The organism is Aestuariibaculum suncheonense (assembly GCF_014596935.1).
GTDB classification, from domain to species: Bacteria; Bacteroidota; Bacteroidia; order Flavobacteriales; family Flavobacteriaceae; genus Aestuariibaculum; species Aestuariibaculum suncheonense.
In genome coordinates, this window is sequence record NZ_JACVXC010000001.1 from 368,783 (window position 1) to 426,453 (window position 57,671).

Consider the following 57,671-nt stretch of genomic DNA (forward strand, 5'->3'; position numbering starts at 1 on the left):
TAGTTCAGTTGGTTAGAATGTCGCCCTGTCACGGCGAAGGTCGCGGGTTCGAGTCCCGTCCAGACCGCAACATTGCAAAAGCCCTTAGGAATAAGGGCTTTTTTTATGCTCTAAATCGAGCACAATTGTTGATGAAATATATTATGACATTGTCTGTCGTAAACGCACATGGATTTCTGACGTAAATTTGTAGTGTAAAAAAGGTGTAAATAGCCTTAGAGTAAACACAAGAGATATTAAAGGTACAAGTTAAATTTCGGGTATAACTCCCGAGTTTACAAATCCCGATTATCGGGTAAAAAGTTTTTTCATAAGTTGGTTTGGTTAGTTAAAAGCTACAGGTAAGCGAAATTAGGGTGCTTTCACTGTAGCTTTTTTATTATAATAGTATTTTTATTTTATATCTTAGGCTGTAAATATTCAAACAAACGACCCATGAAAATAAAATCTATTATTAAAAAGGTGTTATTACTGATTACGCTGGTATTTACCATTTCTACATTACAATATTGTAAATCTTCTAAAGAAACTACGGTTAAAAAGGAAGAGCCAGCTGTAACTTACACTAAACATATCGCTCCGGTTATGGAACGCAGCTGCGCGCCTTGCCACTTTCCTGAAAATGGAAAAAAGAAGTTTTTAGATACTTACGGAGCCGTTAAAAATAATATTGAAGATATTATTGCCCGTGTTGAATTGCCGGTAACCGAGAAAAAATATATGCCATTTAAAAGTAAAAAGCCCGCATTGACTCCAAAAGAAATAGCCATGCTTAAGCAATGGGTAGCCTCAGGTTATTCAGAATAATTAAAAAAAAAAAGTAATTGTTTAAGAAAGGCTCCAAGAAACAGGAGCTTTTTTTGTTATCTAGTTAAATATTATTAACTGAAATCATGATGACATTGGGTGTCGTAAATTCAAGTGGATTTCAGATGTATCTTTGTAATGTAAAAAGCAGTAAAAAGTTTTTTTCATAGTTGGTTTGGTTAGTAAAAGGTTACGGTAAAGTATAGAAGGGTACTATCGTAGCCTTTCTTTTTTTGCATACATGATATGTTATTCGATTTTAGATAAAAAAGCTTCAAAATTACCTTCAAGGAATCGTGGCGGATAATCGAGGTGCAATTCTTCCTGTAACGCTTTATCTTCCCAAACAATATGTAATCCTATTTGTAAATTCAAATCGTAGTTGTCGTCGCGTTCGGTGTAAGATACCATCAAGTAGTTTTTGTTTTCAATAGTTCTGAAAAACCTAAAAAACTTGGCCATAACATAAAAGATCGAATCGTTACAATCACCCGTTATGTCATATCTGTAAAAAATAGGACGATCTGAAAGTTTGTAATTTATTAAATCACTTGCTCTAAGATGTTTATTGGTAATCTCTCTGTTTTTTAATTTTAAATAAGCCTCTTCTTTTAAAGGAAGCACAATACAATGTCCGGCATAGTATCCGCTTTTTCCGGTAAATACAAAATTAAGTTCTGGGAGTAGTCGTATGGCTTCTTTTATTAAATCATGATTTACATAAGTGTTATCCTTTTTCTGTGAATCAATAAAATGTTCCAGATGTTTAATGTCGAAATCAAAATCTATGGTTCTTAAATTGTTAGACTCCAAATCAATCTGGTCTAAATACCATTCTAATTTTGGTAGTGTGTTAGACTGAGATGACAAAGAATATTTTCTTGTATTAAAGTCGTAAAAGGTTGGAATGGGAACCGCTGCATTTAAATTATGAATAAGCTGATAGGGCATAAGTGTGCTCAATACAATATCTTCTTCTTTTTCAGATTTAATCAATGTTAAGTCTTTTTCCCAACGTTGAATAGTTCTTAAATCGACATTCAATTCAGCGGCAAAATCAGATTGTGAAAGATTGTTAAACTCTCGGTAGTCTGTGAAAAGTTCACCAATAGAATTGTATTTTTTCATGCTTATAGCTTCGTTATAAGGTAAATATAATTAAAAATGATGGGTTGTAAGACATCTCGTGTCGTATTCTAAAACGAGTACCGTATGTATTTTTGTTAAGAAATAGGATTTAAGAAATATGTTGCTTTTTAAGTTGAAAGAATTAGAATGTGATTTTGAAAAACAAGTACAGCCTGATCAAAAAATGAAGGAGGCTGTGGTTGCTTTAAAAATGCTGTTTTTAAGAATTGATCATAAAAATGAAATTCTACCGGAATTTTCTTTTGAAAGCTTGGTTGAAGTTTTAGAAGATGTGAACGGTAGTAAACTCACGGATCGACAAAAACTTGTACTAAAACATATTATGTTTTACGGGGATTGATTAATAGCAAGTTTAAATTGATTCTTCAAAGGAGCAGTACGAAAGTGCTGCTCTTTTCTTTTGTAGAAAGTGTAAATAAGGTTTTTCCTGACATGATATGTCGTAAAACAATCTATAAAGCGAGTGTATCTTTGTTATGTAATTAGGTCAAAGCACTATAAAAAGGACTAATTACAGTTTTTCATATTTAATATTTTTTGGTTAGTTTAATGGTTAATAAGGGTTGCTCAATAAGAGTAACCTTTATTTTTTTTACAAAAAAATATTTAAAGTTGTTTGCTGCTTAACAATTCATCAATAACGGTTTCTACGCCTTCTTCTGAATTACTTTTTGTTTGAAAACGCGATATTCTTTTAACGTCACTATGGGCATTTTGCATGGCATAGCTGAAATAAGCAAGTCCCAGCATTTGTAAGTCGTTGTTATAATCACCAAAAACCATAGTTTCTGCTTCGGTGATGCCTAATTGTTGTTGAAGAATTTTTAATGCATAGGCCTTGTTGGCTTCAATATGAGAGATGTCTAACCAGTTTTGGCCAGAAACAATAACCTGAAGGTGGTCACTTAATTTTGTAGCTTCAGGAAGAATAAAATGCTCAGATGATTCGTTGTGATACACTGCGATTTTCAGGAAAACATCGTCCGAAACTGTTGTTAAATCTTCAACAATTTGGTATTCGGCGTAATAGGCTTCAAATTTTGATATGAATTTAGGGTCTGAGGTTTCAATATATGCTGCTTTTCTTCCGCATAGAACAATGTTGGCGCCGTCAACTTGGCGTAAAAGTGCAACAGCTGTATTGATATCATTTGGAGTAAGCTGAAGTAAAATATGCTCCTCGCTGTTGTGTTTCATGATACCACCATTTTCAGCAATAATAGAAATATCGTCTTTTATCAGATGTAGTTTATCTAAAATACTTTGATATTGTCGACCACTGGCTGCAACAAAATGAATGTTTTGCTTTTTAAGTTCGTTAAACTGATTGAAAAAGCGATTGCTAACTTGGTTTTCCGGGTTCAATAAAGTGCCATCCATATCAGACACTACCAATTTTACTTTAGATAAATTCATAGTTAATTTTAAAGGGCAAAAATACAATTATTTAAATTTTAATATGTTAATTAAGCATTAAACTCTGTATTTTTGGAAGGTTTTTGTGAAATCTATTTTTTTTGAATCTGTATTTTGCAAAATCTATTTTTGTAAATTGCGTTAACTAAATTATATTCTTTAACACACCCTATGGTAACATTAAAACAATTAGCAAAGGAGTTGAATGTTTCAATTTCAACAGTTTCTAAAGCATTAAATAACAGTGAAGAAATTGGTGAAGAAACTGTAAGACGTGTTAAAGAACTCGCCGAATTATATAACTATAAGCCAAATAAAGTGGCTTTAAGTCTTAAGCAGAATAAGACTAAAACCATTGGTGTTATTATTCCAGATATTTTGAACCATTTTTTGGCTAAGGTTCTTTTTGGTATTGAGCGTGAGGCCTCTAAGTATGGTTATAATATTATTACCTGTATTTCTAATGAATCTTTAGATAAGGAAAAGGAAAGTATGCATTTCTTGGCTAATGGTAGTGTAGATGGCTTTATTCTTTCTTTGGCAGAAGAGACCCAAATGAAGAATGAAGTCGAACATTTTAAGAAAATTATGGCTCAGGGCTTACCAATTGTAATGTTCGATCGCGTGGCACACGATGTGATGTGTGATAAGGTTATTGTTGATGATTTTGAAGCGATTTATAATGCTACTAAAAATTTACAGGCAAAAAAGCGTAAACATATTGCTTTTATTAGTAGTATAGATAGTTTGAGTGTTGGAAAACTTCGAGAACGTGGTTATAATAAGGCGATTTTAGAACAGCAAACAGCTAAACCATTGGTGTTAAAAATTAAAAAGAAGGATGATAATCAAAAGAAGATATACTCTTTTTTAAAGAAGAATCCTGAAATAGACGCCGTTGTAGCTGCCGACAGTGCATCTGGGGTTATAGCGATTAATGCAGCCATTAAACTTGGATTGAAAGTACCTAAGGATATTTCAGTTATTGGTTTTTCAAGTAAGGCAGACTCTAATTTAACCTTTCCTAGATTAACTACTATTAGACAGCATGCTAAAGAAATTGGTGCTAATGCTGCGCAATTATTAATTAATAGGCTTCAAAACAAGTCTTTAGAAGAAGATGTTAAGACTATTATTGTGAAAACTAGCATTGTAAAGAGCAAATCTACCGTTTAAAAACATTTATTTTTCTTACAAAAAGGTATTTTGTCGATGATATTTGCTTTTTATCGATTATCTTAGGTTTGTAGATAACCTTTCTCATAATTTTGTTAAAGCGCGTAAATCATTAATCCCCTCAGATTTACAAAGTGCTTAATTAATCCATTTTTAAGTTGACTTTTAAAAGTCAATATTCCCTCAAAAAAAAATATATGAAGTCAGTGGGCTATTGTACCCTTTTGATTTTGAATTAATTATTCCATTATTCCCTCAGCTAGAATTTCGAATTGTTCGAAATTATGGTTCATGTTTTGTATTTAAAATTTCAGAGAAATAATAAAATAATTAACCTTAAAATCAAATATTATGAAAGCCCTTAGAATTACACTTATCGCAGCAGCAATTTTCGCAACTTTAACATCATGTACTAAGCAAGATTTAAATGAAGATGATATGTTAATAGATGCTTCAAAAGATAGAACAATTGAAATGCCTATTACAGGAGGTGGAGTAGATGATTAATTTTTTAATAATTATATGTATAAAAAGAACTCTTTACAATTTGTAAAGAGTTTTTTATTTGAATAAATTTAGAAATTATAAATACATTTGATATAATACCTAGCTAAACCTTCTGTTTTTGAAACACATATTCAAAATATTTTTGTCATTCTGTTTTCTATCGTCTTATGGGCAGAATAAGAATAACTTACATTTAATAGATTCTATAAAACAAAGTGTTGCAGATTTTAAGGATCAAGACTCAACAGCCATAGCTAATGCTCATTATAATATAGGAGAGCTATATAGGTACAGTTTTATTGGTGACAGTGCTTATTATCATTATCACAAAGCTCAAAAAATTTTTCAAAAGCAAAATGAAAATTACAAATTGGCAAAAACCTTGTATGGGCTTGCTGTTGTTTTAAAAAATGAAAAGGATTTAACAGCTAGTGAATTGATTTCAATACAAGCTATTAGCATATTGGAATCATTAAAACAAACAAATGACATTAAGGAAACACGCTCATTTTTGTATAACTGTTTAGGTTTAGTTTTTGGAGAGCTAGAACAATATGAAGAATCTATATATTATTATAAAAAGGCAATAGAGTTAAAAGAGGATTTAAAAGGAGACTACAGGTTAAGCATATATTTTTCAAAGAATAATTTAGCATTGTCTTATAAAAAATCAGGTCAGTATAATTTAGCTCTAAATCTATACAGGGAAATTTTAAGTAATAAAAATTTATTTACTATTAAACCCGATTTTTATGCGTTAGTTACAGATAATTACGCACATACCTTGTATTTGTCTAAAGAGTATACAGAACTTCCAGATTTATACTTTGAAGCCCTGCATATTACAGACAGTGTTAACCCAAAAGGGTATAATTCTATAGTTATCAACCAGCATCTAGCTGAATTTTATAAGAATAAAAATAGCATGGATTTGGCTAAGTATTATGCCTATCAGGCTAAAAATATTGCGGAACAGTATCATAATGATGAATTATTAAGTTCTTTATTATTGCTTTCTAAAATTGAAACTGGAGAAAATGCTGTAAAGTATTTACAGTCGTATATCAGGTTGAGTGATAGTTTACAGAAAAACGAGAGAGGTTTAAGAAATAAATTTGCAAGAATCCAGTTTGAAACGGAACAAATTGAGCGTGAAAATATTCAAATTGCCAAAGAGCGGATGTGGTTGTTTGTGACGTCGGTGACGCTTATATTAACATCTTTTTTATTGTATCTAGTCATTACTCAGCGAAATAAGAACAGACGTCTGCAATTAATTCAAAGGCAACAGGAAGCTAATGAAGAAATCTATAATTTGATGCTTTCTCAAAATGAGAAGATCGAAGAGGCGAGAACTCTGGAGAAAAAACGTATTTCTCAGGAATTACACGATGGTGTTTTAGGACGCTTATTTGGTACCCGTTTAAGTTTGGATAGTTTGAACTTTAATACTTCTCCTGGGGCAGTGCAAACACGAGGGCAATATATTGAAGAATTAAAACATATTGAGCAGGATATCAGGAAGGTGTCTCACGAATTAAATACGGATTTTGTGTCCGGAGCCGGTTTTATAGACATTATTAAAACCTTGGTTGAAACCCAGACGATTTTATATAAACTGGATTATAATTTGGATCACGATAGTGTCATCAACTGGGATGAATTATCTAATAAAACTAAAATTCATATTTACAGAATCATTCAGGAGTCACTTCACAATATTCATAAGCATGCAAATGCCACACATGTAGATATTAGTTTTAAATTAAAAAATGATGTAATTTGCCTAATCATTAAAGACGATGGGTCAGGATTCGATGTTAATAAGTTGAGATCTGGTATCGGATTAAAAAATATGAAGTCCAGAATTCTGGATATTAACGGAACCATTCAGATTACATCAGAAAAAAATAAAGGAACCAAAGTTATTATTGAAGTCCCAATTACCTAAAATTAAATGAATACCGAGAAGATTAAAATATTAATGATTGATGATCACCCAATGATTATTGAAGGGTATCAGAACACCATTCTTTTTACTAAAAAAGAACATCAGGAGTTAAACATTGATATAGCCAACAATTGTGATGAAGCAGTAAACCTAATGGATAAATCCATTCAACAGGACAATCCTTATAATTTATTATTTGTTGACATTAGTTTGCCTGCTTCGTCTGATGGTAAAATGACCAGTGGTGAAGATTTAGCATCTTATGCAAGAGAGATTTTACCAAAAGCTAAAATTATTATTTTAACCATGTTTAATGAATCGTTCAGAATTCATAACATTATAAAAACTATTAATCCGGAAGGGTTTTTAATAAAAAGTGATTTAACATCCAGTGAATTGGCCAGTGCGTTTCAGGCTGTGCTTCATAATCCTCCCTTTTACAGTGGTACGGTAAATAGCTACATCAGAAAGGTAGATTCCAGTGATATTGTAATCGATGAGAAAAACCGAAAAATACTTCACCTTTTGTCGCAAGGCGTGAAAACTAAAAATCTGGCACCACATTTAGATATTTCGTTAAGTGCTGTTGAAAAACGTAAAAAACAACTTCGGGAAATCTTCGATGTCCAAGATGGACAGGACGAAACATTAATAGAAGAAGCACGTAAACGAGGTTTTGTGTAAGAAAAGGATTTTAAATTAAATTAACATATGTTAAAATTCGATTAAAGTCATTTTTTTTTAACCTGTTGAAACCCTTGTCGTTTCATGCATTATGCAATGTTTTGAATGTTAAATGCGGGAAAACCGCAGTTTGAAATAAAAAGTAATACTTAAATTTGTTCCATCAACACTTCAAAAAATTAATTAATCCCTCAATTTTTTTGTTGATAATAGCAATTTACAGGCCCTATGGAGGTGAGAGACCCATAGGGCTTCTTCTTTATTATAACTTTCCTAATTAAATTTACAACTAAAAATTTAGTTAAAACTAAAATTTTAGTTATATTTGTTTTGAACTAAATTTTTAGTTTGAATAGAAGTGTAATTTAAAAATCCTTTAAAATGAAACAATTAACAAAAGCAGAAGAGGATATCATGCAAATTCTTTGGAGCCTGGAAAAAGCTAATGTAAAATCTATAATAAAAGAATTGCCTGAACCAAAACCGGCCTATAACACGGTATCGACCATTGTTAGAATTTTAGAAAATAAAGGGTTTGTAGATTACGAAAAGGAAGGAAAAGGACATATTTATTTTCCCGTAATTGCTAAAAACGAATACAGTAACCAATCTATTAATAAATTGGTTGATGGGTATTTTCAGGGCTCGTTTAAAAATATGGTGTCCTTTTTTATGAAGAAAAATGACATCAGCCTGAATGAGTTAGAATCGGTATTAAAAGATATTAACAAAAGCGAAGAGCAATGATACACTACGTGATACAAACCATAGCCTTTCAGTTATTCTTTTTATTGATTTACGATGTGTTTTTAAAAAGAGAAACCTTCTTTAACTGGAACAGAATGTATTTAATAGGTACTATGATTTTGTCTGTACTATTGCCATTTGTAAAGTTAGAAGTATTTAAAGAGGTTATCCCTAAGGAGTATGTTATTCAACTTCCGGCAGTGATTATAGGGGAGGTATCTAGCGATGTTGTTGAAGGAGCAAATCAGGTTAATACGACTTTGGCTTCAAATCCGGTATCGTATGTATATCTGTTGTTTTATTTAGGTCTTGCTATAGCAATTATGACTTTTGGGTTTAAGTTATTTAAAATACTAAAATTAATTTTAAACAGTCCCAAGACCAGTTCAGAAAGACTGGTTATTATTAAACTAATAAATAGTAATTCGGCATTTTCATTTTTTAAGTATGTGTTTTTAGGCGAGTTTTTAAAGGATGATGAAAAGGCTATTATTTTAAGTCATGAGATGGTACACGTAAAGCAATATCACAGTTTAGATTTATTGTTTTTCGAAGTGCTTCGCGTGGTCTTTTGGTTTAATCCGTTGGTATATATGTATCAAAACCGAATCACCGAATTACATGAGTATCTGGCCGATGCCGAAGCTGTAAAGTATCAAAGTAAACAACAATATTATCAAAGTTTATTAGCTCAGGTATTTCAAACCAAGAGCATTTCATTCATCAATCCATTTTTTAATCAAACATTAATCAAAAAACGAATCGTTATGTTACAAAAATCGAAATCAAAACACATTAAGTTACTAAAGTATGCTTTTCTAATTCCGGCGGTTATTGCCATATTGGTGTATACGTCTTGTGAAAAACAGGGTGAAAATTATTCGGAGGGAACTGATTTAGGGGAATTTAGTTTTACTATGGAACTAGGTACAAAAACATCTCAAGAAGATGAACTTAAATTAAACAGACTACATGAATTTTTGATTCAAAATAATGAATATGTTGGTTGGGCGGATATTAACAAGGGAAGCAAAGAGGTTAAATTTAGTATACATCCTATTGAAGATGAAGTGCCAAGTAATTTTTCTAAACATGCAATGATTTTTGGGGATGATTCCTATTTAATTTTTACAAATGGGGTTCCTGTCTACAAGTTAAATGAAAAAGGTGAGTTTGTAGGGAGTTCGGTAAGTTTTATTTCAGAGGTAAACATTGATTCTGTGCTTGATAAAGTCCTTAAAAATGAAGTTCCTGTATACAGAGTTAACGGAAGTAAGGTTATTGAGGTTAGAGCAGATGAATATCATGAAAATATAGAAGTCCCTTTTGCTCATGTTGAACATGCCCCTGTTTTTCCAGGATGTGAATCTTTAGAGTCTAATGAAGAACGTAAAAACTGTATGTCTCAGTCTATAGCGAAATTTGTAAATGAAAATTTTAATACCGATATCGCTAATAGTTTAGGTTTAGAGGGCAGACAACGTATTAATACAATTTTTAAAATAAATGAAGAAGGAGATGTAGTAGATGTAAGAGCACGAGCGCCTCATCCAGGCTTAGAGGAGGAAGCAAAGCGTGTTATTCAATTACTGCCTAAGATGCAGCCAGGTAAACAAAAAGGATATGTAGTGACCGTGCCGTATTCTTTACCCATTGTATTTCAGGTAGCAGATAAAGAATAAGAATATAAATTACACAAGACTCAAAACCGAAGTGAAAACTTCGGTTTTTTTAGTTTTAAGTGCTTAAAAACCAAAAAAATTGTACATTTCAGTTTTAATAAAAATCCTCGGTGAAATGCACACGAGGCATTAAAATAACAAAAGTTTGATTTCGAAGTATTAAATCTCGATAATCGAGTAAAACCTATGAGGCTAATTGGTGTATTTTTAATTTTTTCATTGATCGCATCCTGCGACTATTTTAATGTAAAAAAAACATCTTCTGAAGCTATTTTAAAAGAGGAGTTAAAAACCTTTAACTGGAATGATGTAGATGAGTATCCATCGTTTTCGGTATGCGATTCTTTGATTGATAGCAAGGAAAAGCAAGCGTGTTTTTCAGAAGTCCTCACGTCTCATATTTTAGGGTTTTTACAGCACGAAATGATTATTGTTACTAAAGATGTCAATGACACGATTAACTTAGAATTTAAATTATCTGAACAAGGCGTGCTAACTTTAGTTGAGGCTAAAATTGATAGTTTAACCATGGCCGAAATACCTAATTTACAGGAGTTAATTAGTCAAAGTTTAGATTCGCTACCTAAAATATTTCCAGCTAGTAAACATGGGCAACAGGTAAAAACTGCATTCAATCTACCTATTATCATTAATGTAGAATAAACTATTTTTTAAACTTGCGCCCCTTCCATTCGTAGCCGGAAAACAGAGAAGCAATAGCGACATAAACACTAAAAAACGGATAAATCAGAAAACCAAAAAGATAAAACTTCATAACATCCTTCTGATTAAAAAACTGAGCGCTCTTATTAATCAGATATAAATCGATACTGAATTTAATCATCAGTAAATAAATTAGGTTTTTAGTAGTCATAGTTTCCAAAAGCGTAAAAATAAACGCCAAGACTATGAGTAAATTGGCAAATAAAACGATGCTTCCCGTAAGTTTCCCGAACCAGTTATTGTATCGGCTTGTTTTAGCCGCCCAGCGTATACGTTGGGAGATTAAGGTTTTCCAGGTAGGTTGAGCTTTAGTGTTTACAATGGCAGTGTCACTTTTTAAATAGCTTACAGTTTTTGGATTCAATTTCACGGCTTTTTCCAGTAGGAAAATATCGTCACCGCTTGTCGTTTCAGTGTTGCCATCAAACCCATTCAAGGTTTTAAATAAATCTTTTTTATAGCCGAAATTAGCGCCATTGCACAAAAAGGGTTTATCGATACCAAAACCACCAATGGTAGCGCCTTGTAAACTTAGTAAATCTAAAATTTGAAAGGTGTTTAAAAAATTATTTTGAGCAGTATACTTTACAGGTGCCACAATGCATTCTACTTGGTTTTCCTGAATAAACACATCAAAAGTGTTTAGCCATAAATCGGGTAGGATACAATCGGCATCGGTGGTGATAATCCATTCATTTTTAGCTTCGGCAATAGCTGTTGTAATAGCATCTTTTTTTGGCGATGCGCTCACTCTTTTATTGTTTAAAAGTTTTACAAAAACAGCAGATGATGTTATGAAATTGTTGATTAGGTCTGCTGAATCATCTTCTGAGGCATCGTTAATTAAAAGGATTTCAAATAAGTCCTTTGGATATTGTAATTGGTTTATGGATTCAAGAAGTTGAGGCAGGTTTTTGGCTTCATTCCTGAAAGGAATAATAACAGAAAATCTTGTTTTCGGTATGATGTTTTTATCCTTAAAAGGATGAACTTTGTTGAATCCAAAAGCAAAACTTCCGATTAAAATCACATAACTTAAAATAATAAAAAAAGAAATTAGCATCATGCCGATACGGGGGATTTAGGCGTTTTAAAATTAAGAACAAAGTAACTCCCTACTAGACTTGGTAAAGCGAAATTGAGTAGCCACATTAAGGTTGTAATACAAATAATGGTTATGGCTTCAATTTGTAAAAAGGAAAATAAATACACTGCAATACTGCCTTTAATAACAAAGTCAAAAATGGCCATAAAAGGTACTGCAGAAGCTAATAAATACAAAGAGGAAATTACCATCATAGCGTCTAGGTAATCGATGGAAACTCCGAAAATCAGTAATAAGTAATAAAATTGAAATGAAAAAATCAGGTAGCGAATCGCCGAGAAACCAAATCCGCAGGCAATGGTAATTTTTGGATAGTTTTTTATGAAATCTAATAATTCGTTTAACCAGTTCTGCTTTTTTATAAAGACAATAAGATAACCTGGAATCCCAAGACCAATTAAAATTAGAAATCCCAAACTAGGTTTAGTGATATTAAGGTTTGTTGGGTAAATCGATGTGAAGCATAGTAATCCGATAGTTCCAAAAATAAGTGTAACACTCAATTGTAATATATTGTGTAAACCGTTAATGGAAACAATTTTAGGGATTTGTGTTTTGCTATAAAACAAGGCTTTCGCACCATATTCACCAATTCTGTTTGGTGTAAATAAAGAAACCGTTAAACTACCCAAGCATTGTTCTATGGTTTCGAAAAAACGAATTTGTTTTATGGGTTTTACCAGTGCTTGCCACTTTAAAATTTCAAAAAACCAGTTGAAGATTGTTAATAAAAGAAGTGAAATTACATTTGTAAGAGAGAACACACCATGTTTGAATGTCAACTCTAAAAAATCGGCTAATGGTAATTCTTTGGTATCACTCAGCTTGAAGTGTATAAAACAAAATACAGCAATTACAAGGCTTAATTTAATAAGCACAAAAAAGATTTGTTTAGTTTTGTATGGCAACGCGTACATATGTTGCAAATTAAATCAATAATCGCGTATGATTTCATTTTTAAGCTGTAATAAGCGTTTTTCTCTATGTTTTACTTTACTTTTTTGTGTGTTTTTTGGGTTTGCTCAAAACGATGCAAGCACTTTAAAAGCACAGATCGCATTAGGCGTTAATAATCCCTCAAGTGATGGTTTTGTTTCCGGATTCGAAGGGCAACCGTTAAATTTTCCAACCGTAAACTTAGGCTTGCAGTATATGTTTAATCCAAATTTAGGAGCAAAGCTAGATTACGGATTTAGCCGAATGGCGAACGATAGTAACGCGCAGGAGTTCAAATTGAATTATTCACGAATTAATTTGCAAGGGGTTTATAATCTGTCTAATATTATTTTTATCTCCAACAGAACCGGAATGTTTGTGCATGCCGGGCCGGGTTTTTCGATGGTGAAGCCATTAAATAATTACGGAGAAAATAAAATATCATACCTAAATGCGATGGCCGGTTTGGAGTTTCATTACGGACTTTCAGATACCATGTCGTTGTATTTTGATGCCTCTTATATTCATGGGTTTGCAAAGGAATTTAATCCGATTTCAGATGGTTACGGATCATTTAATGGTAATGTATTAACATTTACCGTTGGACTTTCGTTATCTTTAAGTGGCTGCTATTACTGTAACTAATATGGCGAAGGAAAAAATCATTTTAGGAATTGACCCAGGAACAACCATTATGGGATTCGGATTGATAAAAGTTGTTGGAAAAACCATGTCTTTCCTTCAGTTAAATGAATTAGATTTAAAAAAATACGACGATCATTATTTAAAGCTGAAATTAATTTTTGAACGTACTATAGAACTGATTGATACGCATCACCCTGATGAAATTGCTATTGAAGCACCATTCTTTGGAAAAAACGTTCAAAGTATGTTGAAGCTTGGGCGTGCTCAAGGGGTTGCTATGGCAGCTGGACTGAGTCGTGAAGTGCCCATAACAGAATATTCACCTAAAAAAATTAAAATGGCGATTACAGGTAATGGTAATGCTACAAAGGAGCAGGTAGCCAAAATGCTTCAAAGTCTTTTAGGCTTGAAAACCTTGCCTAAAAATTTAGACGCTACTGATGGTTTGGCGGCTGCGGTTTGTCATTTTTATAACGAAGGTCGTGTTGAGATTGGTAAGAGTTATTCGGGTTGGGCAAGTTTTGTAAAACAAAACGAAAATCGCGTAAAAAAATAGGGTTTCAAACACTTTACAGATTTTCTGAAAACATTGTGTAATATTAAAATTAGAAGTCATCGCAGGAATATACATTCACATACCATTTTGTAAGCAGGCTTGTCATTACTGTGATTTCCACTTTTCAACATCTTTGAAGAAGAAACCGGAATTGGTTTCAGCTTTGATTAAAGAATTGGAGCTACGTAAAGGAGAGTTTGAGGATCAGGTGGTTCAAACCATTTATTTTGGAGGAGGCACACCGTCATTACTCAATAGTGATGAATTAAAATCGATTATTCAGTCAGTTTACGCAAATTATAAAGTGGTTAGCAATCCGGAAATGACTTTAGAAGCTAATCCGGATGATTTAACTACTGAAAATGGCGATATGCATGCTGTTTTTGAAAGTTACAGAGCGATTGGTATTAACAGACTGTCTATAGGCATTCAGTCGTTTTTTGAAAAGGATTTAAAGCTGATGAATCGCGCACATAACGCCGAGGAAGCTAAAGCCTGTTTAGAAGTTGCTACACAATATTTCGATAATATTTCACTCGATTTAATTTATGGTATTCCAGGATTGAGTCATGAGGCTTGGCTTCAAAATATAGAAACGGCCTTATCCTTTAACATACCTCATATTTCCAGCTATGCATTAACGGTAGAACCTAAAACTGCTCTTGATGTCTTTATTGAAAAGGGAAAAGTTCAGGCGCCAGACGATGCTGTAGCTCAAGAACAATTTCATATATTAATTGAAAAATTGGAAACCGCTGGTTTTGTGCATTACGAGTTATCTAATTTCGGGAAGCCTGAGTTTTTTAGTAAAAATAATACAGCTTACTGGCAAGGAAAACGCTATATAGGTATTGGTCCGTCGGCACATTCGTTTGATGGAACATCGAGAAGTTGGAATGTTAGAAACAATTCAAAATACATTCAGAGCATGCAAAAAGGTGAATTGCCAAGAGAAATGGAAGTTTTAACGAAAAGCGATCAATATAACGAATATGTAATGACAGGTTTGAGAACCATTTGGGGCGTGTCCTTAGAAAAGGTGGTTCAGGATTTTGGTCTAGATTATAAAACGTATCTTTTAGAGCAATCTGAAAAGTACAGAAATCAACAATTATTGTATATTGAAGATGATAAGCTTATCGTCACCAAAATAGGAAAGTTTTTAAGCGACGGTATCGCGTCAGATTTATTTAAAATAGACTAAAACATGTTCGCAACCATTCAGTACAATTCAAAAAAATTACAAATCGATTTAACTCAACCGCTAGACATTTCCATAGCGATTCAGTCAGGGCAATCCAACGTGAATGCCTGGTATATAGGAGACCCTGAAATAGAACCTGTAGTTATTGAAGAAGAAGATTGGGTGGGAAGCGTGGTGAAAGGTTCGGCAGTAAATTTTAATAATATATCGTTTAATCCGCATGCACATGGCACGCATACTGAATGTGTTGGTCATATTACTGAAAAGGTGCATTCTATCAATAAAAATTTAAAACAGTTTTTCTTTTTAGCGGAGGTGATTACGGTAGCACCCGAAAAGTTAGATGATGATTTTGTGATTTCTAAAAAGCAAATTCAGTTCGCTTTGGGAAATAAAAAACGTGATGCCGTAGTGATACGTACCATGCCTAATACAAAAGATAAACTAACTAAGCGCTATTCAAAAACAAATCCAACCTATTTATTAGAAGAGGCAGCGGTATATCTTCGTGAGAAAGGCATTAAGCATTTGCTTATCGATTTACCAAGTGTCGATAAAGAACGTGATGAAGGCAAGTTGTTAGCACATAATGCGTTTTGGAACACCCAAGGTAAATTAAGGCTGGATGCAACTATTACCGAATTTATTTATGTGCCTAATAAGGTGAAAGATGGCCAGTATATATTAAATTTACAAATAGCATCATTTGAAAACGATGCGACACCAAGTAAACCGGTTTTATATAAAATTATAGAGTAATGGATATTCTGTTTGGCTTAATATTAGGCGGACTTATCACGTTGGCCGTAGTAACTTATTTAAAAATTAAGGCACAGAAAAAGCGTGTCAATTCGCAGTCGGTTATTTTACTGGATAAAATTAAAAAAGTCTATAAGTTTATTACCGTTGAAGGTGATTTTGCTGAGATCTATCATTATGAAGATGTGAAAGAGCGTTTTTTAAAACTCATTTCCAGCACCAAGAAAGCCTTGGTCATCGTGAATGCTAAGGCGCATGTGGGCTTCGATTTTTCAAAGGTTATTTTAGAAGCCGATACGAAAAGCAAAACTATTATTATTCATAAGTTTCCGCAGCCAGAAGTGTTAAGCATTGAAACCAACCTAAATTACTATGACAAAAAGGATGGTATGTTTAACAAATTTGCTGCTTCCGATTTAACAGGTCTTCATAACGATGCCAAGAAGCATATTATGGATAAAATTCCGGAAAGCGGATTGTTTAATGTCGCCCAACAGGAAGCTTTAGAAGCCATTTCGCTTATTGAAAATATCGTACAAACTATAGGTTGGAGTTTAGATTATAACGCGTTAAAGATTGAAACACCAACTGAAAAGAAAGCTTTAGAATGAATATCGAACAAATACGAGACTACTGCTTAAAAAAGAAAGGCACAACCGAAGATTTTCCATTTAATCCAGATACTTTAGTATTCAAAGTTTTGGGTAAAATGTTTGCGTTAGTAGCTTTAGATAAGTGGGAAATCGGAGAAAAGGCCATAAACTTAAAATGCGACCCGGATTACGCTTTAGAACTCCGTGCTGAATATGATAATATTGATGCAGGATATCACATGAGTAAAACCCACTGGAACACAGTTAAACTTCACGACAGCGAAATAACATCATCACTTTTAATGGCTTTAATCGATCATTCTTACGATATGGTTGTAAAAGGTATGCCGAAAAAATTAAGGGATCAATTAAATTAAATATTTGATTTTTAGTAAATTAATTTTCGTAAATTAGTGTTGTTATTTCACTACCCTCTCGGAAATAATAATAGCAAAAAAGACGAGTTTTTACTTCCCCAAATTTATAGTATCCCCAGGTTTTCTATTGCCCCTAATTAAAGATTTAGTATCAAACGTTATAAACTAATATACTAACCTTAATTAATTACAATTATGAAAACAACTAGTCAACTATTTGCAGCAATGCTAACTTTGCTATTATTATTCAACATGCCTTCGGCCTTAGCACAGGACGATTCTAATCGCCCAATGTATATTACGGTAACCAAAGCCCATTGGAATATGGATTATGAGGACTTTGATATGGATACATGGAAAGCTGTGGAAAAGGAATATCTGGAAAAAGTTATTAAGAAGAATGATTTACGCGTGGGACATTCTGTGTATTTACATCAAATGAGTCCTAGTAACAGTGAAATCCTTTTTGTTAATGTTTACAATACCTGGGAAGATATTGTTAAAGCCAATGAGAAAGACGATGAATTAGCCGAAGCAGCCTGGCCTGATGAAACTGCCAGAAATGCCTTTTTCGACAAACAACGCGCGTATTATTCGCCGATACACTCTGATGAAATTTATTACACTATGCCGTTAGTAAAGCATGTTCCCGAAAATAACACCAAAGATTTAATTCTTTATGTAAGAACCAATCATTGGGCATTCCCAAAAGATTATGATGGTGATGAAATAAAAAAGTTAATGACCGATAACTTTGATGTATTTATTAAGGATAATCCCCTAGTTAAAGGGTATTACCCGCACCGTCATGCCTGGGGAAATGATTCTTCAGAAATGATAGAAGCTTACTTCTTGGATTCTTTAGCAGATTTAGATAAAATGTTTGATGGTTTCTCAGAAATAGCTAAGAAAAAATGGCCAAACGAAGCAGATCGCGAGGCGCGCGGTAAAAAAATGGGTAAATATTTCACACCAGAACATGGTGATGCCGTATATAAGTTAGTAGCAGAGTTATCAAAATAGGTAGCTTAATTAGTGGGGAAAAGGTGTCTGTTTTTAGATGCCTTTTTCTTTTTTATTCAGCTTGTAGAAACTTGAATTTAGGCGTATTATTGCAAAACAAAAATATAAATAATGAGTATACTACAAACACTAAAAGACAGAAGCAATAACACTTGCGAATTATGTAAGTCGGAAAAGGATTTAAAACAATATACTTTACCGCCCTCGTTAAATGAAAGTGTAGATAATAGTTTGCTGGTTTGTGGTACTTGTTTAAGTCAGATTGAAGGTGAAGTGGAAATGGATGCTAATCACTGGCGTTGTTTAAATGATAGCATGTGGAGTGAGTTCGTTGCAGTGCAAATCATGTCCTGGCGTATGTTACAACGTTTAAGAGGCGAAGGATGGCCTAAGGATTTACTAGATATGATGTATTTAGATGATGAAGCTTTAGCATTAGCACGTGCAACAGGGGAAGATAAAGACGATAGTGAAAAGGTGGTACATCGTGATGTTAACGGCGTTATTTTAGAAAACGGCGATTCGGTTGTCTTAGTAAAAGACTTGAAAGTAAAAGGATCAAGCATGGTTGCAAAACAAGGAACGACTGTGAGAAACATTCGTTTAGATCGCGACAATGCTGAATATATTGAAGGTAAGGTTGACGGACAGCAAATCGTAATCATTACGAAGTACGTTAAGAAAACCTAATGTATCAAATTTTAAGCTGAGGTATCGGCGATAATTTTCCATTCGCCGTTTATCTTCTTAAATACCAACATAAAAATTCCTGTGGCATTACCAACGTCGCGTTTTAAGTGAAATTCACCCAATACAAAATAAGCGCCATCGGTAATTTTAGAAATATCATTAATTTTAAAGCTTAGTTTGCCCGTGTGTTCTTTACTAGGGTAAGCTTTTTTGTAGCGTTGTAAAGTGTTCTCCCAGCCATAAGTTACACCATTACTTCCGTAGAATTTTAGTGAGTCGCTTTTCCAGTAACCTTCCATGTATTTCTCGATATTGTTTTTAGACCAGGCTAAGCGCTGTTCCTTTAAAACGGCCTGAATAGCCTCCTTGTCTTTTTCTTCATTGTTTTGAGAAAACACTGAAAAAGTGCATATTAGACATAGGAAAAGAATAAGTTTTTTCATAATTTAATAGTTGTGCTTCTTTGGGAGATGTTGTAAAAATAAGCAAACTCACTTAAAATAAGCAGTTAACTATAATATATTCTTTTGATGGTTGAAGAAGGCATCGGCTTGCAATTGCAATAGCTCCCTTGCTTTTTTGCGCTTGTAGTTATAAAGCTCGTTTTCGGTTTCAATGTCTTTGTACACACGATCGTTAATGGCAAATTCGGCTTTTAATAAAGCTTCTCTTTGATTTTTATTTTGAAGGACATTGGTTTTAATGGCGGTCTCTTCATTTTCCAGTTTAAAATCGTAAGCACTTTTAGGAGAAAGTAACTTGGCAAAAATTGGCGAGGTCTCAATAGCTAAAAAGAGCAGGAAAATAAACAACGATGGTAACCATGGCAGTTGACCTAGAGCGTCTACACGAGCCATTAATCCGTCGAAATTATTAATAATCGGTTGCGATGTTGCGACCTGAATGTCGTAATTGTTTTTTAAAGTGGCTATTTCAGCTTGAATGGTTTTAATTTTTTCGGCATTATCGATTTTAAGTTGTTGTAATTCGGCTAAAGCAGCATCATGCTTATCGCGTTTTTCTTTGTAGACAGGACCTTTACCTAGTCGTTTTGTCCCAGCTGTACCTTCGGCTTCAGAAATGTAGGTGTCGTAAAGAGCGTTTACTTCAGTTTCTTTGACGGTAATGTCATTTTGTAAATCGGTAACAGATTGCTCTAATTTCTGAATTTGCGGGGTATATTGTTCGGCAATTTGATTTTTATTAGTGAGTGTAAATTCATTCTTCTGCTCTAATAGCACGCGATCAATTTCCTTTTCAAAAATCTTTAGTTCTAAAGGTTTCGAAATCACTACAGCAATGATAACGGCCAGAAGAATTCTTGGAGATGCCTGAATGACTTCATCTGCAAAATTCCCCGTCTTTTTAATGGTCGAAACAATATAACGATCAAGATTAAAAATGAGTAAACCCCAAATGAGTCCGAAAAACACAGCGGTAAAATAGTTGTCGAATACGGTATTAAGGGCGTAGCTCGCCGCAATAAAAGCCATAAGTGCCGTAAAGAATACAGTGGCACCAATTCCTGCATATTTGTTTTGCTCACCTTTTGAGCAGGAATTTAAAATATCGGTGTCGGCACCCGAGCAGATAATAAAAAATTGCTTTAACATAATGATTGATGATTTTGATTGATAGACTATAAAACGTTGAAATTTTAAAAATGTTACAAGTTTAAGTGTTTAATTGTTGGTTTTTTAATGGCTTGTATGTAACATAAGTTGCTGTACGCATGGTTTTAAGGTTGTAATTTTAATGTAGATTAAAAACCTAGAAATTATGACAACTTCAGTAGTTATTGGGGGGAACTTTGCAGGGATGACTGCAGCCCTTGAGATAAAACGTAAAGGAAAAGATCAGCATAAAGTTATTATGATAGATAAATCTCCTTTGTTTTTATTCATTCCATCTTTAATTTGGGTGCCTTTCGGAAGACGAGACATCAAAGATATTTCTTTTAGAAAAGATGAAATCCTTAAAAAGAAAGGTGTCGATTTATTAGTTGCTGAAGCTTTAAAAGTAGATACTAAAAAGCAGGAAGTACATACCAATAAGGGTATCGTTAAGTACGACCATTTAGTCATCGCTACAGGGCCAAAAGTAAAATACGATGTGGCTCCGGGTGTTGAAGAATATGCGCATTACGTGGGAACGCCCAATGGAGCGATGAAAATCAGAACGGCCTTAGAAGAATTTAAACGAAACCCTGGTCCAATCGTGATTGGAGCAACGCAAAATGCCGGATGTATGGGAGCTGCTTACGAGTTCTTATTCAATATCGAAAAATGGCTTCGTGAGCAAAATATTCGTAAAAAAGTCGATTTATACTGGATTACCCCTGAAACTTTTTTAGGTCATTTTGGAATTGATGGTATTACCGGTGGTGAAACCATGTTAAAATCATTTATGAAAATGTTTAATATTCACTTTAGAACAGAAGTGGGTGTTCATGAAGTCACTAGCGATAAAGTGGTGTTAACTAGCGGTGAGGAACTACCAAGTCGTTTTACGATGCTTATGCCACCGTTTATCGGGGTAGATTTTGTGCGAAATTCACCAGATTTAAAAGCAACGGCTGCCGGATATATTCCTGTAACCGATGATTACAGACATACGGAAATTCCAAATGTCTGGGCTGCAGGTATTGCTGTAGATGTGAAGTTGCCTTTTAAACCCGGTAAAGTGCCATTTTCAGGTCCTAAAACAGGCTATCCAAGCGATGAAACTGGTAAAATTGTAGCCGAAAACATTATTAGAGTTACCGAGGGTAAAACAGAACTTAAGAAAAAAGCATGGGGTAAAATTCCAGGAATTTGTATTATGGATGCCGGCAAAAAAGAGGTGATTATTTTAAGTAATTCACTATTTAAACCACGAAAATTTGCCATTATGATTCCTAATGTGTTATATGATTTTAATAAAGTTTTATTTGAAAAATACTTTTTATGGAAAACAAAAAGAGGGCTATCATATCTTCCATAAGACACTGTGATTAATTGATTTGTTTGAAGGAACGTCATTTCGAAATAATGGTTTGTTAATTATTCGAAGTGGCGTTTTTGTTTTATTCAGTATTACCTGTTTCTGGAACGAACACTTTCTATAATTACAGTGGCCAGAATAAGTGATCCACCGATAAACGTATTGAGATTTGGAATTTCATTTAGGAAAAAGAAAGCCAGAATAATTCCGAAAATAGGCTGAACACTATTTATAATACTCGCGGTGCTTACCGTAAAGTGTTTCAGACTGTTTACAAGCATGGTGTGACCGATAGCAGTTGTAATTAATCCAAGGAATATAATGTACGGAAATTGCTCTTTTAGTCCGTTGCTATCTAAAAAGAATAAAGCAGGCGACAAAACTAATGCAACAACTAATGATTGATAAAACATAACGCTGGAACCATTATACTTCGCGGTTAATTTTTTAGATAAAATGTTACGTAGGGCATAAAATACGGCCGATAATAATCCGAATAGTACACCTTTTAACTGAGAACTTTCTAAGTTGAATTCAGGAGCCAATATGTATAGCCCGAACAATACTAAAATACCTAGTAGAATGTAAAATGGATCGAATTTGGTTTTGATCAACAAAGGCTCTAAAAAGGCTGTGAGTATGGGGAATGTGAATAGTGATAGCATGCCCAGTGCGACATTAGATAGTTTTAAAGCCAGAAAATAAGTAATCCAGTGCCCTCCCATGAGTAATGCACTAATAGTAACGGTAGCAATATCGGATTTAGAGTTTAATTTAAGGTTGAATTTTTTATAGTTACAAAATGCAAATAAAGCAACACCCGCTATAATACAGCGCCACCAAATGATTATCGGAATAGGTAAATCGATATACTTACCTAAAGCTCCCGATGTACTAATAAAGAAGGTGGCTAAAGTAAGTTGAATAAGGTGGTTAGAGTGTTGGTTTTTCATGTGGTAGTGATTACTGTGTTAGCGATTGAAGCTAACTACCGTGTAGTGAGTAAAGCGCGACCCTGTGGCGTTTTATTAAAAACACCGCAGGGAAACACCCTAAATATTATTTAGATAATTCTGTGAAATATTTATAGAATAATGGAATGGTTTCAATGCCTTTAAGGTAATTAAACACACCGAAATGCTCGTTAGGCGAGTGGATGGCATCGCTATCTAAGCCGAAGCCCATTAGTATGATTTTACTGTCTAATTCTTTTTCGAAAAGAGCTACAATTGGAATACTTCCTCCACCACGTTGCGGAATTGGAGCTTTTCCAAAGGTATCTGTATATGCTTTTGCAGCTGCCTGGTAACCAATATTGTCAGTTGGGGTCACATAACCCTGACCTCCGTGATGTGGTTTTACTTTTACCTTTACAGATTTAGGAGCAATATTTTCGAAATGTTTTTTGAACAATTCTGTGATTTCTTCCCATTCTTGTCCTGGTACTAAACGCATAGATATTTTAGCGTAAGCTTTACTGGCAATTACCGTTTTGGCACCTTCTCCGGTATATCCACCCCAAATACCATTAACGTCTAAGGTTGGACGGATGGAGTTACGCTCGTTAGTGGTGTAACCTGCTTCACCATAAACATCGTCAATATCTAATGCTTGTTTGTAGTCGTCTAAGCTAAAAGGCGCTTTTGCCATCTCGGCACGTTCTTCCTGAGAAAGTTCTTCAACCTTATCATAAAATCCAGGAATGGTAATATGATTGTTTTCGTCGTGAAGCGAAGCAATCATTTTGGTTAATACATTAATTGGGTTAGCAACAGCACCACCATATAACCCTGAATGTAAATCGCGGTTAGGACCGGTTACTTCCACTTCTACGTAGCTTAATCCGCGTAAACCTGTAGTTATAGATGGCGTATCTTTAGCAATCATTCCAGTGTCTGAAATAAGAATCACGTCGTTGCTTAGTTTTTCACGGTTTTCTTTTACGAATGTTGATAAGTTAACACTTCCAACTTCTTCTTCGCCTTCAATCATGAATTTCACATTACACGGTAATTGGTCGGTAGAGGTCATAAACTCTAAAGCCTTTACGTGCATGTACATTTGTCCTTTATCGTCACAGGCACCACGAGCAAAAATAGCACCTTCAGGGTGTAGTTCAGTGGTTTTAATAACTGGCTCAAAAGGCGCAGAGTCCCATAATTCTAGAGGATCAGCTGGTTGTACATCGTAATGTCCGTAAACTAAAACGGTAGGTAGATTTTTATCTATTATTTTTTCACCATATACAATAGGATATCCTGCCGTTGGGCAAATTTCAACAGTATCGCAACCTGCTTTTTCAAGGCTATCTTTTACAGCTTCAGCAGTTTTCAAAACCTCATTTTTATAGGCTGAATCGGCACTAATGGATGGGATTTTTAATAGTTCTATAAGTTCAGATAAAAATCTGTCTTTATTTTTTTCTATGTAAGACGTGGTGTTTTTCATTGAGTTATGCAAATTTTGATACAAAAGTATAAAAAAAAGAATGTTTTTTTTTGAGATAGGTGTTTGCAATTTCAAAATCTTGTTTATATTTGCAACCTCTTTGCGGGCGTGGTGGAATTGGTAGACACGCTAGACTTAGGATCTAGTGCAGCAATGTGTGGGAGTTCGAGTCTCCCCGCCCGCACAACCCACAGTATTAAAGGGATAGCCGACTTTTAAGTCGGTTTTTTTTTGCTTAAAATTCACTAAAATTTATCTGTTTAGGCGCATAAAACGGTATAACTCAACTTTAAGATTTGTGCTAAAATACTGGTAATCAAAAGTTTAAAATTCTTATTTTTTCAAAAAAGTTCAATTTTTAATAAATACGCTAGATTTTTGTGTTGCGTAACTAGATTTTTTGTCTAGTGACTCACTTTTTATGAAAATTAAGCGGTAGTTTAAGAATTATCTTATATTTGGTTCAGTGAATCAGTTTTCTATTGATTTATTTTTTAAACTACATTCTGTAAGACTGCAAATGGAAAAAATATTTTTAAAGAATTATAAAGGGTTCAAACACCAAATAATTAGTTTGGATGATATTAATTTTCTTGTTGGAGAAAATAGCACAGGAAAGACTTCATTTCTTAAGATAGTAAATTTATTGTCCAGTCCTGAATTTTGGTATGATTATGAGTTCAATAATAATGAAGTTGAATTAGGGTATTTTGAAGAAATAATTGATAAAAGGTCAGAGGAAAAGTTTTTTAGATTAGGAATAGAAAAGGAAGAAGATTTCCTTGATGATAATGAAAAGGCTAATTTTAGAATACTTTTTGAGTTTCAAGAATTGAAATCGGTTCCAGTACTAAAATTAGTTAAGTTGAATATTGATAAATTTGATGTACTAGTAAAATTTACTAGAAAACAAATTAGTTATCGAATCAAACCTCAAAATAATATTCAATATGAAGATTGGGTTAATGATTTTGATTTTCCTAAGGCTTATAAAGTTTTAGTTTTCTCTACCTTAAATATGCCGGTTTATTTGTTGCGTCATTTTCTTGGAAATGAACTTTCTGAATCAAGTGATGGAGTTGTGAAAAGAAGAGGTATTAGTAATTCAATGCTTTATAAAAATTACAAATGGTTAGCGCCTATAAGAGCTAAAGCTAAACGAACTTACGAATCATATAAAATAAAGTTTTCACCAGAAGGTGATCATATTCCTTCTATACTTCGACAAATTTTAGCTAGTAAATCTACTAAAGAAAAGAATAGAATTATTAACGCCTTGGAACAATTTGGTAAGGGGAGTAATCTATTTGATAAAATAGAGATTAGAGAATTGGGTAAAAAAAATAGCTCGCCCTTTGAGATTATTGTTAAATATAAAGATTTAGAAATTAAGCTTCCAAATGTAGGTTATGGAGTTTCTCAATCTTTACCATTGATTATAGAAATTTTATCTTCAAAAGGTACTTGCTTTTCAATTCAGCAACCAGAAGTTCATCTTCACCCTAAAGCTCAGTCTGCGTTTGGTAGTTTTTTATTTAACGCAGTAAAAAATGATCGAAATAAATTTATTATTGAAACCCACAGTGATTTTACAATAAATCGTTTAAGGTATAAACTACATTCTAGTAAGTCTAATGTTGATTTTAAATCGAAAGTTCTCTTTTTTGAAAGAAAAATGGATGGTAATTGTATTACTGTTATTGAAATCAATAATGATGGAAGTTATGCTAGTGACGTTCCTGCTAGCTACAGAGACTTTTTTATAGATGAGGAACTTAAGTTGTTAGAAATTTAATTTAATTCATGGCAGTAATAGTAGATGTTAATTGCATCCCTAATGTTTTTTCTAGAAAATCATTAAATCATCAAGAATTTAAACCTGTAAAAGACTGGATAATCAAAGGAAAAGGATTAATGGTTTATGGTGGAAGTAAATATATGGGTGAGTTAAAAAAGTTACATGCTTATTTACCGATAATAAGAATGTTAAAAGATGTAGGTAAGGTTTACGTAGGAGATTCAGCTAGCATTGATGCTTTACAGGAAAAAATTGAAGCTTTGCGAGAGGATAATGATTTTGACGACCCTCATTTACCAGCAATCGTAATCGCAACAAAATGTAGGGTTATTTGTAGTGAAGATACAAGGTCTATAAAACACGTTCAGGATGGTAAGTATTATCCAAGAGGGGTGCGTACGCCAGTTTATTATACTTCTTCAGGGAATAGTAATTTGCTTTCAGATAACTATGTAGATAAATCATTAAAGCCACTTTTAAAATTGAATAAATCAAAAAGTGAAATTGTAGAAAAATTATTAAAGTAAAATGCTACTTTTAGCTGTTTTTCATGAAAAACTACGTTTTTTTAATGTGATTTTGTTATTTTTACAATACTTAAATGTCTGAAAATCAGTATTTTAAATAAGTATTGAAACGGTATGAAATACGGTATAAATAGGTGTTTTTAGACAATTTTTTTATTTATAACTAATTGATAATCAATAATTTAAGATTTTAAAAATGAGTAGACTAAACTTAGGATCTAGTGCCGCGAGGTGTGGGAGTTCGAGTCTCCCCGCCCGCACAACAAAGGGTAAGCTTCTCAAATTCTTGAGGAGCTTTTTTATTTTTATATCCTTTTGTTTTTGATTTAATAAGTTTTTAAATTCAATTTTTAGTCTTTATTTTTTTAGAATTTATTAATCCTAAGTTTTCTTGTAGAAATTTATAAACATTTGTATATTTTAGTTAAGTTTGTGCTCGAACACATTATTAAAACATTTAAAACTGATAATCAATGCGTTATTTATTTTGTTTACTTTTTATTCCATTTTTCAGTTGTTCTGTAGCAAATAAAACCTTTACAGCTTCTGAAATAAAATTATTGCCTAAGCCTGAAGAGATCACTTTAGGAGAGGCTTCATTTTTAGTTAAAAATGGCAAACACATTTCTTTTGAAAATGAAGATCAAAAACAAACAGCTAGCTATTTAGTTAAACTATTAGAAGCAAAAACAGGAAATCAATTAAGCTTAGTTGAAAGTGGACGAGCGGATATTCAATTTAAAACCGATGAAACTCTAGAAGATGAGGCTTATACATTATTAGTCACTCCGGATAATATTACTATTAAATCGAATAGTCGAGCGGGTGCATTTTACGCGGTTCAGACTTTAAATCAATTGTTATCAGAAGATAATAATGTTAATCAAAATCAATCAAAATGGTTGGTTCCTTCTATAGAAATTAATGATGCACCTCGTTTTAAATGGCGCGCCTATATGTTAGATGAAGCCCGTTACTTTCATGGAGAAGATTTTGTGAAACAGATGCTAGATCAAATGGCAGCTTTAAAAATGAATGTATTTCACTGGCATTTAGTAGATGATGCTGGCTGGCGCATTGAAATAAAAAAATATCCTTTGTTAACCGAGGTGGGAGCATTTAGAACCGATAGCGAAATAGGAACATGGAAAAGCGGTAAAACCTCGGGCGAACCTCATGGGGGGTTTTACACGCAGGAGCAAATAAAGGATATTGTAGCTTATGCGGCAGAAAGAAATATCAAAATCGTTCCAGAATTTGAAATGCCTGGACATAGTAGTGCAGCTATTGCAGCTTATACATGGCTAGGAACTGCGGATATAGATATTGATGTTCCAGTTAAATTTGGGCGTCATTATGATAATTACGATGTTACTAAGCCTGAGACCATTCAGTTTGTTAAAGATGTTTTGTTAGAATTATTTGATCTATTTCCATCAGATGTGATTCATATTGGAGGTGATGAAGTACCTTATGAGGTTTGGGAAAAGTCTCCTAGAGTTCAAAAATATATGGCTGAACATGGTATAAAAACACCAGCTGATTTGCAAATCGATTTTGTAAATAAAATATCATTATTCATGCAGGATCATGGAAGAAGAATGATGGGTTGGAATGAAATTATGGGTAAAAAGCTTCACTTTGATTTCGAAGAAAAAAAGGATGATGAGGAAGCAGAAACCGAATTGGCAAAAAATGTTATTGTACATTTCTGGAAAGGAGATATAAATCTTTTAACCGAGGCAGCAAGTAAAGGGTATGGAATTGTTAATTCTTGGCATAAATTTACCTATTTAGATTACAAGTACAAAGGAACCCCCCTAGAGAAGGCTTATCGTTTCAATCCGATTCCTGACGGGTTGGATGAAAAGTATCATAAAAATGTTTACGGATTAGGTTGTCAAATGTGGAGCGAGTGGACACCAACCAACAAAGATGTGGAATTTCAAACCTTTCCTAGAATTGCGGCATATGCCGAGGTTGGCTGGACAACCCTAGAGAATAAGGACTTTGAAAGTTTTAAGTTAGCATTAGCTGAAATTAAAAAAGGTTGGGATTTACTTGGAATTAATAGTTATAAAATCGAGTAAAAGTCAAACTTATAAAAGAAAGTAAAAGGCTTTTAATATCTTTGAAAGGTTGTCTAATCAAAATCAAAATAATTGGTTTTATCGACAACCTTTTTTTATTGAGATTAAGTGAGAATCGGTATGGTATCTAGTAGGTGTTTAGATCTGTGTTAATTATGCTGATGTGTTGAGTTTTGTGTATTGAACTTTGGTATTTTTAGAGCCCAATTTACAATTTATATGATGAGATTAACAAATCACTTAATTATTTATATATTTACAAGCTAATCTTTGAAAATAATGCTTTTTTTTAGTGATAATGTTAATTTGGCTGTTGAGAAAGCTCCAAATTAATTATTTTTGCGTAATCGATTACTTTAGAGTATTTCGCTTAAACGTTTAACTATACTTAAAGGCTTTGTTTTTTAGAGTATTAAAATTTACTTTTATAAGTATTTTACTAATAAAAACAAATTAAAAAAAGACAATGAATTTATTCAGCTTAAAAGGAAAAAGAGCACTTATTACAGGAGGGACTCACGGTTTAGGAATGGCTATGGCAGAAGGACTTGCAGGTGCGGGTGCAGAACTTGTTATCACTGGTACCACACCTTCAAAAATGGAAGAAGCTCTTAAGTATTACAGAGAGCAAGGGTTTACTGCTACAGGATATTTATTTGATGTTACCAATGAAGAAGATGCTAAAAAGCATATGGATATTATTGCTAACGAACTTGGAGATATTCATATTTTAGTTAACAATGCCGGAATCATTAAAAGAGAATTGGCGATTACCATGCCGGTTGACGATTTCAGACGTGTTATTGATGTCGATTTAGTTGGTCCCTTCATTATGTCTCAGTTGGTTGCTAAACAAATGATTGCACGTAAAGAAGGAAAGATTATAAACATCTGTTCAATGATGAGTGAGCTTGGTCGAAATAGTGTTTCGGCTTACGCTGCTGCGAAAGGCGGATTAAAAATGTTAACCCAGAACTTGGCAACCGAGTGGGCTAAGCACAATATACAAGTTAATGGTATTGGGCCGGGGTATTTTGCAACCAGTCAAACAGCGCCTATCCGTGTGGATGGTCATCCATTTAACGAATTTATTATAAACAGAACACCTGCTGCGCGTTGGGGAGATCCTGAAGATTTAGCAGGAGCAGCCATCTTCTTAGCATCTAAAGCCAGTGATTTTGTAAACGGACAAGTGGTTTATGTCGATGGTGGTATTTTGGCGACTATTGGTAAACCAGCAAATGAAGATTAATATTTTACAAGTATAAAATGAGTACAAATTTTATTCACGACAATTTTCTTTTAGAGAATAAATACGCTGAGGAATTATATCATACCTATTCAAAAAATCAGCCTATTATAGATTACCATAATCACTTGCCTCCACAACAAATTGCTGAAGATAAAACATTTGGTAATATTACAAATGTTTGGATTAACGGTGATCACTATAAGTGGAGAGCGATGCGTACTTTAGGAGTAAACGAGAAGTTTATTACCGGTGATGGTTCCGATAAAGATAAGTTTTTTAACTGGGCTAAAACTGTACCATATACTATGCGTAATCCGTTGTACCACTGGACACATTTAGAGTTGACAAGATACTTCGGAATAACAGATTTATTAAGTGAGAAAACAGCTGAAAACATCTGGGAACAAACTCAGGAGCAGTTAACCTCTGGAGCCTATAGCTGCCGACAGTTATTGAACAAAGTAAATGCTGAAGTGGTTTGTACTACCGAAGATCCTACAGATACTTTAGAGCATCACCAAGCTTTAGCAAAGTCTGATTACAACGTGAAGGTTAGTACCTCATTCCGTCCTGATAAAGCGATTTTAATCAATGCTAACGGTTATAATGAATACGTAAATGCTTTAGGAGCATCTGCTGAAGTTGAAATCAATTCGTATGAAGATTTACTTGGAGCTTTAAGAAAGCGCATCGAGTATTTCAATGCCAATGGTTGTACCTTATGTGACCACGGATTAGATCAAATTTATTTTGAGAATTATACCGAAAGTGAAGTTAAAGCCATTTTCGCTAAAAAGCGTGAAGGCAAACATGTGTCTAACGAAGAAGCGTTAAAATTCCAAAGTGCTGTGTTAGTGTACTTATGTGAAACCTATCACGAATTCGGATGGGTGCAACAATTTCACTTAGGGGCCTTGAGAAATAACAACGCGCGTATGCACCGCATTTTAGGTCCGGATACGGGTTGGGATTCTATTGGCGATTATCCACAGGCACAAAAATTATCTGCATTTTTAAATGCATTAGATAGTAAAGATAAATTAACTAAAACGATTATATATAACTTAAACCCTGCAGATAACGAAGTTATGGCAACCATGATTGGTAACTTCAACGACGGTAGCGTAAAAGGTAAAGTACAGTTTGGATCCGGATGGTGGTTTTTAGACCAGAAAGACGGGATGACCAAACAGTTAAATGCGTTGTCTAACATGGGATTAATTAGTTGTTTTGTTGGAATGCTAACAGACTCCAGAAGTTTCTTGTCATTCCCAAGACACGAATATTTCAGACGTATTTTATGTAATCTTTTAGGTGATGAAATACAACGTGGTGAATTACCAAACGATATGGAATGGATTGGTAAAATGGTTGCGGATATTAGTTATTTCAACGCTAAAGAATATTTTAAGTTTTAATTTAAAACTTAAGCAGCAAATCTGTTAACCCTGTTTTAGGGTTAATAGATTTGTTTTTAAAATGAAGTTAGAAGGCTGCGGTCGTTCTAAGAAGAGCATGTTACCACTAAACTCAATATATAAAAAATAAGATGATAAGAAACCTAAAGATTGTTTCGCTATTGCTAGTTGTTTTGCTGGCAGGCTGCGGCGAAATAAGTCACACAAGAACCATAAAAATTGCGCATGGTCTGGACACCAAACATTCGGTGCATCAAGCGATGGTTGAAATGGGTAAAGATTTAGAAAAACGTTCGGGCGGAAAAATGAAACTCGAAATTTACCCAAGTCAGCAATTAGGTACAGAGCGCGAAAACTTAGAGCTTTTACAAATAGGAAGTTTAGATATGACCAAAGTATCGGTTGGTGTCATGGAAAATTTTGCACCTAAGATGAAGGTTTTTGGTATACCTTTCTTGTTTAGAGACCGAGAACACGCGTTTCATGTTCTAGATAGTGACATCGGAAAAGAAATTCTTGATGATGGAGAAAAGTACTGGTTAAAAGGATTGGCGTATTACGATGCTGGAAGCCGTAGTTTTTATACTAAAGATAGACCAGTGAACACTCCAGAAGATTTAAAAGGTTTGAAACTTCGTGTTATGGAAAGTGTAACGGCTATCGAAATGGTTAAAGCCTTAGGCGGTTCGCCAACACCAATTTCATGGGGAGAGTTATACACATCGTTACAGCAAGGTGTTGTTGATGGCGCAGAAAACAATCCGCCGAGTTTCTATTTATCACGTCATTATGAGGTTTGTAAATATTATACTTTAGACGAGCACACTGTTTTACCTGATGTTTTAGTCATTGGAACCAGTACCTGGAATAAGCTATCTAAACAAGAACAGGAATGGTTGCAGGCATCGGTTGATAAATCCGTAGCTTATCAAAGAAAGTTATGGGCAGATGCCGAAGAGGAAGCTTTAAATGAAGTTCAAAAAGCAGGTGTTGAAGTCATTAGACCAGATAAAACTTTATTCCAGGAGAAGGTGAAAACTGTTTACGACGGTTATAAAAGTGATGCCGTTGTGAGTAAACTTATTGAAGACATCCAACAACTAAAATAATTAAGAGGAGTTTTGTTCGGCGTAAGTGGGGCAATCTTCTTTAATACCATTAAATTACATTACATGAAATTTCGAGAAAAAATAGATAAAATACTTGGGCAGCTCCTTGTGATTATTATGGCGGTCATGGTCGTTAACGTACTATGGCAGGTCTTTACAAGGTTTATCATGGGAACGCCAAGTTCCTTTACCGACGAGTTAGCGAGATATTTAATGATTTGGATAGGTGTTTTAGGTGCAGCTTATGTATCTGGACGTAACATGCACGTCGCAATTGATGTATTGCCCTCGAGAGCTAGTGGGCCTACACAAAGGAAAATTTTAAAGTTAGTGTACGTTATCATCATCATCTTTTCATTTTTAGCATTAGTAGTCGGTGGATTTAGGTTGGTATATATCAGTTATCTATTAGGACAAACATCAGCAGCACTTCAAATTCCAATGGCACTGGTGTATTTGGTTATTCCTATTAGTGGCATTTTAATCATCTATTACAAAACCTCAGATTTTTTAAAAAAATAAATTATTATGGAGTATATACCAATCCTTGTATTAGTTATTAGTTTCTTATTTTTATTAGGAATAGGCACCCCGGTTGCATGGAGTATTGCCATTTCGGCGGTATTAACCATGTTAGTTAGTATTTCACCTTTAGCAGCATTTACAACGGTTGCCCAACGTATGGGAACAGGACTCGATAGTTTCGCTTTACTCGCCATACCTTTTTTCGTCCTCTCCGGGCAGCTTATGAATAAGGGAGGTATCGCACACAGACTCATTGCCTTTGCGAAAACATTAGTAGGATCGCTTCCTGGAGGTTTAGCCTTAATCAATGTGATCGGAGCGATGTTAATGGGTGCGATTGCAGGATCGGCAATGGCATCGGCTTCAGCGATGGGAAGTATCTTAGGACCAGAAATGGAAAAAGAAGGCTATTCAAAAGAGTTTGGAGCGGCTGTAAATATTACATCTTCAACCATCGGTTTAGTTATTCCGCCTAGTAACGTACTTATCGTATATTCATTAGCCAGTGGAGGGGTATCTATTGCTGCTTTATTCTTGGCAGGTTACATTCCGGGTATTTTAACCGGATTGTTATTGATGTTAGTGGCGATGTTCTGGGCAAAGAAGAAAAAATACAAATTAGGAGAGCGCAGTAAACTTAAAGATGTTATTAAAACCTTTATCGATGCGGTACCAAGTTTATTCTTGTTAGTAGTAGTAATCGGGGGTATTGTTTCAGGAATCTTTACTGCAACCGAAGCTTCAGCCATAGCCGTATTATATACCTTAGTTTTAGGGTTTGTGTATAAAGAGATCACGTTTAAATCTTTACCTCAAATCTTGTTAGATTCTTCGGCAACAACAGCGATTGTAATGTTGTTAATTGGTGCATCGATGAGTATGTCTTGGGTGATGTCCTACGAAAACATTCCACAAAGCATCAGTGAAGTATTATTAGGTATTAGTGAAAACAAAATTGTTATCTTATTAATTATTAACCTGCTGTTATTGTTCGTTGGTATTTTTATGGATATGACGCCAGCTGTGTTAATTTTTACCCCAATATTTTTACCGGTTGTTACTGAGTTGGGAATGAACCCAATTCATTTCGGTATCATCATGGTATTAAATCTATGTATCGGCCTGTGTACACCGCCGGTAGGATCGGTATTATTCGTTGGTGTTGGCGTTGCCAAAACATCAATAGAAAAAGTTATAAAACCATTAGTGCCATTATTCTTGGCTATGGTGGTAGCGCTGTTCTTAGTAACGTATTTTGCTGAGCTAAGTTTATGGTTGCCTAGAGTATTCGGATTAATAGAGTAAAAAGTGTTTAATTATAAGTTATAATGAAAAAATTAAATAGAGCAAATGTTGGATTAGAAGCGAAACGTCCAATTAAAATTGTACAATTTGGTGAAGGAAACTTTTTAAGAGCTTTCATTGGTTACGCCATCCAAGAGTTAAATAAAGAAGCAGATTTTAATGCCGGAATTGCCGTAGTACAACCTATTGATAGAGGTTTAGTAAACATGCTAAACGATCAGGATGGTTTATATACACTTTTTATGAAAGGTATTAAAAAAGGTGAAGAAATTCAGGAAGTTGAATTAATCGATAATATCGTAAAAGGCGTGGATCCTTATGCGAATTTTGCAGAGTATTTAAGCTTAGCAAAAGAGGAAACCTTAGAGTTCATCATATCTAATACCACAGAAGCTGGGATTGCCTATGTTGAAAGTGACACTGCAAATATGCAGCCACCAAGCTCTTTCCCTGCGAAGTTAACAGTGCTTTTATACGAAAGATTTAAACACTTTAATGGTGATGCTGGTAAAGGATTAACTATCATCCCTTGTGAGTTAATTAATCATAATTCAGAAACCTTAAAAGAAATTATATTAAAGTATGTAATCGATTGGAATTTAGGAGATGACTTTAAAAACTGGATTTTAGAGCACAATGCCTTCCATAGTACATTAGTAGATAGAATTGTGCCAGGATATCCAAAAGATGAAATCGAGGCGTATAACGCACAGTTAGATTATTCAGATAATTTAATTGTTGCCGCAGAGGTGTTCTTATTATGGGTTATTGAAGGAGGCGAAGACTTAAAAGCGAAATTACCGTTTCATAAAACAAAATTGGATGTTAAGATTGTTGATGATATGCAACCTTACCGCACCCGTAAAGTGCGTATCTTAAATGGGGCGCATACCGCAATGGTACCGTTCTCTTACCTTTACGGAAACAGAACAGTAAAACAATCTGTAGACAACGACTTTACAGGCGAGTTCATTAATAAAGCGGTATTCAACGAAATTATCGACACCTTAGAAATGGACCGCGATGAGTTAAATAGTTTCGCAGAAGAGATCTTCGATCGTTTCAGAAACCCATTCATTATCCACAACTTATCTAGCATTGCTTTAAATTCAATTTCTAAATTTACAGTACGTGTATTACCAAGTTTACTAGGCTATGCTGAGGTTCATGGTAAAGTGCCAACAAACTTAACCTTTGCATTTGCAGCTTTAATCCGTTTCTATAAAGGTACTTGGAATGGAGAGGAATTACCAGTTCAGGATAGCGCCGAAATCGTAGCTAAATTTGCTGAGATATGGAAGTCCAACGATTACTCAGAAATTGCTCAACAAGCGTTATCTGTGGTAGAGTATTGGGGAACTGATTTAACACAAGTTGAGAATTTAACAGATGCAGTTGCTTTGGCTCTTGAAGAGATTGAAGTAAATGGTATTGAAGTGGGTTACGCGAATTACAGCGCTAAACTTTAAGTATTACATACAACTTAAAACAAATTAACATGCAAAAGAAAATCATAAAAGTAAATGCTCCGGATAACGTTGCTGTGGCGTTGGTGGATTTAAAGGCAGGAGAAGTTATTTCTTTTGAAGGTGAGGATATTAAAGTGCTTTCAGACACTAAATCAAAGCATAAAATCGCCTTACAAAAATTTGAAGATGGTGATCGTATTATCATGTACAGTGTTTTAGTTGGCTCGGCAAACGGAACCATTGAAAAGGGAGATGTATTAACGACCGAAAACGTAAAACACCAAAGTGAAAAGGTTTCTGGAAGAACTGAAACCGTACAGTGGACTGCACCAAACGTAGATAAATGGAAAGATAAAACCTTTATGGGATACCACAGACCAGACGGTCAGGTTGGTACCGAAAACGTATGGTTGTTTTTCCCGTTAGTATTTTGTGAAAACCGTAATATCGAAATTTTAAAAGATATTTTCGAGCGAGAGTTATTAAAACAAAAGGTGAATCCGCACCAAATGTTATTACGTTCCTTGGTTAGTGGGCAAAATGAAACCGAAGTTGTAGAACAAACAGCTGATTTTTTTGATAATATCGATGTGAAATTTATCACGCACCCGGGAGGTTGTGGTGGTATTCGTCAGGATTCAGAAAGTTTAGCGAAGTTATTAGCAGGGTATGTTAATAATCCTAACGTTGCTGGTTGTACGGTACTGAGTTTAGGGTGTCAGAATCTTCAAATTAGTGTATTTAAAGAAGCGTTGCATAATATTAATCCGGACTTAAATAAGCCTGTTTTAATTTACGAACAGCAACAAATGGGTACGGTAGATGAGATGTTAACAGCCATTGTTAAAGATTCTTTTGAGGCTATCAAAGAAGCGAACAAAGCAGAACGTAAACCGGCTCCATTATCAAAACTAAGAGTTGGTTTAGAGTGCGGTGGTTCAGATGGATTTTCAGGTATTTCTGCAAACCCGACTTTAGGAGCGGTTTCAGATTTATTAGTAGCTCTTAACGGAACTGCTATTTTGGCCGAATTCCCTGAATTATGTGGAGTAGAGCAGGAGTTAGTTAACCGTTGTGTTGATGACGCCGATGGAGAAAAGTTCCTAGACTTAATGAAAGCTTACGAGAAATCGGTAGTTGATGCTGGTTCTGGTTTCGATATGAATCCGTCTCCAGGTAACATTAAAGACGGTTTAATTACAGACGCCATGAAATCAGCCGGTGCAGCTAAAAAAGGAGGTACATCGCCTGTAAAAGATGTTTTAGATTACGGTGAATATATTACAAAACCTGGCTTAAACTTACTATGTACGCCTGGTAATGATGTTGAGAGTACAACTGGTCTAGTGGGCTCAGGAGCAAACGTCGTGTTATTCACAACAGGATTAGGAACTCCGACAGGTAACCCGATTGCGCCTATCATTAAAGTATCGTCTAATACCGAGTTAATGGCAAAAATGCCGGATATTATTGATATTGAAACCGGTGCGGTAATCCGTGGAGAGAAAACCATTGAAGAAATGGCCGAAGACATGCTGGAATTCATTATTGAAGTTGCAAGTGGAAGAATTCAAACCAAAGCCAAGTTATTAAATCAAAACGATTTTATTCCATGGCGTAGGGGGGTGTCGTTATAATCAGTATATCCTATGAATATATAAAAAAAAAAGCCAAGATGTTAATTCTTGGCTTTTTTATTATTTTAAAATTGGCGTTAGACTTTATCGGTAATAGGTGTTCTAAGAGATGACTTTCTAATGATAAGTTCTGGTGTTAAAACGACTTGTTTTTCAGATTTTACGCGTTTGTCATTATTAACTTCCTCCAGAAATACCTGAGCAGCTAATTTCCCCATTTCAATAGGCGATTGGTCAACCGAAGTAATTGATAATTCCATAAAGCGCGTGAAAGGCTCGTTACTAAATCCTACCACACTTATATCTTCAGGGATTCTCAATCCAGACTCTTTTATTTCCTGAATGGCTCCTAAAGCCGTAAAATCACTCGAAGAGAAAACAGCATCCGGACGATGTTTCATCTCTAATAACTTTTTCATGGTTTTTCTACCTTCTAAAACCTTACTATGGGTTTCGATAACCAAACTCTCATCAAATTCCAGTCCGCTATCTAAAATGGCTTGTTTATAGCCTAAATAACGATTTTTAAAGATAAGAATAGAGCGGTCGTTAGATAAATGTGCAATACGTTTATAGCCCTGATCGATTAAATGTTTGGTTGCGTCGTAGGCACCTTTAAAGTCATCGATAGTAACAGAACTTATTCCTTTAATGTCTTTTTTTCTATCGAAAAATATTAACGGAACATTTTTCTTGATAAGTGCGTTAAAACTGTCATCATTTCCGTTTTGGGCATTCGAAATAGACATTAAAACACCATCAACCTGTGCATTTAATAAAGAATTAATGTTCTCGGTTTCTAAAGTTTTTTGATCGTGTGTTTGACAAATGATTACGTGGTACCCATGCGGATATAATTCTTCTTCAATACCTCGAATAACCGAAGCGAAAAAGTTACTGTCTATACGCGGAACAATAACCCCGACATTATAGCTTTTTCCACTTTTAAGAGCTTGAGCAAGTTTGTTTTGCTCGTAGTTCATTTCTTTTGCTGTTTCGCTAACTAATTTGCGAGTTGCTTCGCTTATTTTAGAATTTCCATTTAAAGCTCTTGATACCGTAGCGGCGGTGATATTGAGCCTTTTTGCAATATCGTAAATGGTTGTCTTTTTCTTCATGCACTTATTTTGGTTGAGTTGGTAAAAATACACTAAATAATAGTGTGTGTGGTGATTTTGATTTGCAGAAGTACCGGTGTATGGTTTAATGAATATAATATTTAAGAATATTCTTGTAATTTGACCAGAAAATGTTAAAAATATGTTCTTTTTATGAGTTATGTTTAAGAGTCGTCATGTTGTTTAGTTAATTAGCTGATTATACTGCAATATATACATTTTTTTTAATTTTTATGTAATCGATTGCAGATTTTATTTAATTTAAATGTTTTTTATTGTAGAAAATTATCAGCGATATTAAATTTAATATCGCCGATAATTATTAAATATCATATTTTATTGCTTTTTAACAATTTTTAAAGTTGTTGGAGTTTCCGAAAGGATTTTTATAAAGTAGACGCCCATAGGTTTGTTTGAAATATCTAATTCTAAACTGTTTTGGTTGTTTTGATAAATTTGTCTAGAGATCAAACCTCCATTTATAGTATATAATTCAATTATTATGTCATCTGTTGACTTAGGAAGCTTGATGTTAACTTTCCCATTTGTTGGATTTGGATATAGTTTTATACCATTTTTAGAGTCAAACTCTTCTGTAGAAAGTAGTGAATTCTGAACCGTTATATTATTTCCTTCAAAACTTATGTAATCATACATAATATGGCTGTTCGACTGGTTAGATGGCATTAAAAATGTTAATGTGTTTTCGCCTTGTACCAAACTACTATATGGAATATCAAAGGTTTGTATACCGTATTTACTTCTGTTGGATTGTCTTATCCATGCATTACCTCCGGAAGGTACAGTCGGATAACTAAGATAAATATTATTACCATTTAGGTATAACCAAAACTGCGCATGGTCTACACTGGCAAATGCGACTGTAAGTTTGGCGTTACCTGTAGTTGGAATGGTTCCGGTAACACTAAAGTTAATATTCCAGTTCCAGGTATCTCGACTACCGTCCGATTTTATGTATTTGGTATGTACATACGGTAAAACTGTAGCCCAATTGTTATCTTCTATGTTATATTCAATGGGATTAGGAAAAGTGGTTTCAAATTTATTTTCAACAAAACCTTCGCAATAGTCGAAATCTCCAAACTTATATTCTGCAGCTGTTCTGTTGGGAATACCAATTTCCCATAATAGTTTTCCATTGTTTCGTGGAATATTCCAATTAATATTACCCAGATTTGTTGTACCACCGGCGTTAACAGTTACGTTTTCCATGCGGTATTCGTTTACTGCCCCATTTTTAAAAGCGAATAGTGTATAGGTGCCAGGACGCACATGTTTAATATCGAAATTTCCAGAAGCATCAGTTTTTACCCAATACTGATAGTTTTTATCTTCAAATTGCCAATGACCATCTGAGGCAGCTGTTAATTGGGTAACGCCTATCCATGCATTACTGCCATCTAAATCTGGTTTTTCAGAGTCGGTAATTGAAAAGTTTCCGGTAATATTTCCGCGGCCATTTGCTAAAGGGTACTCAGGAGTGTTGGTAAGCCAGGAAAAAGGCCATTCGCCTTTGTCCTGTGCAGCTCTGGATTTGGCATCTTCCCAATTGGCAGCAGCAGTAGATTCTTGTGAAGTATAAATAAGATAAGGACCATAAATTTTAGACCATTCTTCACCTTGTGGAATTGAAAAACCACGACAGTTATAGTGTACGGTATTCATATCGATATGAATAATTCCCGCGGCAGCATTTAAGTCATGGTTTGTAGGGCCTGCATTAAAAAACTCATGACTTCCAAATACAGCCCATGAACCTATACTATTTTTGTCACTAGCATGTCCGTAGGCTGGGATGTCTATTAAATTTTCACAATATTCGTATTTACCATCGTATTTACCTGCTCTAATGCCAGTATTTAATTTAACAATTTCAGGAATAGCTGTAGCTGAAGCTTGACTAAAGTCGTAAACTGATGGCATTTCCCAACTTTTTTGTTCAGTAACGTATATTTTTTCTGCAAGATAATCAGTACCATCATTACCAATCCAAACAACTTGTCGCCATGAGCCTAAATCGAAAGCGGGATATTCTGCTTTATGGGTTAAAATGGAATAGGTATAAATTCCTGTGTCATCCTTTTTTAGTACATAATGAATATCGGCATCACAAGGTGCTAAAAAATTTCCATCGGAGTAGGTTCGTTTAAAGGAAACATCGATATAATCTTCTGTTTCTTCTTTAATTGAAAATACCGTTCCTGAAATTTTATCAAAACCATAAGATCCTGTAAAATCGTAGTAAGTTCCAATTCTGCTGTTGTTTGAGGCATTATAAGTTGCTAAGGTTTCTACACCATTGACTTTTAAAGACTGAATATTACTGGTTGATTTTTCAATTTTGGCTTCTAAAACACCATTTTTTAGGATGATGTAAGAAGCAAATTCTTCAATCATTCTATTTGGGTCCTGAGCAATGGAAACCGTTGTTCTCGAACCATCAAAGTTTACTACTAAATTTTCACCATTGAGCGCTGATATTTTTCCGTTTAAAATATAATTTTCTAGGGTTATTTTATGGTCGCCAGTTACGATTAAAGCGCCTATGCTGGAAATCACAATATTACCATTAGAGCCAATGTTGACAGCTGTTGTTACATCTACAACTCCCCCTGAAATATTTAAGGTGCCTGAAGGGTTTGTGCCTCCTGGGCTAGTTCCTATTTCCAGATAGTTGCCAACATATAGCGTTCCTCCGGAAACATTAATGGTTCCATTGCCGCCAGTGTTATATCCAATAATTGTTTGGTATCTACTATATAATGAACCTCCTGTAATATTAACAATTCCTTCATCTGCTTTACCTATATAAATAACATTTCTAATACTAAGTAAAGCAGGGGTGTTTAATGTAATGGTTCCATTGAGCATATCGCTATTCCATGGGTATAGCGTGCCGTTAAAGGTTGCATTAGCTCCAGAAATAGTGTTTAAATAGTCTGGTCTTGCTCCAATACTATTACTTCCACCAATTTGAACTGGGTTATTAGGATTGCCAGCTCCAATTACAAGGGTTTGAGATCCTGCATTAGCAAAGTCTATGGTGTTATCGCTCCAGTTATTAACATCATAAAAATCGGAACTAATATCACCTTGCCAATTGTTCTGTGCGTTTAAAAAGTTTAGGGAAGTAGAGGCCATTATAAGCCCGAAAAAGGTTGTAAAACCTTTTTTGAGTAAAGTTTTTCTCATAATTAGTTTAGTGGTTTTTTGTTTAGTTGTTAAAATTTAATTAGTGTAATTTTTACATTTATTAAATTTTATTCTAAAGTAAATCCTAATTAAGAGAAAGGTATCCTGTACTTACCTGTATAATATATTGTTTTTCAGAGTTTTTGTATTTACCTATTGGTTTTTTAGTTTTTGAAACTCTTCTTGAGAAATGGTAAATATAGTTCCGTGTCTTGTTCCTGAGGGAAATTCAATTTTATTAGAGATATCTTCCCAGTGTTTTAAATCGGTTGATTGAACTGCGCCATATTTATGATCGGTATATTTATCGAAATATACAATCCATTTTCCATTCATTTTAATGGCTGTTGGTCCTTCTGCCCAGAATTTTCCTGTGATAGGAGCACTAGCCTCAGAATAAGGACCGTCAATCTCGTCACTAAAAGCAACTTTTAAGTTTTTCTGAACGGGCTTTTTAGTTTCATCCTTTAAAAACATCACGTATTTGTTAGTGTCATATTGCTTAATGGTTGCATCTATAACATTAAACCCTGGTTCGTAAAATAGTTTTGTAGGTGTAAAGGTTTCAAAATCTTTGGTTTTAGTGTAGTACATTCTATGGTTGTATCCTGCGTCTTCAACCGTTTGTGTTTCTGGAAATTTTCCAATAATAGTTGTTGCCCAATAAATCATGTATTCACCAGTTTTATTATTGTAAGTAATCTCGGGAGCCCAAGTGTTTCTTGCGCCTTCTTCGTGAGCCATAACCGGAATGAATTTTTGCTTAGACCAGTTAATTAAATCCTTTGAAGATGCATAACCAATCCCTTTATCTGTCCAACTAACGGTCCAAACCATGTGGTAAAGTCCATTGCCTCCTTTAATAATACAAGGGTCACGCATCAATTTATCCTTGCCAACTTCAGGTCTTAAAAAAGACGAGTCGTTTTTGAGAGAGGTCCATTTATAGCCATCTTCACTATACGCTAAATGTAAACCGTCTTCACCATTACCTTTAAAATACGAAAACATGTAAACTGGTTTTTCGGAAATAATTTTATTATCTCTTAGCCAGTTTTCACAGGCTTCAGACCATTGGGTATGTGTGCCTTTTCTACCTAAACCAAAACCATGACCACCATCTTTATAAATATGTATTTCTGCCGGAACTTTAAGCTTTTTTAAGGCTAAGTAGTAGTTGATACTGTTTTCAACCGGAACAGCATGGTCGTCGGTAGAGTGAATTAAAATGGTTTGCGGTGTGTTTTCATTGACTTGCTTTTCGTTTGAATATTTTTTAATCAATTCTTTTGATGCATTTTTCCCCAACAAGCTCACTTTAGATCCATTATGAGTAATACCGTCTTCCATGGAAATCACTGGATAAATAAGCATTGAAAAATCTGGTCTAGCACTAATATTATCAGCTTTATAAACTTTATCGTTATAATGTGTGGAAGCTGTTGACGCTAAATGACCACCAGCTGAAAACCCAATAATTCCAATTTTGTTAACATCAAGATGCCATTTATCTGCATTTCGACGTAAGGTTCTAATAGCTTCTTGTGCATCCTGTAATGGACCAATGGCTTTATCTTTCATAATGGCGTCGCTTGGGAGTCGGTATTTTAAGACAAAAGCAGAAATACCAAGGGAATTTAACCATTCTGCTATTTTATCACCTTCTTTGATGTGTGACAACACACTGTAACCCCCTCCAGGACAAACCACAACAGCAGGGGTTTTGGGGGTCGTACTTTCAACCAAAAAAGGTTTAAGAGTAGGAATAGATACTTGTCGAATAGCATTAGGTGTCCCATTGGAGTCTAATCGGAATTCCTCTTTATAATTTTTATTTTCTATGGCTTCCGGAATTGTCTGCCAAAGCAGCATTTCATCATGTTGTGCGAAACTATTAATGGTAAATCCTAAAATTAATCCAACAAATAGAAATGATATGCGGTTTATAGTTTTCATTTTATATAATTTTTAGTAAATGATTTTGGGTTTTCAATTTAAGGAATTGTGTGATTTTCGATTAATTTTTTGAGAGAAAGTAATCAAGAGTTATTATTACTTCTTCATGTTTTTAGAAACTTTTAATTGAATGTTCATTTTAATGGGTTTTCATGAATGAAATATCGTCAATCTGGCAATTTGCACCCGCTTGGCCATCGGCATAAAAGCCGATTTCTACTTTTCCATTTTTTACTTCAATATTGTTAAGAGTAATGGTTGACCAGTTTCCCGTTTTGTTGGTAATAGAAACATGTTTCTCAAACCCACCACTTTCAGCATACATATTTAATATTTTGAAATTGCCATTGGTTTTTATTTTCGCAGTTAAGGTATAGACTCCATCAGGTAATTCAACAGTGGGAGTAGATTCTATAAATTGAAATACGTTACGTTTAAAATCAACTTTATCTTCAATATTCAGACTTTTTTCACCAATAACATGTTTACGATCTTCTTGAGTGTTGAAATAATTAATTTGAGGTGATTCGGAATCTCCAACTAGAATAGCATTCCCCTGATATACTTGCGTTATCCATCCGGTAATATGTTCCTGAATAGGTTTTTCTGGAGAAGGAATAGCTCTTCTGTCGGCTTCAAAACTTGAGTTTTTAACATAATTATTATCGCTGGCAATCTGCCATTCACCGGTAGATGCATTTAAGTTCCATGAATTTAGTGAGTTGAAAACAGGGGTGTCATCTTCAAAAGACAAAGGCATCCATTGGTTATAACCCAACCCATTGCCTGCAAAATTAGCCCAGCGATCGCCACAATAAACTACAGTTTCCTGTTTGCTTCCTTTTACGTTTATAAAAAATCCGGTTTGTGTAATATGCGCAAAGTCGTCCATACAGCCTGGTGTGACCAACATTTCGTTAGTTGGGGTGTAGGGACCTTTAATGTTTTCGGCAACCAGATAATAGGCATATGATGAATCCCAGCCATAAAGATTTGATGCAAATACATAATACTTGTTATTGTATTTAAACATGCAGTTACCCTCACGTCCTTTGCCTTTGTAAATTTGAGTGCAATCCAGTAAGTCTACTTTTCCGTTTTTTATGCCAATTTCTGAAATGTATATTTTGTTACGTCCGCGTCCGTAAGAATATACCAGATACGATTTTCCGGTGTCGTAATCAGTGAAAACGGTTTGGTCGCCGGTATTTGATGTGCCAATCATTTCTGTCATATCTAGACGTCGGTGCCATTTAAAGTTTCCGTTAGGCACATCGGATAATGCAATTAAAACACCTGCATTATGCTGAATAAACAAAGCATATTGTTTCATTTCAGGAACATAAACAACACCCAATCTCCCCATCCAACGCGTGTTTTTATCATATGATAAGGCTTCGGCTTTCTCCAATACGCTATTTTCAAATGTCCAGTTGACTAAATCTTTAGAACTGTAACAGGTGACAGCAACAAAATTGTCTTTAGGTTGTGTGTATGATGGGTCTTTGCGGTATAATTCGGCTTCTTTGTAATATGCACCATACCAATAGTAAGTGTCTTCGCCGGTTTTCGGATTGGGGAAGATGAAAATACCACCACCCTGACTATAAATAGGTTTTCCGTCAACGGTGTTCCAAAAGGTATCGTTTTTAATGTTTTTGAACTGGGCATATACAATTAAGTTCATCAATAAGATTGATGAACTTAAAAGTTTTTTAATAGTAATAAATTCAATTTTCAACATAAGAAAGGGGAAACTTAATTACTTCATTCTATAAATTTCAGCACCGGCTAAAAGAAAACATCCTAAACCATAATCTTCGAAATCCGGAACTTTGGTGTATGATAAAGGCATACCATCTTTAGGTTCTTTTCCTGTAGATTGTAAATAACCAAGGAATCCGTTGTCGTTCAATGCTTCGTGAATAATGCCATTCCAGCCTTTTTCAATAACCGGGAGGTATTTGTCTTTACTTAAAAACCCATTATTAATGCCGTAAGCCATTCCGTAAATAAATAAAGCCGTCCCAGAAGTTTCTTTGCCACCAAAATGCGAAGCATCGTGTAAGCTTACGTTCCAAAACCCATCATTACGCTGAATAGGTACTAAGGCTTCGGCCATAGCTTTTAAATCTTTAATATATTGATCGCGGTGTGGTGCGTCTTCAGGAATAATTGATAACACCTTTGCCAAGGCACCAATAACCCAGCCGTTACCACGACTCCAGTAACAATCTTCTCCATTAGGTTCTGTGTAAGGCGGATCGAAATCGGCATCGCGCCACCATAGACCATCTTTAGGATTGTAAAGTCCGTTGTCGCCATGTTTATCTCTGGTATACATATACATCTCGTACATTTTTTCGAAGTAGCGATTATCGTTTTCTAAAACGCCTAATTTGGCAAATACAGGCATCCCCATTTGAATGGCATCAATCCACGACCAGTCATCTAATTGAGGTGTGTTTAATAACATGTTTATACAAGCCTTTGTGTTTCTTAGTTTTTTGGAATCAGGCTCTAAATTGTATAAGTCGATATAGGTTTGAGCCGCACAATAATCGTCTGCATTTCTATTGGCATTGCCGTTTCTAAAACCCCAGTTATGAAATTCTGCCCAATCATAAGCATAGTTGTAGTAAGCTTCATCTGGATAAATTTCATACAATGCCATGAGCCCTTCATAATACACGCCACGCGTCCAAATGTTACTTGGACGTTCTTTATTTGTGATAATCGTTTTGCCCACGTCTTGCCATTTTTCCATAAAATATTTGTTGGCAAGTTGCATGTCTTCTAAGACTTCTTTTTTGTTGAATGGTTGCTGAGCCAAACTTAATCCTGAAATTAAAAGTCCTAAGCTGAGTGATAAAAAATACTTTTTCATATGGTACGTTTATTAGTATATTGTCTTTTTTAAAGGAGTTAAGGTTACTGGGCCTAAAAGTCCTGAAGGTATCGGGCTCCAAAGGGTGGCGTCGAATTTTTGATAATCTTTATTAACCATGTTAATTTCGTAAAAGATTTTCCATTCTTCGCCTCTTAATTCTTTAGCACGAATACGGTTTGCAGGTAAATTGGTAACCTCTATTTTTAATTCGTTTGTTCCTTTTTTTAGTTCACCTAATTGAATGTTGAAAGGAGCTGACCAGACATCACCAATTAAGGTGCCATTCAGCCAAACCTTAGCACTTTCTCTAACATCGCCTAAGTTGAGTTTCCAGTTATCGGCATCAATTTTTGGAGTATCGAATTGGATGGAATAAGAAGCCGATCCAGAAAAACCTTCGGCCTCAGGATTTAAATTGGTCCATGATTGTAATGAATCTATTGTTGCTGAGGCAGGAAGTTGTGGACCGCCTTTTTCAAAATTGATGTTCCAGGTTCCTGTTAATGGAATCGCTTCCGCGGAAGCTTCAAAATAATTCCAGTCTTTTTGAGACTTGCTGTTTTCAGTTTTTAAAATATAAGATTTGCCGGGTTCAATTTGAAGTTTTACTAGGGTTCTGTTTTCTTCTTTTTTAACAATGGCATTTCCAACGTTGCGCGTTAACGGATCTAAAATAATAACTTCTTTATAGCCAATAGCAATAGGAACAAAGTCGTCTATAGTTTTAGATGTATGATTAACAATATAGTATATTTTTTCACCATTACTATCTCTTCTAATGAATTTCAAGCCGGTTTCAACTAAAGTTTCTGGGTTTACATTCGCCGCTTTTAAATCGATGAATAAATTTGTTGTTGGTTGAAATACGTTTTCATTATTTGAAATTAAATCTGATAGCTCTTTATTTTGATTTTCATAGTTATTAAACCCTGGAACCGATTCCGGAAGACCTTCAAAAATAATATGTGCACCAGACTGTTTTAATTCCATTAACTTCCTTAAGGTTTCAAGTGGCATAAATTCAGAATCGGGAACGACTAAGGATTTGTAAGTTCCGCCCGGTAAAACAATAAGTCCATCTTTAACAGAAGATTTAGCAATAAATTCATCTGAAATAAAATCAGCGTTATAGCCTTTTCTCATTAAACTTTTACATGTTTTATAAAATGGTGTGTCGTGAAGCCATTCGTCTAAAGAGTGAATTTTAAACTGAAAGAATAAAGTGTTGTTTAAGTTTTTCCCCCAAGTATCGTAGATAGGCCAGTACAGCAAAGTTTCGTTGTCCGGTTGCCCGGATTGAAGCATGGATTGACAATTTGAAATATATGAAAACAGCGATGGCACGTCTTCCCAAATAGTGTTATTCGGGTTGAAATTAACCGATGCATAGAATTTCCATCCCGGCCAAGCCGCGCGTTCTGGCGAGTAGGTGGAACCATGCAAAAATACGTGGTTAATGCCGTTAAGCATTAAATCTTCTACCTCAGGTTTACATTGTGATAAAGCGGTTTTAAAGTGGTCGCGTAGCCAGGTAAAGGTTTCCGATGAGGTTAAGGGTTTGCCGGCAATATGGGCTGCCGAAGACGAGAATTTTAACATCACCGGGTCGGCATCACCTTCACGAATATCGTCTAATTCACGTCTAAACCCAGGAATGTCATAAGGCATAGAACCAAAAGTTTCACATTCCGGAATATCAGCCGAAGCATATAAATCTATAAGGTTTCCAGGCGAGCCATGCGCTTGTAATTTTGTTTTGAATTGTTTTGAGTTTGCCCATTCAGTCCACGGTATATCAAATTGATTCAGTAATAAATCTGATAAGGTTTCTCGGTAATCACTTTTAATTCGGTTGCTAATATCACTATTGGTCGTATCTAAAAGTTGTTGTAAATACGGCAATACATCATAACCTCGACGTGTTTTAAAAGCTTCAAAAAACTCAGGTGTAAATGTGGTATCATACACTTCGTAACTATCATTGAAAATAGCACGGATTTTTCCGTCGAATCCAGTTAAAGCTTCATTGAAAGGTACGACGTATTCATTTAAAGCATCGGTAGAGTAGTGGTCTAAGGTATAACCGCTGCCACCTGGCGCTGCACGTTTTACTTGCTGACGTGTTTTTCCGCTAAATACAGCATAAATTGTGACATCAGTATCCAGTACTTGCTGGTTTAATATGGGTCTTATTTCTCGAGTATTTCCATCCTTATCAAAAGCCACAACATGTAATAATTTTGCTAAACCCAGCTGTTTTTTATCTTTGAATTCTATTTTATTATTAAAAACTGTACCCTCTTTAACAACATATTTTTCTATTAATAATTGGGTAGCGGCATGCTCGGGTGTTACTTGCGGTCCTCCATAAGGCCAGCCTGTTCCTAAAACCATATCGACACCCATATTCAGACTGTCGGCAATATGAATTGTATAATCCAGAATATCCATGTATTTAGGGGACAAGAAGTCGATAAAGTTTTCTTCTTCACCTTTAACACCATAAATCGGGGTGATTTCAACACCGCCTAATCCTGCTTTTTCAAAAGCAATTAAATGTGATTTAATGTTTGGTTTATCGACTGCACTTCCCATCCACCACCAACGCGTCCAGGGTTTGGTCGTATTGGTTTGTTCAGGCCAGGGTGATTCGTAGTTTGTGGTTTTATTATTACAATTAAGTAGCGTAAAGTACGTCAAAAATAGGAGGATATATGTCGATTGAATTTTCATGGAAACTTGTAAAATATAGGTTTAGTTTAATGTTGATGTTTTGGCGATATCGACTGCGTAAATTTGAGAACTTCCTTCAAAGTTAGCTCTAAAGATAATTTGTTTTCCGTTAGGAGAAAAATGCACATTAGGCTCTAAATCGTAGTTGTGATGTTTCATATTAACCAGTTTTTCAGAAACTAGACTGTCTCCTTTTGGAGTGAAATGATATAACCACATTCCGTCTTTAGCACGTGCTACCTGACCTGGATCACCACCATCACCGGTAAATGTTTTTTGGTCAGGTGAAATGTTGTAATGAATAGACCATTCATCTCTTTTTAGTGCGTAGCGTGTTTCTTTATCTGTTTCTAGATTTTTTCCAGAGAGATAAAAAGTAACGCTTCGCGGAATTTGTAAATCAAACCAAATGGTGTTTCCGTCAGGGCTGAAAAATTCATGACCCGCAATTTCTCGTTCCACGGTTCTTTTGTGTATTAATGTGGTGTCTTTCGTTTTTATGTTGATGTTCCAGATGCGGTCAACCTTATGCCATGGGCCTTCGTGACAATACATTAACAAATCTGGGTTAGTTGGTGAAAACTGAATATGGTTTAACCAGGCATTTTCAGAGTATATATCCTTAAATTCTTTAGTGTTTACATTAATGGTAATAAGGCTTCGTTCTAATTTTGCTTCGTAAACCTTATCAAAATAACTGGATTTTTTAGGGTTCTTTTTAAAGATTTCGTTTTCTTCTTTGGTAATTAAAGCACTGCCGAGTAAGGTTTCATCTGCATTTAAAGTGGTTACAGAACCAATAACATCATCATTAAATTTATAGATGAATTCGGTTTTTTGGGTGTCGATATGGGTAGTAAATACACTGTCTTTAATCATATAAAAGACTTTTCTCGATCTCGGTCCGATAATTTCTCCGCGTTTATTTCCAGGTTTATCAGTAATTTGAAGAACTTTTTTTGTGTTTAGATTCACAGTGAAAAATTGATTTCCTGTTTCAGAAGAACCAGAAAAAATCATTAAATCTTCAGTTCCGTCTTCCGATTTTAAAAACGGGTTATTATGAAAGTAAAAGCTACGGTTGTCTCCGGGTCTGTCGACTAGTTTTTCAACTTTATGACCAGTAGTAGAATCGATCCAAACTTTGGCTAATGAACTTTCCTTACCAGTTTCCATTAAAGGAAAAGTGCTGGTCGTTAAATCTTTTGATGTTTTGTTTTCGGAGGTATTGCTCTTGCATGAAAAATGCAGAAGTAATAACCCTGTTAATAGAATATTTAAAGGTCTCATTGGTTTAGTTTTAGTTGAAGGAGTTGGTTTTATGTTTTCATTTGTAATTAAATCAATTATTAATTTTCCATAAAATTAATTACGTTTTCATGGATATGTTTTTCCTTTAGGATGTTGTCTACTGATACATTTTTGAGAAAAACATTCTCGATAGGAAGCTCTGCCTGACCAAATATTTTTGATAGATATTCGGTTTCTGTTGCCGATACATTTTTTAGGTAAACATCACTAATCGGTGTTAGTCTTCTTTCAATAGTCGGTACTAAATCCCTCCATTGGTAAACTACATCGGTTTCTATACCTAAAACACCATTGGCGATTTTACCTGCTTTTATGTTTTCAACAAAAATGTTCTTGACATAACCGCCACGACGTTCGTTAGTTTTTATAAATACCAGATGAAACATTTTCGCCCCTTCAATCACATTACAGTTGTCTACAAAAACATTTTCTATACCCCCTGAAAGTTCACTGCCAATAGCCACCAATTGATGACCGTTTTTCATTGTGCAATTTCGCATGACAATGTTTTTTGAAGGCGTATTTAAGCGCCAGGCATCCTGATTTCTGCCAGATTTTATGGCAATGGCATCGTCACCTTGGTCGAAAACGCAGTTTTCAATCAATACGTTTTCACTCATTTCGGGGTCAACACCATCGTTGTTATGTCCGTGAGCATACACATTCAAATTTCTAATCACAACATCTTTTGAAAGGTAGGGGTGAATGGTCCAAAACGGACTGTTTTCAATAGAAATACCTTCTAATAAAATGTTTCGACTTCTGTTGAACTGAATAAACTGCGGACGAAAATGAGCTGAGTCGTTTACCATTTGACGTTCTTCAACAGGCTTATTATAGGATGCCAAATTGTAAAGGCGCTTTAAGCTATTCATATGAGGCTCTGGACGCGGAAACCAGGTTTCCCAAACATCCATTTTGGCTTTTAATTTACCTTGGCCAGTGATGGCTATATTTTTACATTGATAGGCATAAATAAGCGGAGAGTAATTGTAGCATTCCATGCCTTCCCAAGTTGTGTTTACAGCTGGTAGATAATCTTCAGGAGCTTCAGAAAATAATAAAACAGAACCTTTATTTAAATGTAGATTAACATTGCTTTTTAGATGAATGGTTTTTGTAATCCATTCGCCTTCAGGGATAACCACAATACCACCGCCAATTTTATTAGCTTCACTAATAGCGTCTGAAATAGCTTTCGAGTTTAGTTCTTTATTGCCCTTAACAGCTCCAAAATTGGTGATGTCAAATTGTTCACATTTGTTAAAGTCAGGAACTGTAATTGCAGGCATTTTAAAAGGAGCTTCTACTTCGATTTTAGAAGTTTGTACAGGGTAAGTTTGCTCTCTACATGAAGTAAAAAGGAAAACAGAGGCTATTAAATAGACGTAAGCGATTTTGGTCATTAATAATGGTTATTTGTTTAATTGGATAGTAAAAGTATTTTTTACGTTTATAAATAGTATCCTGTAGCGTCCTGTTTTTGTTGGGAATACGAGATGTGAAAGGTTGATTTTTGCGAAAGGAATGAAATATTGCAGCATACCACAGGATACTATTCCATAATCAAACAGATATCTTTATCTTCCAACTAACTTTTTAAAACATAATTAATATTCATGAGTATTAGGTTTTTACCATCCACTTCACTTTATTTTTTGTTTCTTTTGTTTGCAGCATGTAAAAATACTTCAAATCAAAAGGAAGCTGTCAAAAAAGCAAATCAAGGACTTAACGTTTTAGTTATTATTGCTGATGATGCCGGATGGAATGATGTAGGTTATAATGGTTCTGAAATCAGTACACCCAATATTAATAGTCTGGCAAATAACGGAGTAAAACTTAACAGATTTTATGCTAATCCCACCTGTTCACCTTCACGGGTATCGTTATTAACAGGTATGCCTTCCAGTCGTATTGGAGTTGTTGCACCTATTAGCGGAAAGAGTAATAAAACCTTGCCCGATTCGATTACCACATTACCTCAGGCTTTAAAAAAGAAAAATTATCAAAATGCTTTGTTTGGAAAATGGCATTTAGGTTTAGATATTTACAACGGACCAAACGCTTTTGGTTTTGATTATTCTTATGGGTTTTTACATGGGCAAATCGATCAGTATACGCACCGTTATAAAAACGGAGATGCTAGTTGGTACAGGAATGATAAAATGATTGAAGAAGAAGGGCACACTACCGATTTAGTGACAAAGGAGGCAATAGAGTGGTTGACCAAAAAACGAGATACAGCTAAGAATTTCTACGTACAACTGGCTTATAGTGCACCGCATTTTCCCCTACAGGAAGAAGAAAAATGGAAGAAACAATACTATAAAACCATAAAAGACAGTAGCCGAGTTGATTTTGCGGCAGCAATGACTCATATGGATCATGCTATAGGTAAAGTGCTTAAAACTTTAAAAGAACAGCATCTCGATGAAAATACGTTGGTGCTTTTTATTAGTGATAATGGCGCTATGGAAAACTGGTATCCAACGTATCAATATGATGGTAAATTTAAAGCAAATCAGGTTTTAGGAAGTAATTTTCCGTTGCGCGACTGGAAAACCTCTAATTACGAGGGTGCTATTCGAGTGCCAGCGATTGTTTATTGGAAAGGTAAATTACAACCGGAAGAGAATTCGAATTACATGGCAATAAGCGATGTGATGCCGACTATTTTAAGTTTAATAGGTGAAGACATTCCAAAAAATGTTGAGGGGGTAAATGTTTGGTCATCTATTGAAAATAGTAAAGTAGAAACCAATCACGATATTTACGTACGAGGGCATATTCAGGAAAGTTTGATTCATAAGCCATGGAAAATTATAAGAAATCGTCATAAAGATGGTTCACCTGCACTGTATCAATTATATAACATTGAAAACGATCCGGAAGAAAAACATAATATGATTGACGAACAACCGAAGGTGGCAGAAAAGATAAAAGAGTTGCTTCAAAATCAGTTTGAAAAAGATGATAAAACGGTAAATGTTGAATTAAAATAGATTCAAAGTTAAATGAAATTCAAATTACTTTGTTTAATCCTATTGCTGATTATATGTTCAATATGTGGTGCTCAAAAACCAAAATCAACTCAAGCAGGTATAGCCGATAAACCTTTATTTCGAGATCCCGTTTTTGATGGTGCTGCCGATCCGTCAATTCTTTGGAATAAAATAGACAAGGTTTGGTATATGTATTATACCAATCGACGGGCAAAAGACACGACTTTAAGCGGTGTAGCCTGGGTTCATGGAACAAAAATCGGAATAGCCGAATCTAAAGATGGAGCACACTGGACGTACAAAGGTACTTGTAATATCGATTATGACATTGAGAACGTTACTCATTGGGCTCCCGATGTTTTAGAGTATGATGGTATTTATCATATGTATTTAACCATTGTTCCGGGCATTTTTGAAGACTGGTATCATCCACGTTATATTGTGCATTTAACCAGTAAAAATATGGTGGATTGGGTGTTTCAATCTAAGTTAGAATTGGCTTCAGAACGCTGTATCGATGCTGATGTATTTAGACTACCAAACGGAACTTGGCGCATGTATTATAATAATGAAAATGATGGTAAATCTATTTATTATGCCGATAGTAAAGATTTGTATAACTGGGTAGATAGTGGAAAAAAAGTCGTTAAAGACCGAGGTGAAGGTCCAAATGTTTTCCATTGGAAAGGCAAAAACTGGATGGTTAACGATGCTTGGCGCGGATTAGGTGTATATTGGTCTGATGATTTTGAACACTGGAACCGACAAGAAAAAAATATTCTGGAAATTCCAGGAACTGGGGAAGGCGATAGAGTAAAAGGAGGGCATCCCGATATTGTAGTTAATAGAGATAAAGCCTATGTGTTTTATTTTACACATCCAGGGCGAACGCAAGAAAACAAAGGAAAAGATGCTTACAAAACCAGAAAAACATGTATTCAGGTCGCCGAATTAAAATGTGTGAATGGTGAAATAGTTTGCGATCGTAATGCACCTGTTTATATAAACTTAAATACTAATTAAAATGAAAAAGAATACTATTAGAAACGCCTTTAAAATGAAATTAAAACCAGGTTTTGAAGCCGAATATAAAAAGCGTCATGACGAGATCTGGCCGGAACTTTTAGAATTACTTTCAGATACCGGAATTCAGGATTACAGTATTTTTTTAGATGAAGAAACTTTAACCCTATTTGCGGTTCAAAAAATTAGTGAAGATTTTAATCACGATTTACTTCCAAACCACCCGATTGTTAAAAAATGGTGGACTTATATGGCCGATATTATGGATACAAATCCAGATCATTCTCCTGTGGCCATGCCATTAAAAGAAGTTTTTCATTTAGATTAGTAGTTTTAATTATCAGCTTATGCGTTTTTCATATTTTATTGTTCTAGTAGTTGTATTATCCACCTTTCAATTATCAGGGCAATCAAGACAGGTAATAGATTTAAAAGAAGGCTGGAAGTTTTCAAAAGAAAACATTCAATCTGCCTACGAGAAAGGGTTTGACGATACAAAATGGCAAGTGGTAAGTGTTCCTCACGATTGGGCCATTTACGGGCCTTTTGATAAAGAAATCGATAAGCAGACCGTAGCCATTGAACAAAACGGTGAAATGGAAGCGACTGAGAAAACTGGACGGACAGGCGCTTTGCCTTACATTGGCGATGGATGGTATCGTAAGTCCTTCAAACTTTCGGATGTTAAGGCATATCAAAAAGTGTTATTAACATTTGATAGTGCTATGAGTCAGCCAAAGGTTTATGTGAATGGGAAGAAAGTTGGTGAATGGAATTACGGCTATAATTATTTTTATTTCGATATCACCAATGTTCTCGAAAAAGACAATGTGTTAGCTGTGCATTTGACAAATCAAGGTGAGTCCTCACGTTGGTACCCTGGAGCAGGTTTGTACAGAAAAGTTCAACTGATTGTAAAAAATAAGGAGAGTATAGACCATTGGGGAACCTTTATCACCACACCACTGGTTTCAGAAGATGTTGCCAAGGTGAATGTAAAAACTAACGTTACAGGTAATAATTTAGAGCTGATTACAACAATTTTAGATGCTGATGGAAAAGAAGTCGCTTCGAACGGAACAACTACCTTGTTCGATAATCAATTCGATCAAAACATTCTGGTAAGTAATCCAAATTTATGGAGTCCGGAGTCTCCATATTTGTACACAGCGGTTTTAAAGTTGTATAAAGAAGATAAATTAATCGATGAGATATTTACAAAATTTGGTATTCGCACTATTGCTTATGAAGCTAATAAGGGCTTTAGTTTAAATGGTGAAGTAAGAAAGTTTAAAGGCGTGTGTTTGCATCACGATCTGGGACCTATTGGAGCCGCTGTAAACACTTCCGCTTTGCGTAGACAACTGCGAATATTAAAAGATATGGGAGTTGATGCCATTCGAAGTTCACACAATATGCCTTCGTTAGAACAATTGGAATTGTGTGACGAAATGGGCTTTATGTTTTTAGCCGAAAGTTTTGATGAATGGGCTAAAGCAAAGGTTAAAAATGGCTATCATCAGTTTTTTGAAGCTGATGTTGAAAAGGATTTAGTGAACCTTATACATGCCACTCGCAATCACCCATGCATTGTGATGTGGAGTTCTGGTAACGAGGTGCCTGATCAGTTTGGTGCCGAAGGTGTAAAACGTGCTAAGCGATTACAGGATATTTTTCATCGTGAAGACCCAACACGCCCTGTAACGGTTGGTATGGATCGTGTAGCACAAACCATGAAATCAGGTTTTGGAGCTTTGTTGGATGTGCCCGGATTAAATTATCGTGTGCATTTATATGAAGAGGCTTTTGAAAAATTTCCGCAAGGATTTATTCTCGGGTCTGAAACAGCTTCGACGGTAAGTTCAAGGGGAATTTATAAGTTTCCGGTTGAAAAGGCTAGTATGAAACAATACGACGATTTTCAATGTTCTTCTTACGATTTAGAGTATTGTAGCTGGTCTAATTTGCCGGATGATGATTTTGTGCTTCAGGATGATAAACCATGGGTAATCGGGGAATTTGTCTGGACTGGTTTTGATTATTTAGGTGAACCTACACCTTATGATGATAAATGGCCATCACGTAGTTCGTATTTCGGAATAAATGACTTGGCAGGACTGCCTAAGGATCGCTTTTATTTATACCGCAGCCGATGGAATACACAAGATGAAACGCTTCATATATTACCACACTGGAATTGGGAAGGACGGGAAGGAGAAACGACTCCTGTTTTTGTGTATACCAGTTATAACAGTACCGAATTGTTTGTTAACGGAAAAAGTATGGGGATTAAGAAAAAGAATCATGATACACCACAAAATCGTTATCGTTTAATGTGGATGGATGTGAAATATGAACCCGGTACACTTAAAGTCGTTGCTTACGATGATGATGGAAATTCTGTTGAAGAACAGGAAATTCGCACTGCAGGAAAACCTCATAGAATCATTTTGGAACAAGAAAAACAGGAATTAAAAGCGAACGGAGAAGATTTGGCTTTTGTTAGGGTTTCGGTAGTCGATAAAAAAGGAAACCCATGCTCAACAGCAACCAATCAACTACAATTTAAAGTAGCAGGAAATGGAACCTATCGCGCCGCATGTAATGGAGATGCAACATCTTTAGAATTGTTTCATTTACCAACCATGAAGCTCTTTAGTGGTCAATTAGTGGTCTTGGTCCAAACCACAAAGGAAGCTGGAGACATTCAGTTAAAAGTAAGTGGTAAAGGATTGAAAATGGGACAAATTACTTTAAAATCGGTTATTCCATAATCAAAAGGATGAAGAATTTATGCTGCTTTTGTAGGTCACGTTCAATTATATAAAATAAAAATGCTTCGAGTGAATCAAAGCATTTTTATTGATGTTAAACGGATTATAACTAATCAAAATAGATATAACTTCTCAACCCAAGTGTTTTTGATTTTTTGAATAGTTCAGCGACGGTTTTAGCTGTAAACGTGGCGCCTTGTAAATTGGTGTGCGTATGATCCTGTGGGAAGAATGCTTTTACATAATCTTTTCCTAAAGCTTCATACTTTGTGGCAACAATATCATTTATATCAAAAAACGGTACATCTTCAGCTTCAGCAACTTCTTTAGCCCATTTTACATAGCTATCGGTGCGTCT

General features: G+C 34.8%; 49 protein-coding genes and 2 tRNA genes (1 of these 51 cut by a window edge). 34 read left to right on the plus strand and 17 right to left on the minus strand.

What is annotated here, in order from left to right:
- The first annotated feature begins 1 nt into the window (after position 1).
- A tRNA-Asp gene (locus ICJ84_RS01640) sits at positions 2-64 on the plus strand.
- 371 nt (positions 65-435) lie between these two features.
- Positions 436-807: a hypothetical protein gene (locus ICJ84_RS01645; protein ID WP_188214620.1), complete on the plus strand. Its 372-nt coding sequence runs from the start codon at positions 436-438 to the stop codon at positions 805-807.
- Between the two features lie 249 nt (positions 808-1,056).
- Here the strand turns inward: ICJ84_RS01645 and ICJ84_RS01650 are convergent, their stop codons facing one another.
- A complete protein-coding gene (locus ICJ84_RS01650) occupies positions 1,057-1,935 on the minus strand; it encodes a helix-turn-helix domain-containing protein (protein WP_188214621.1) in 879 nt (292 codons plus the stop codon).
- A 133-nt stretch (positions 1,936-2,068) separates the two neighbouring features.
- Here ICJ84_RS01650 and ICJ84_RS01655 point away from each other — a divergent pair, with 133 nt between their 5' ends.
- A complete protein-coding gene (locus ICJ84_RS01655; RefSeq protein WP_188214622.1) occupies positions 2,069-2,296 on the plus strand; it encodes a hypothetical protein in 228 nt (75 codons plus the stop codon).
- A gap of 266 nt (positions 2,297-2,562) precedes the next feature.
- Here the strand turns inward: ICJ84_RS01655 and ICJ84_RS01660 are convergent, their stop codons facing one another.
- The gene (locus ICJ84_RS01660) at positions 2,563-3,372 is read right to left on the minus strand and encodes an HAD family hydrolase (RefSeq protein WP_188214623.1); all 810 of its coding nucleotides are present in this window, start codon (positions 3,370-3,372) and stop codon (positions 2,563-2,565) included.
- Between the two features lie 171 nt (positions 3,373-3,543).
- Here ICJ84_RS01660 and ICJ84_RS01665 point away from each other — a divergent pair, with 171 nt between their 5' ends.
- From ICJ84_RS01665 to ICJ84_RS01695, 7 genes are all read left to right on the plus strand, one after another.
- Positions 3,544-4,548 carry a LacI family DNA-binding transcriptional regulator gene (locus tag ICJ84_RS01665; RefSeq protein ID WP_188214624.1) on the plus strand — a complete coding sequence of 335 codons (1,005 nt, stop codon included), beginning with the start codon at positions 3,544-3,546 and terminating at the stop codon, positions 4,546-4,548.
- Positions 4,549-4,899: 351 nt separating this feature from the next.
- Entirely contained in the window at positions 4,900-5,055 is a 156-nt protein-coding gene (locus ICJ84_RS01670; RefSeq protein WP_188214625.1) for a hypothetical protein, read from the plus strand.
- A gap of 118 nt (positions 5,056-5,173) precedes the next feature.
- Positions 5,174-7,006 carry a tetratricopeptide repeat-containing sensor histidine kinase gene (locus tag ICJ84_RS01675; RefSeq protein ID WP_188214626.1) on the plus strand — a complete coding sequence of 611 codons (1,833 nt, stop codon included), beginning with the start codon at positions 5,174-5,176 and terminating at the stop codon, positions 7,004-7,006.
- Positions 7,007-7,012: 6 nt separating this feature from the next.
- Positions 7,013-7,690 carry a response regulator gene (locus ICJ84_RS01680; protein ID WP_241748659.1) on the plus strand — a complete coding sequence of 226 codons (678 nt, stop codon included), beginning with the start codon at positions 7,013-7,015 and terminating at the stop codon, positions 7,688-7,690.
- Positions 7,691-8,071: 381 nt separating this feature from the next.
- Entirely contained in the window at positions 8,072-8,437 is a 366-nt protein-coding gene (locus ICJ84_RS01685; protein WP_188214627.1) for a BlaI/MecI/CopY family transcriptional regulator, read from the plus strand.
- Positions 8,434-10,119 carry a M56 family metallopeptidase gene (locus tag ICJ84_RS01690; protein WP_188214628.1) on the plus strand — a complete coding sequence of 562 codons (1,686 nt, stop codon included), beginning with the start codon at positions 8,434-8,436 and terminating at the stop codon, positions 10,117-10,119. The genes ICJ84_RS01685 and ICJ84_RS01690 overlap by 4 nt, the downstream gene beginning before the upstream one ends.
- A gap of 186 nt (positions 10,120-10,305) precedes the next feature.
- Positions 10,306-10,782, plus strand: coding sequence for a hypothetical protein (locus tag ICJ84_RS01695; RefSeq protein ID WP_188214629.1), 477 nt, complete (start codon positions 10,306-10,308; stop codon positions 10,780-10,782).
- 1 nt (position 10,783) lies between these two features.
- Here the strand turns inward: ICJ84_RS01695 and ICJ84_RS01700 are convergent, their stop codons facing one another.
- Complete coding sequence (locus ICJ84_RS01700) at positions 10,784-11,908, minus strand: glycosyltransferase family 2 protein (protein ID WP_188214630.1); 1,125 nt, start codon at positions 11,906-11,908, stop codon at positions 10,784-10,786.
- Positions 11,905-12,864, minus strand: coding sequence for a lysylphosphatidylglycerol synthase domain-containing protein (locus ICJ84_RS01705; protein WP_188214631.1), 960 nt, complete (start codon positions 12,862-12,864; stop codon positions 11,905-11,907). Before ICJ84_RS01705 ends, ICJ84_RS01700 begins: the two co-directional genes overlap by 4 nt.
- A 28-nt stretch (positions 12,865-12,892) precedes the next feature.
- On the opposite strand from ICJ84_RS01705, the gene ICJ84_RS01710 reads away from it, so the two are divergent.
- The 8 genes from ICJ84_RS01710 to ICJ84_RS01745 all read left to right on the plus strand — a co-directional run bounded on the left by ICJ84_RS01710 (position 12,893) and on the right by ICJ84_RS01745 (position 18,730).
- Positions 12,893-13,528, plus strand: a complete 636-nt coding sequence (locus tag ICJ84_RS01710) for an outer membrane beta-barrel protein (RefSeq protein ID WP_188214632.1) — start codon at positions 12,893-12,895, stop codon at positions 13,526-13,528.
- Between the two features lies 1 nt (position 13,529).
- Entirely contained in the window at positions 13,530-14,084 is a 555-nt protein-coding gene (gene ruvC / locus ICJ84_RS01715; protein WP_188214633.1) for a crossover junction endodeoxyribonuclease RuvC, read from the plus strand.
- A 58-nt stretch (positions 14,085-14,142) separates the two neighbouring features.
- Positions 14,143-15,288, plus strand: a complete 1,146-nt coding sequence (hemW, locus tag ICJ84_RS01720; protein WP_188215415.1) for a radical SAM family heme chaperone HemW — start codon at positions 14,143-14,145, stop codon at positions 15,286-15,288.
- Positions 15,289-15,291: 3 nt separating this feature from the next.
- Complete coding sequence (locus tag ICJ84_RS01725) at positions 15,292-16,047, plus strand: cyclase family protein (RefSeq protein WP_188214634.1); 756 nt, start codon at positions 15,292-15,294, stop codon at positions 16,045-16,047.
- Positions 16,047-16,658: a DUF4230 domain-containing protein gene (locus tag ICJ84_RS01730; protein ID WP_188214635.1), complete on the plus strand. Its 612-nt coding sequence runs from the start codon at positions 16,047-16,049 to the stop codon at positions 16,656-16,658. The genes ICJ84_RS01725 and ICJ84_RS01730 overlap by 1 nt, the downstream gene beginning before the upstream one ends.
- Positions 16,655-17,017, plus strand: coding sequence for an MmcQ/YjbR family DNA-binding protein (locus ICJ84_RS01735; protein ID WP_188214636.1), 363 nt, complete (start codon positions 16,655-16,657; stop codon positions 17,015-17,017). Before ICJ84_RS01730 ends, ICJ84_RS01735 begins: the two co-directional genes overlap by 4 nt.
- 195 nt (positions 17,018-17,212) lie before the next feature.
- Positions 17,213-18,040 carry a hypothetical protein gene (locus ICJ84_RS01740; RefSeq protein ID WP_188214637.1) on the plus strand — a complete coding sequence of 276 codons (828 nt, stop codon included), beginning with the start codon at positions 17,213-17,215 and terminating at the stop codon, positions 18,038-18,040.
- Between the two features lie 111 nt (positions 18,041-18,151).
- Positions 18,152-18,730: a PhnA domain-containing protein gene (locus ICJ84_RS01745; RefSeq protein WP_188214638.1), complete on the plus strand. Its 579-nt coding sequence runs from the start codon at positions 18,152-18,154 to the stop codon at positions 18,728-18,730.
- Between the two features lie 11 nt (positions 18,731-18,741).
- Here ICJ84_RS01745 and ICJ84_RS01750 read toward each other — a convergent pair whose 3' ends face one another.
- Positions 18,742-19,173: a YybH family protein gene (locus tag ICJ84_RS01750; RefSeq protein ID WP_188214639.1), complete on the minus strand. Its 432-nt coding sequence runs from the start codon at positions 19,171-19,173 to the stop codon at positions 18,742-18,744.
- Between the two features lie 69 nt (positions 19,174-19,242).
- A complete protein-coding gene (locus ICJ84_RS01755; RefSeq protein WP_188214640.1) occupies positions 19,243-20,343 on the minus strand; it encodes a DUF4407 domain-containing protein in 1,101 nt (366 codons plus the stop codon).
- Between the two features lie 166 nt (positions 20,344-20,509).
- Between ICJ84_RS01755 and ICJ84_RS01760 the strand changes: the two genes are divergently transcribed.
- The gene (locus ICJ84_RS01760) at positions 20,510-21,712 is read left to right on the plus strand and encodes an NAD(P)/FAD-dependent oxidoreductase (RefSeq protein WP_188214641.1); all 1,203 of its coding nucleotides are present in this window, start codon (positions 20,510-20,512) and stop codon (positions 21,710-21,712) included.
- A gap of 92 nt (positions 21,713-21,804) precedes the next feature.
- Here the strand turns inward: ICJ84_RS01760 and ICJ84_RS01765 are convergent, their stop codons facing one another.
- Positions 21,805-22,665: a DMT family transporter gene (locus ICJ84_RS01765; protein ID WP_188214642.1), complete on the minus strand. Its 861-nt coding sequence runs from the start codon at positions 22,663-22,665 to the stop codon at positions 21,805-21,807.
- 106 nt (positions 22,666-22,771) lie between these two features.
- Entirely contained in the window at positions 22,772-24,160 is a 1,389-nt protein-coding gene (locus ICJ84_RS01770) for a dipeptidase (RefSeq protein WP_188214643.1), read from the minus strand.
- Between the two features lie 102 nt (positions 24,161-24,262).
- Between ICJ84_RS01770 and ICJ84_RS01775 the strand changes: the two genes are divergently transcribed.
- The 11 genes from ICJ84_RS01775 (at position 24,263) to ICJ84_RS01825 (ending at position 37,290) form a co-directional block, all read left to right on the plus strand.
- Positions 24,263-24,344 (plus strand) — tRNA-Leu (locus ICJ84_RS01775).
- 336 nt (positions 24,345-24,680) lie between these two features.
- Positions 24,681-25,955, plus strand: a complete 1,275-nt coding sequence (locus ICJ84_RS01780; protein WP_188214644.1) for an AAA family ATPase — start codon at positions 24,681-24,683, stop codon at positions 25,953-25,955.
- An 8-nt stretch (positions 25,956-25,963) separates the two neighbouring features.
- On the plus strand, positions 25,964-26,485 hold the full coding sequence (locus ICJ84_RS01785; RefSeq protein WP_188214645.1) for a hypothetical protein: 522 nt from the start codon (positions 25,964-25,966) through the stop codon (positions 26,483-26,485).
- A 473-nt stretch (positions 26,486-26,958) separates the two neighbouring features.
- The gene (locus tag ICJ84_RS01790) at positions 26,959-28,575 is read left to right on the plus strand and encodes a beta-N-acetylhexosaminidase (RefSeq protein WP_188214646.1); all 1,617 of its coding nucleotides are present in this window, start codon (positions 26,959-26,961) and stop codon (positions 28,573-28,575) included.
- A gap of 466 nt (positions 28,576-29,041) precedes the next feature.
- Positions 29,042-29,827 carry a gluconate 5-dehydrogenase gene (locus ICJ84_RS01795; RefSeq protein WP_188214647.1) on the plus strand — a complete coding sequence of 262 codons (786 nt, stop codon included), beginning with the start codon at positions 29,042-29,044 and terminating at the stop codon, positions 29,825-29,827.
- A gap of 17 nt (positions 29,828-29,844) precedes the next feature.
- The gene (gene uxaC, locus ICJ84_RS01800; protein ID WP_188214648.1) at positions 29,845-31,245 is read left to right on the plus strand and encodes a glucuronate isomerase; all 1,401 of its coding nucleotides are present in this window, start codon (positions 29,845-29,847) and stop codon (positions 31,243-31,245) included.
- Positions 31,246-31,376: 131 nt separating this feature from the next.
- Positions 31,377-32,354, plus strand: coding sequence for a TRAP transporter substrate-binding protein (locus tag ICJ84_RS01805; protein ID WP_188214649.1), 978 nt, complete (start codon positions 31,377-31,379; stop codon positions 32,352-32,354).
- 63 nt (positions 32,355-32,417) lie between these two features.
- Complete coding sequence (locus tag ICJ84_RS01810; protein ID WP_188214650.1) at positions 32,418-32,876, plus strand: TRAP transporter small permease; 459 nt, start codon at positions 32,418-32,420, stop codon at positions 32,874-32,876.
- A 6-nt stretch (positions 32,877-32,882) separates the two neighbouring features.
- Positions 32,883-34,184: a TRAP transporter large permease gene (locus ICJ84_RS01815; RefSeq protein WP_188214651.1), complete on the plus strand. Its 1,302-nt coding sequence runs from the start codon at positions 32,883-32,885 to the stop codon at positions 34,182-34,184.
- A gap of 23 nt (positions 34,185-34,207) precedes the next feature.
- The gene (locus tag ICJ84_RS01820; protein WP_188214652.1) at positions 34,208-35,653 is read left to right on the plus strand and encodes a tagaturonate reductase; all 1,446 of its coding nucleotides are present in this window, start codon (positions 34,208-34,210) and stop codon (positions 35,651-35,653) included.
- A gap of 29 nt (positions 35,654-35,682) precedes the next feature.
- A complete protein-coding gene (locus ICJ84_RS01825) occupies positions 35,683-37,290 on the plus strand; it encodes a UxaA family hydrolase (RefSeq protein ID WP_188214653.1) in 1,608 nt (535 codons plus the stop codon).
- A gap of 77 nt (positions 37,291-37,367) precedes the next feature.
- Here the strand turns inward: ICJ84_RS01825 and ICJ84_RS01830 are convergent, their stop codons facing one another.
- The 8 genes from ICJ84_RS01830 to ICJ84_RS01865 all read right to left on the minus strand — a co-directional run bounded on the left by ICJ84_RS01830 (position 37,368) and on the right by ICJ84_RS01865 (position 51,917).
- The gene (locus tag ICJ84_RS01830) at positions 37,368-38,408 is read right to left on the minus strand and encodes a LacI family DNA-binding transcriptional regulator (protein WP_188214654.1); all 1,041 of its coding nucleotides are present in this window, start codon (positions 38,406-38,408) and stop codon (positions 37,368-37,370) included.
- Between the two features lie 336 nt (positions 38,409-38,744).
- A complete protein-coding gene (locus ICJ84_RS01835; protein WP_188214655.1) occupies positions 38,745-41,621 on the minus strand; it encodes a polysaccharide lyase family protein in 2,877 nt (958 codons plus the stop codon).
- Between the two features lie 153 nt (positions 41,622-41,774).
- Positions 41,775-43,577: a prolyl oligopeptidase family serine peptidase gene (locus ICJ84_RS01840; protein ID WP_188214656.1), complete on the minus strand. Its 1,803-nt coding sequence runs from the start codon at positions 43,575-43,577 to the stop codon at positions 41,775-41,777.
- 139 nt (positions 43,578-43,716) lie between these two features.
- On the minus strand, positions 43,717-45,264 hold the full coding sequence (locus ICJ84_RS01845) for a family 43 glycosylhydrolase (RefSeq protein ID WP_241748660.1): 1,548 nt from the start codon (positions 45,262-45,264) through the stop codon (positions 43,717-43,719).
- A gap of 75 nt (positions 45,265-45,339) precedes the next feature.
- Positions 45,340-46,464: a glycoside hydrolase family 88/105 protein gene (locus ICJ84_RS01850; RefSeq protein WP_188214658.1), complete on the minus strand. Its 1,125-nt coding sequence runs from the start codon at positions 46,462-46,464 to the stop codon at positions 45,340-45,342.
- Positions 46,465-46,476: 12 nt separating this feature from the next.
- Complete coding sequence (locus ICJ84_RS01855; RefSeq protein WP_188214659.1) at positions 46,477-49,200, minus strand: glycosyl hydrolase; 2,724 nt, start codon at positions 49,198-49,200, stop codon at positions 46,477-46,479.
- Between the two features lie 21 nt (positions 49,201-49,221).
- Complete coding sequence (locus ICJ84_RS01860; protein ID WP_188214660.1) at positions 49,222-50,490, minus strand: oligogalacturonate lyase family protein; 1,269 nt, start codon at positions 50,488-50,490, stop codon at positions 49,222-49,224.
- A 59-nt stretch (positions 50,491-50,549) separates the two neighbouring features.
- A complete protein-coding gene (locus ICJ84_RS01865; RefSeq protein ID WP_188214661.1) occupies positions 50,550-51,917 on the minus strand; it encodes a glycoside hydrolase family 28 protein in 1,368 nt (455 codons plus the stop codon).
- 213 nt (positions 51,918-52,130) lie between these two features.
- Here ICJ84_RS01865 and ICJ84_RS01870 point away from each other — a divergent pair, with 213 nt between their 5' ends.
- Genes ICJ84_RS01870 through ICJ84_RS01885 form a run of 4 tightly spaced genes read left to right on the plus strand, consistent with a single transcriptional unit; the run spans position 52,131 to position 57,313 of the window.
- Complete coding sequence (locus ICJ84_RS01870; protein ID WP_188214662.1) at positions 52,131-53,516, plus strand: sulfatase-like hydrolase/transferase; 1,386 nt, start codon at positions 52,131-52,133, stop codon at positions 53,514-53,516.
- A gap of 12 nt (positions 53,517-53,528) precedes the next feature.
- Positions 53,529-54,539, plus strand: coding sequence for a family 43 glycosylhydrolase (locus ICJ84_RS01875; RefSeq protein WP_188214663.1), 1,011 nt, complete (start codon positions 53,529-53,531; stop codon positions 54,537-54,539).
- Position 54,540: 1 nt separating this feature from the next.
- Positions 54,541-54,867, plus strand: coding sequence for an L-rhamnose mutarotase (gene rhaM, locus ICJ84_RS01880; protein ID WP_188214664.1), 327 nt, complete (start codon positions 54,541-54,543; stop codon positions 54,865-54,867).
- A gap of 19 nt (positions 54,868-54,886) precedes the next feature.
- A complete protein-coding gene (locus tag ICJ84_RS01885) occupies positions 54,887-57,313 on the plus strand; it encodes a DUF4982 domain-containing protein (RefSeq protein ID WP_188214665.1) in 2,427 nt (808 codons plus the stop codon).
- 109 nt (positions 57,314-57,422) lie between these two features.
- Here ICJ84_RS01885 and ICJ84_RS01890 read toward each other — a convergent pair whose 3' ends face one another.
- Positions 57,423-57,671: the final stretch of a rhamnogalacturonan acetylesterase gene (locus ICJ84_RS01890; RefSeq protein WP_188214666.1), read on the minus strand. The gene runs 1,254 nt beyond the window's last position; only the last 249 of its 1,503 coding nucleotides appear in the window; its start codon lies beyond the right edge, outside the window; its stop codon occupies positions 57,423-57,425.

Coding starts and splice junctions, on each gene's coding strand:
- ICJ84_RS01645 (WP_188214620.1), top strand. CDS start 436: ATGAAAATAAAATCTATTATTAAAAAGGTGTTATTACTGATTACGCTG.
- ICJ84_RS01650 (WP_188214621.1), bottom strand. CDS start 1,935: ATGAAAAAATACAATTCTATTGGTGAACTTTTCACAGACTACCGAGAG.
- ICJ84_RS01660 (WP_188214623.1), bottom strand. CDS start 3,372: ATGAATTTATCTAAAGTAAAATTGGTAGTGTCTGATATGGATGGCACT.
- ICJ84_RS01665 (WP_188214624.1), top strand. CDS start 3,544: ATGGTAACATTAAAACAATTAGCAAAGGAGTTGAATGTTTCAATTTCA.
- ICJ84_RS01670 (WP_188214625.1), top strand. CDS start 4,900: ATGAAAGCCCTTAGAATTACACTTATCGCAGCAGCAATTTTCGCAACT.
- ICJ84_RS01680 (WP_241748659.1), top strand. CDS start 7,013: ATGAATACCGAGAAGATTAAAATATTAATGATTGATGATCACCCAATG.
- ICJ84_RS01685 (WP_188214627.1), top strand. CDS start 8,072: ATGAAACAATTAACAAAAGCAGAAGAGGATATCATGCAAATTCTTTGG.
- ICJ84_RS01690 (WP_188214628.1), top strand. CDS start 8,434: ATGATACACTACGTGATACAAACCATAGCCTTTCAGTTATTCTTTTTA.
- ICJ84_RS01695 (WP_188214629.1), top strand. CDS start 10,306: ATGAGGCTAATTGGTGTATTTTTAATTTTTTCATTGATCGCATCCTGC.
- ICJ84_RS01700 (WP_188214630.1), bottom strand. CDS start 11,908: ATGATGCTAATTTCTTTTTTTATTATTTTAAGTTATGTGATTTTAATC.
- ICJ84_RS01705 (WP_188214631.1), bottom strand. CDS start 12,864: ATGTACGCGTTGCCATACAAAACTAAACAAATCTTTTTTGTGCTTATT.
- ICJ84_RS01710 (WP_188214632.1), top strand. CDS start 12,893: ATGATTTCATTTTTAAGCTGTAATAAGCGTTTTTCTCTATGTTTTACT.
- ruvC (WP_188214633.1), top strand. CDS start 13,530: ATGGCGAAGGAAAAAATCATTTTAGGAATTGACCCAGGAACAACCATT.
- ICJ84_RS01725 (WP_188214634.1), top strand. CDS start 15,292: ATGTTCGCAACCATTCAGTACAATTCAAAAAAATTACAAATCGATTTA.
- ICJ84_RS01730 (WP_188214635.1), top strand. CDS start 16,047: ATGGATATTCTGTTTGGCTTAATATTAGGCGGACTTATCACGTTGGCC.
- ICJ84_RS01735 (WP_188214636.1), top strand. CDS start 16,655: ATGAATATCGAACAAATACGAGACTACTGCTTAAAAAAGAAAGGCACA.
- ICJ84_RS01740 (WP_188214637.1), top strand. CDS start 17,213: ATGAAAACAACTAGTCAACTATTTGCAGCAATGCTAACTTTGCTATTA.
- ICJ84_RS01745 (WP_188214638.1), top strand. CDS start 18,152: ATGAGTATACTACAAACACTAAAAGACAGAAGCAATAACACTTGCGAA.
- ICJ84_RS01750 (WP_188214639.1), bottom strand. CDS start 19,173: ATGAAAAAACTTATTCTTTTCCTATGTCTAATATGCACTTTTTCAGTG.
- ICJ84_RS01755 (WP_188214640.1), bottom strand. CDS start 20,343: ATGTTAAAGCAATTTTTTATTATCTGCTCGGGTGCCGACACCGATATT.
- ICJ84_RS01760 (WP_188214641.1), top strand. CDS start 20,510: ATGACAACTTCAGTAGTTATTGGGGGGAACTTTGCAGGGATGACTGCA.
- ICJ84_RS01765 (WP_188214642.1), bottom strand. CDS start 22,665: ATGAAAAACCAACACTCTAACCACCTTATTCAACTTACTTTAGCCACC.
- ICJ84_RS01770 (WP_188214643.1), bottom strand. CDS start 24,160: ATGAAAAACACCACGTCTTACATAGAAAAAAATAAAGACAGATTTTTA.
- ICJ84_RS01780 (WP_188214644.1), top strand. CDS start 24,681: ATGGAAAAAATATTTTTAAAGAATTATAAAGGGTTCAAACACCAAATA.
- ICJ84_RS01785 (WP_188214645.1), top strand. CDS start 25,964: ATGGCAGTAATAGTAGATGTTAATTGCATCCCTAATGTTTTTTCTAGA.
- ICJ84_RS01790 (WP_188214646.1), top strand. CDS start 26,959: ATGCGTTATTTATTTTGTTTACTTTTTATTCCATTTTTCAGTTGTTCT.
- ICJ84_RS01795 (WP_188214647.1), top strand. CDS start 29,042: ATGAATTTATTCAGCTTAAAAGGAAAAAGAGCACTTATTACAGGAGGG.
- uxaC (WP_188214648.1), top strand. CDS start 29,845: ATGAGTACAAATTTTATTCACGACAATTTTCTTTTAGAGAATAAATAC.
- ICJ84_RS01805 (WP_188214649.1), top strand. CDS start 31,377: ATGATAAGAAACCTAAAGATTGTTTCGCTATTGCTAGTTGTTTTGCTG.
- ICJ84_RS01810 (WP_188214650.1), top strand. CDS start 32,418: ATGAAATTTCGAGAAAAAATAGATAAAATACTTGGGCAGCTCCTTGTG.
- ICJ84_RS01815 (WP_188214651.1), top strand. CDS start 32,883: ATGGAGTATATACCAATCCTTGTATTAGTTATTAGTTTCTTATTTTTA.
- ICJ84_RS01820 (WP_188214652.1), top strand. CDS start 34,208: ATGAAAAAATTAAATAGAGCAAATGTTGGATTAGAAGCGAAACGTCCA.
- ICJ84_RS01825 (WP_188214653.1), top strand. CDS start 35,683: ATGCAAAAGAAAATCATAAAAGTAAATGCTCCGGATAACGTTGCTGTG.
- ICJ84_RS01830 (WP_188214654.1), bottom strand. CDS start 38,408: ATGAAGAAAAAGACAACCATTTACGATATTGCAAAAAGGCTCAATATC.
- ICJ84_RS01835 (WP_188214655.1), bottom strand. CDS start 41,621: ATGAGAAAAACTTTACTCAAAAAAGGTTTTACAACCTTTTTCGGGCTT.
- ICJ84_RS01840 (WP_188214656.1), bottom strand. CDS start 43,577: ATGAAAACTATAAACCGCATATCATTTCTATTTGTTGGATTAATTTTA.
- ICJ84_RS01845 (WP_241748660.1), bottom strand. CDS start 45,264: ATGAACTTAATTGTATATGCCCAGTTCAAAAACATTAAAAACGATACC.
- ICJ84_RS01850 (WP_188214658.1), bottom strand. CDS start 46,464: ATGAAAAAGTATTTTTTATCACTCAGCTTAGGACTTTTAATTTCAGGA.
- ICJ84_RS01855 (WP_188214659.1), bottom strand. CDS start 49,200: ATGAAAATTCAATCGACATATATCCTCCTATTTTTGACGTACTTTACG.
- ICJ84_RS01860 (WP_188214660.1), bottom strand. CDS start 50,490: ATGAGACCTTTAAATATTCTATTAACAGGGTTATTACTTCTGCATTTT.
- ICJ84_RS01865 (WP_188214661.1), bottom strand. CDS start 51,917: ATGACCAAAATCGCTTACGTCTATTTAATAGCCTCTGTTTTCCTTTTT.
- ICJ84_RS01870 (WP_188214662.1), top strand. CDS start 52,131: ATGAGTATTAGGTTTTTACCATCCACTTCACTTTATTTTTTGTTTCTT.
- ICJ84_RS01875 (WP_188214663.1), top strand. CDS start 53,529: ATGAAATTCAAATTACTTTGTTTAATCCTATTGCTGATTATATGTTCA.
- rhaM (WP_188214664.1), top strand. CDS start 54,541: ATGAAAAAGAATACTATTAGAAACGCCTTTAAAATGAAATTAAAACCA.
- ICJ84_RS01885 (WP_188214665.1), top strand. CDS start 54,887: ATGCGTTTTTCATATTTTATTGTTCTAGTAGTTGTATTATCCACCTTT.